The following is a 42,174-nucleotide window of genomic DNA, read 5'->3' as shown; positions in this document are numbered from 1 at the left end:
GCGGACAGCCGGGCGCGCGGCAGGACCGGGCTGCCGTCCTCGACCTCGACCCGGAGCCGGCGCGCGTCGCCCGCCAGCCGGATCACCGGGATGGTGGTCGTGTGCCGCAGGGCGTTGGAGACCAGTTCGGAGACGACGAGCACGACGTCGCCGTGGTCGCCGAGGTACCCCAGGCCGGTGAGGGTCTTGCGGACGAAGTCACGCGCCAGCCCCGCCGCCCCGCGGTCGATCGGCGCGCTGAACTCCGCGACCGGGCCAGACACCGAGAGGTCCACGTTCGCACTCTGCGGTATCGAGCGGTCGGCGCCCAGACGCACCGACACCGCCGTCACTAGTGCAGCTGCACTAGCCACGGCGGAAGCGTCAGTCGAGCAGGCCGTCACGGCGGGCGATCGCCACCGCCTCCAGCTTCGACCTGGCGCCCAGCTTCTCCAGCACCCGCTGCACGTGGTTGCGCACGGTGTTGCGGGCGACACCCATGCGTTCGCCGATCTCCTCCGTGCTCGCGCCCTCGGCCATGAGCAGCAGCGTCTCGCGTTCACGGACCGTGAGCGGCACGCCGTTGCCCTTGGCTCGCCCGGTGAGCTTGTCCAGCACGCCCGCGAGCAGCCCGCCGTCGAACACGACCTCACCGGCCGCCACCCGCAGCACGGCGTCGGTCAGCTCCTCCAGACGGGCGGACTTGAGCACGAGGCCCGCGGCGCCGGACTCGGCCGCGCGGGCGGCCACGGACACGGTCGCCTCGCCGGTCAGCACCAGCACGCGCGCGCCCCACTCCTCGAAGCCGGGGATCGCGTCCAGGCCGTCGCCGTCGGGCAGTCGGCGGTCGAGCAGCACCACGTCGGGCCGGTGCCGGCGGACCTCGGCCACCGCGGCGGCCACCGAGCCGACCGTGGCCACGACCTCGACCTCGCCCGAATCCGCCCACGCGAGCCGGATCGCCTCGGCCACCATGTGGTGGTCCTCCACCAGGACCGCGCGGACGGGTCGGGACGGGTGGGGTGGGTGCGCCATGCTGTGCAGAATCCTCGTCGCTGGTCCGGCCACCCACCCTAGCCGTTCCGGTCCGCCCGGACCGATCACCGGTCGCGACGGTCGGGTGACGTCAGGTCCGCCTCGGCAGGTCGAGGGCCGAGAGGTCCAGGCCGGCCAGCCGTTCCGGGTCGGACAGGACGTCGATCGCGACGATCCGGCCGCCGCTGACCGTGAAGGACATCAGCGACGTCGGCTTGCCGTCGGCCGCGACGAGGATGCCCATCCCGCCGTTGACCAGGACCCGCCTGCTGACCGCCGCGGGCTGTCGGAACCGCAGCGCCTGGCCGGCGACCTCCGCCGCGCCGCGCACCGCGGCCGTCAGGTCCGGGTTGAGGGCGCCGAGGTCGACGCGCAGCACCACGTCCGGGTCGAGCACCGTGAGCAGCGCCTCGAAGTCGCCGTCCCGGGCCGCGGCGGTGAACGCGTCCACCACCCGCCGCTGGCGTGGCAGGTCGTCGGGCACGGGCGCGCCTTGGACACGCCGGCGCGCGCGGCTGGCCAACTGGCGGGTGGCGGCCGGGGTGCGGCCGACGATCGGGGCGATGTCGTCGAACGGGACGGCGAACAGGTCGTGCAGCACGAACGCCAGCCGCTCGGCCGGCGCCAACGTCCCCAGCACCACGAGCAGGGCCGTGCCGACGGAGTCGGCCATCACCGCCTCGTGCTCGGGGTCGCCGCCGTCGGCCGGCTCGACGACCAGCTCGGGCACGCGCACGTCCAGCGGGTCCTCGCGGCGGGACGCGCGGGAGCGCAGCATGTCCAGGCACACCCGTCCTACGACGGTGGTCAGCCAGCCGGTGAGGTTGTCGACGTCGCGGGTGTCCGCGCGCTGGAGCCGCACCCACGCTTCCTGCACCGCGTCGTCGGCCTCGCTCATCGAGCCGAGGACCCGGTAGGCGACCGCCTTGAGGTGGCTCCGGTCGGCCTCGAAGCGGGTCGCGAGAAGTTCGTCGTCGATCACAGTCACATCCTCCGTGTTCCATCCGTCAGGGAGGTGACGGATCGAACGACCACGATGTGACAGAGGAGCGATCGACCATGGAAGCACGGATGAACCACCCCGTCACGGTCCTGCCCGGCACGATGAAGGCGCTGCTCGCGCTGGGGGAGACCGCCACGCAGGCCGGGCTGCCGCAGTCGTTGATGGAGCTGGTCAACCTGCGGGCGTCGCAGATCAACGGCTGCGGTGTGTGCGTGGACATGCACGGGAAGGCGCTGCGGAAGGCCGGTGAGTCCGACGAGCGGATCTTCGCGGTCGGTGCGTGGCGGGACACCCCGTACTACACGGAGGCGGAGCGCGCGGCGCTGGCGCTGGCCGAGGCCGTGACCCGGCTGGCCGACCGGCCCGACCCCGTGTCGGACGAGGTGTGGCAGGAAGCCGCGAAGCACTACGACGAGCAGCAGCTCTCGGCCCTGCTGGTGGCCGTCGCCACGGTGAACGTGTGGAACCGCCTCAACGCGTCCACGAAGCAGGTGGCGGGCACCTGGGGCTGATGACCCGGTGGTCGAGGCGGCGCGGAGCCCACGCACCCGCGCCGCCCGCCCACGCGGCGCCCGGGGAGTTGTACAGTCCGACGATGCCGGAGCGGGCGCGGATCTTCACCCGGTCCGAGGCGGTCGCCCGGGCGTTGGCCGGCACACCGGCGTTGGCCGGGCGCGTGCACCGGTTCGGCGAGGTCGCGGATCTCGTGCTGCCGCCCGGAGGGCTGTTCGTCGCACGGGTGCCGGACGAGGCACGACAACCCGGGCCCGGCGACGGGTTCGCCGCGGCGCGGGCGCGGTTCGGGTGGTTGGACGACGTGTGGCCGTCGGCCGCCTGGCTGGGACGGCTGCGGGCGTTGGCGACCTCCGCTCACCCGCTCGCCTACTACCACTACCTGGAACGCGGCGACCACCTGTACTACGCGTTCGGCTGGTTGGCCGGCGACGGCGCGGAACTGGTGGTGCAGCAGACATCCCTGGTCGCCGACGACGAGTGCACGGCGGTGTTCCGCGAGACCGGATCGACGCCCCTGGCATCGGCCTCGGCGTGGGACGCTGTGCTCGCTCACCTGGGGCTCGCGTCGACGATCGGGTTCTTCCGGCCGGAAGACGAGCTGCGCGAGTCGGACTGGCCGCCGCTCGACTGAAAGGGCTGCTCATGGGCACCGCTGGGTGGATCAGGTGGCGGCGACGCGTGTTCGGCGATCCTTACTCGGTCGCGCACGACGGGCCCGAGTTCACCCGCCTGCTCGACCTGGCCGAGACCGCGCCGGACGAGGTGGCGCGCATGGTGGCGGCGGGCGTCAAAGCCGGTGACCCGGTGGCCGCCCAGTCGATCGTCGCGCTCGCCGCCGAGGGGAAGGCGCCCGACGGGGCGGTGGCGCTGCTGCGTGGTGTGGCGCCGGGCGCGGCGGGGACGTTCCAGATCCGCGTGGCGCAGGCGTTGCACGTGCTGACCGGTGACGACTCGTGGGCCGACCCGCTGGTCTCCTTCCTGGCCTCGGGCGCGTGGAAGGGCATCCGGCTCGACGCCGCGATCGCCCTCGCCGACTTCCCACCGACCCCTCGGTTGATCGAGGCGCTCGGCCAGGCGGTCCGCGACCCGGAGTACCTGGTCCGCTACCACGCCGCGAACACCCTCCTGCGCTACGCCGGGCACGACACCGGGATCGCGGAGCACCCCGAGGTGTTCGCGAAGATCGCCCGGACGGCGGACGGCGATGCCACGGCGGCCGATCAGGCGGGCTGGGACGAGGCCGCCGACCTGCTGACCGCGGACGCCCTACGCCGGCTCGACTGATCGGCCGGCTCGCCGTCCACTGTGGACTAGACCTGCCGGCGACCGGGGTGCGGGGAACGGGCGGGCGTGCGGTCGCGTCGCAGTGCTGTGTTGCGGTACATGGTCGTCGCGGGTGCCGGGTGCGCCTTGGTGTCGTTGTTCGTGCCGCGCGAGCGCGCCCGGGTCGAGGTGATCGACTACCCGTTCCTGGTGTTCGTCGTCGCCGTCGGGGTGGCCGCGTACCTCGTGATCGCCGGTCGGCGGTGGGTGGGTGTCGCGCTCGCGGGCGTGGTGTTCGTCCTCGCGGCGGTGGCGGTCGGGGCCGACGTCGCGCACGGGCTGCCCGAGGCGGACCTGCCCTTGCTGGCCGTCGGCGCGTTGGCCGTCGCGGTGGGCGGACTCTCGGCCGGGTCGTGGCGGGTGCGTCCGCTCGGGGTGCTGGGTGCGGTCGTCGTGGTCGGTGCGGCGGTGGTCGCGCCGGGTGTGGTCGAGGCCGCGGCCGTGCGGTCGGAGGTGCGCGGCGCGTGGGCCGAACCGCCGCGTCCGGTGGTGGAGCTGGCCGGCACGAAGCGGTGGAAGTGGCAGCCCCCGGCACGGTTGGTGGGCGTGGTGGCGGCCGGGCACGGCGTGGCCGTCGGCACGGAGGACGGCGCGGTGGTCGGGCTCGACGGCGCGGACGGTCGGCCGCAGTGGCGTTACGCGAGGTCCGGCGCGTTGCTGCTGTCGGTGTCCGCGTCACCGGACCGGCGGTCGGTGCTGGCGCTGTTCGACCGCGATCGGCAGCCGCCGCGACGCCTCCTGGTCGCCTTGGACGCCGACACCGGCACGCCGCGGTTCGAGCGGGCGATGAAGGGACGCGACCTCGACGTGAACCTGTTCGTCGGCGCCACCGCGGTGTTGACGGCGGACAGCGGCGGCGTCTCGGCCGACGACCAGGGGACCGGCGAGGAGCGTTGGCGGTGGCGGCAACCCGACGGGTGCCGGGCGTCCGTGGCGGGCACGGGTCCGGCCGGGGTGACCGTGGCGGTGTGGTGCGACGACCGCCTCACCGTGGTCGGGCTGGCCGAGGACACCGGGCACGAGCGGTGGCGGCACGACGTCACGGCCGAGCGGGGTGCGGAGGTCGTGACGACCACCGACGGCTCGGTGGCCCACGTGCGGCTGTCCGGGCCGTCACCGGACGTGCTGGTGGACGTCGGTTCAGGCCGCCTGACCCGACTGGTCGACCCACCCGCGGCGGTGGACGTGGAGTTCGGCCCGGCCCCCGTCCTGCGCGACCGCTCCCGTGACGCGCCGGTGCACGCCATCAACCCACCACCGGCCGCGCCGTGCCGCTCGACGTGGCGGGCTGCCCGCTGACCCGTGCCGCCGCCACGACCGCGACCCGCTTCGTGCGACTGTGCGCGACCCCTTCAGGCAGCCTTACCGTTACCGCGCAGGGCTTGGACGGCAGCGCCCCCGTCACCACCGCGCTCCCACCGATCGCCGGTTCGCCACACGGTCTGGACGCCCGCTTCACACCCGCGCCGGGTGCGTTGGTGATCGGTGTGCCGGGCAGCCGTGAACGCCCCGGGCCGGTGGTCGGGTTCGTGCCGTGATCCGGTAGCCCGGCTCTTGCGGTGTCAGCTGTGCGGCTGGTGCGCTTTGCCGCCGGCGGATTCTGGCGGTCCTGACGGGAGGAAGCCGCGCAGCTGCGGCACCCCAGCCAGCTGGACGATCAACGCGATGTGCTCGTACAGGCCGACGAGCGCCAGGTTCTCCTCGCGGGCGGGCCCACCGAGGGCGAGCAGCGGCACGAAGCCGTAGCACTGCTCGAACGACGGTGCGCCCTCCCGGTGTGTCGCGACCACGGTGGGGTAGGGGTCCCATTCGAACACGGGCCCGCGGTTCTCCGGTCGTTCCATCATCGCGACGAGGTCGCCGAACGACGTGCCCACGGGCACCAGGTCGATCACGCCGAAGCGGAACTTGATGACCAGGAACGTGCCGTTCACGTGGAAGATGACGTCGCCGAGGCCGGTGGTGAACAGCACGGTCGAGTTGTCCGGCAGTCCGACCACGCCGTCGAGCATCAGCGCGGCCCGTGCCGGATCGACGACGCGGAAGTAGAAGTCCCCCGCGTAACCGGCGCCGTGCACCCGCCACATGTCGACCACTTCGGCGGGCACCTGACCGGCGAACCGGTCGATCGTCGCCTGCTCGATCGTCGAAACCCGCATGAACTCGCTGAACGTCAACACTCCTCCAAGGACGTCACGGCACTCGGTTGCGGTGCGGCAACGGGCAGTGCTGCTCATCCAGCAGCACCGGGAGAAGTATCCGTCGTGGTGGGCGGCGGTTGATCAGCGAGTGCGAACGCCGGTCACACCAGGCGCCACCGGTTGTTCACTTCGAGGTCCCGCTGTCGCATGCCGACGTTCCGTGCCGCCGTGGAGCCGATGTCGATGCACGAGTCGAACGCCGCCTGGAGCACGGGCACGAAAGGCCCTTCGGGGCTCGCCCAGAGCCTGCTGCCGTCGGTCGCTTCGGCGTAGTAGTAGAAGTATCTGTTGTTGGTGTCCAGCACGTAGACTTCGCCGCCGGGATTGATCACCCACCAGCCGCGCGTTCCCCAAGGGCGACCGTACTGGCTGCACCCGTTCTCCTTGAATGCGATCGCCACCTGGACGCGCCGCGAGTATCCGTTGATGAAATGCACATCCCAGCTCATCTGCCGCCTCCTTGAGTGCCAAAACGCACGCGGAGCGGTGCGGCCACCGACTCCAGCGTGTCAGCGGTCGGTTCGTCGGTGTAACCGGCGGTGCCGCCGGCCGTCTTCCGGTGTTCGCCGATCGGGTAGTCGGTGCCTTGGTCTTCGGTGGCATACCCGGCACCTTCGGGGCGCCGGCCGGCGCCTTCTTGATAGCTTTCGTCCTCGATGACGAAGTCACGATGAGGATCCGGCCCGTTTGTCATCTCAGCTCCTCCGATCGAAGATCGGCTTATCTTCGTCTCATCAGAATTCTCCGCGGGCAGACGCGGGTCAACGTCGGTTCGGCGGTTTCACCCGTTCGTGGCCGCTGTATTCGGCGTCGGTCGAATATCTGCGAAGCTGCACCGGATTTCGTTTCAGGAACGACGCAACCGTAATCGCATAGTTATCGCCGTTCTCGAAGTTCCGGCAGCGGGCGAACCCGCGCGGTGACGGTGGGCTGGTGGTGCGGCACCGGATGCCGTCCTGCTGCGTCGAATGGGAGTGAGCGAGATCGAGGAGCAGCAGCCGCCGCGTTGGGCGCTGTGGGTTGCGCGTGCGGTGGCCGTGGTGGTCGTGGTGCCGGTGCGGTTGGCGTGGGAGTGGCTCAAGGTGGTCGGCCGGGTGGTGCGGCGGTTCGTGCTGCGTCCGTTGGCGGTCGTGGCGAGGTGGGTCTGGGTCGCGGTTCGCGCGGTCGGCCGGTTCGTGTGGCGGTGGGTGTTCGCGCCGCTCGGGGACGCGCTGCGGTGGGTGGCGCGTGTGGTGGGTGCCGGGCTGCGGTGGTTCGGCGGGGTGCTGGCGCGGTACGTGTTCAGGCCGCTGGGGGTGGTGCTGCGGGTGGTCGCCGATGTGGTGGGGCGCGGGTTCGCGGCGTTGGGCGCCGCGGTGCGGTGGGTGCTCAGGGCCGTGCTGCGGCCCGCGGGTCGAGGGTTGGGACGGGTGTTCGCGCCGGTCGGCCGTTGGCTGCGGGTGGCGGACGTGGCGGTGGAGGACTTCGTGCGCTGGGCCGTGGGCGCGGTCGGGCGGGTGCTGCTGGTGGTGGTGCTGAAGCCGCTGGCCTGGTGTTGGCGGACGCTCGTCGTGCGGCCCGTGGGGTGGTTGTGGCGCGAAGTGGTCGTGCGGGGCGCGCGGGCGCTCTGGTGGCTGGCGCGGCTCTTCGTTCGGGCGCTGATCTGGGCGTTCCGCCTGGTGGGGCGAGGGCTGGCGGTGTTCGGGGGCGCGCTGGTCTGGGCTTGGCGGCTGCTGGCGCGGGTGTTCCGCGCGGTGGTCGTGCCGCCGGTCCGGTGGGTCTACCGGGTGGTGCTGGCGCCCGTCGGCCGGGCGATCGGGCACGTGTGGCGTGCCGTCGTGGTGACGCCGGCGCGGTGGGTGCGCGTGTCGGTGGTCGAGCCGGTGCGGTTGGCCGGGCGGAGGGTGCGGGCGGCGTTCGGCGGACGTCCGGGCTAACGGCTCGCGAGCACGGCGGAGGCGATGGCCTCGTGGCCCGCCGGCGTGGGGTGCACGTCGGTGTGGTCGCAGAAGTACGTCAGGGCGCAGACCTTCGCCACCGGGGTGGGGATCGAGCCGTAGGCCGGGTCCTGGGTGATCTCCGTCAACGGGCCGTAGCCGCCGGTCGTGGCGGTGACGTCGACGAACTCCGCCCCGACCTTCTCGTACTCGGACTTGAGGGCCGCGTTGAAGAAGTCGCGGAACAGGAACACCGACAGGCGGGCGAGGTCCTGGCCGTTCGGGAACGCGGGGGAGACCCACGCGCCGAGGAAGACGTCCGGGTAGGTCAGGCCGACGATCGGCGCGTCGCCGGCGGCTTCGCGCAGGGCGGGCAGGGTGGCCGCCAGGTTGGTCCGGACGGCGGCCACGGCCTGCGACGCGCACGCCAACGCGTCCTGCGCCTGCACGCACGGCGCGAGGTCGTTGCCGCCGATCACCACGGTCACCAGGCCGATCCGGCCCTGGTGCTCGCGCAGCGCCTGCACGGCGGCGTCGAGCTGGGTGCGGCCGGCGGGGTCGGGCGCGTCGGGGCCGCGGTTGCCGGGCGCGCAGCCGGGCTCGGCGCGCAGCTGCGCGGACGTGGCGCCGCTGCACGCGAGGTTGATCAACCGCAGGTCGGACCGCTCGGCGACGAGGTAGGCGAAGCCGTCCCGCCCGGTGCCCGCCGCCGCGCCCGCGGGCCGGTAGCCCGTCGCGTAGGAGTCGCCCAACGACACGTACACGCGTTCGACGGGCGGTGCGTCGGTGGACGGTTCCGTCGCCGTCGTGGTGCTCGTGGTGGGTGTCCCGGTGCACGCCGCGAGCACCGCCAGCAGCGCCCCGATCAGCGCGACTCGCCGAAGTCCCGGCACGTCGACCCCTTCCCGCCTGGTCCGACCACCCAGGCTACCGTGCGGTGGAGCGCTCCACGTGACGTCCACTGTGGACGGCGGTCCTACCGGATCGTGGCGGCCCACGACCGGATGTCGTCCAAGTGCTCCGTCCGCAGGCCGCGACGCGGGTCGACGTGGCACAGGTTGGTCGGCACGCCCTCCCGTTCCCGGTCGAACCACGCCCGAACCTCGTGGTGCCCTTGGTCGTGCTCGTCGTCGAGCCATGCCAATGGCCGGCCGCCGGCGAACGCGGCGACGGCCCGCCACTTCCAGTTCCCGTCGGGCAGCCACCCGTCGTCGCGGTCGAAATCGGTCTCCGGGAACTCGATCACCGGCAACTCGGGCAGGCCGATGGCGGGCGCGACGAGCGTGTTCGCCAGGTGCATCCACGTCGTCGCCCACACCAGCTCCAGGCCGGTGTCGTCGGCCAGCGCCCGGAGCAGGCCGCCGTGGTCCGGGTTCAGCCACACCCGCAACCCCTTGTACCGGCGGGCGTCACGGCCGGTGTGCCACGTCCCGCGCCGGGTGTGCCGGAACGTCCGGTAACCCTCGGGTCGGCGGTGCGGGTTCGCGGCGTACGGGTTCAGCGGTCCGTCCACGTCCAGCAGCAGCAGGCCGCGCGTCGTCATGTCGCTATCTCGCGGCGGCGTCGGTCAGGTGCGCCAGCAGGAAGCCTGCCGTGTCGCTCATGGCCTGGACCTCGTTCTCCCGGTTGGTGAAGCCGTGCCCTTCGTCCTCGTACACGTCGTACCGCACGTCGACACCGCGTTTCCGCAGGGCGGCCACGATCTGGTCGCTCTCCGCCTTCACCACACGCGGGTCGTTGGCGCCCTGGATCACGAACAACGGCGCGGTGATCGCGTCGGCGTAGGTGATCGGCGAGCGTTCCAGCAGGAAGTCGGCCTCGGTGTCCGGGTCGCCGACCCACTCGGGGATCTCGGCGCGCCACGTCTCCGGCACGGAACGGGCCATCGTGAGCAGGTTCGAGGGACCCACCACCGACACGCCCACCGCCCACAGCGAAGGCAGCCGTGACAGGCACGAGAGCGTGGCGAAGCCGCCGTACGACCCGCCCCACACGCCGATCCGGGCCGGGTCCACCCAGTCCAGACCGTGCAGGTACTTGACCGCGTGCTCGAAGTCGCCCAGCTCGGCGCCGCCGAAGTCGCGCAGGATCAACCGCTGGTAGGTCCTGCCGTACCCGGTCGAGCCGCGCACGTTCGGCGCGAGCACCGCGACCCCCTGAGCCACCAGGTACTGGTAGAGCCCGGCGTAGTTGTACTTCGGCCGTTCCTGCGACTCCGGCCCGCCGTGGATCGAGAGCACCACGCCGCGCACGCCGCCACCGCGCGGCCGGTACACCCACGCGGGCACCTCCCGGCCGTCGTGCGTCGGGTAGCGCACCAGTTCCGGTTCGACGAACGCGACCTCGACCGACGGCGCGCTGGACGTCACGTACCGCAGCTCGTTCGCGGCCAGGTCGAGCACGACGACCTCCACCGGCCGGGTGCCGGTGGCGAGCAGGAACGCCAGCACGTCGCCCGCCGCCGTCAACGACTCGATCACGCCCGCCGGCAGCTCGGGCAACGTCACCAGCTCGCCGTCCCGCAGCACGGACTGCCGCGAGATGCCGTCCTCGTTGACCGTCCACGCCCGCACCGCGCCGGAGGCCACCACCTGCTCGACGTCCCACGGCGGCGTCACCAGGTCCTTGACCGAGCCGGTGGCCAGGGAGTACGAGCCCAGCGACCGGAACTCGCCACCCCGGTCGTGCAGCATGAGGAACCCGGACGAGTCGCTGGCCCACGGCCCGCCGACGTGCATCCGCTTGCCCTCGTGCCCGGTCACGACCCACAGCGGCGCGTCCGGCTCGTGCAGGTCCACCAGGCCGAGGTCGGTGTCGGAGTTGCTGTGCATGCCGGAGGTGAGCAGCCAGCGGCCGTCCGGGGACACCGACACGGCGTGCAGCAACGTGCCCGCGACCGACTCGACCCGGCGGACGGCGCCGGTCTCCAGGTCTTGGACCAGCACGTCCTGCACGGCGGGATCACGGTCGTTGCCCGCGTAGACGATGCTGCGCCCGTCCGGGCTGAACGGCGCCGGGCAGTCGAAGCTGAAGATGGACGACCCGAGCACGTGCTGGCTCCCTGGCGCGTCGGTGAGCTGCCGGGCCGTGCCGCCCTCGGCGTCGACCAGGTACAGCTGGAACTTCTCGTTGCCCTGGAAATCGGCCGTGTAGAGCAGTTCCCGGCCGTTCGGCGACCACGCGACCTGCCGCACGGCGTGCTCGGTGTAGTCGGTGATCTTGCGTGCCGGGCCGCCGGACACCGGTGCCACGTAGAGGTTGTGCTGCCCGTCGGAGTTGGCGGCGTACGCCACGGAGGTGCCGTCCGGTGACAGGGCTACGTTGGAGCGGAATCGTTGCCTGGGCGCGAAATCACGGTATTCGGTCACGTTTCTCCCCCTGGAAGTGGTGGCCGGAGCGGCGTCAACGACAGCAGGACGTCGACGGGCGCCGTGCCGGGGCGGCGCTGGAACGGCGCGCCGCGCTCGACGTACTGGTTGATCACGGCTTGGACGGCGTCGCGCAGCTCGACCACTTCGTCGGCGGTCAGGTGCAGCACGCTGAACGCCTCGGACGCGGCGCCGCGCCACTGCTCCGGGTAGCTGTCCCTGGTGCGCCACCACTCGGCTTGCGAGTGCTGACGGCGCACCCAGCGCAGCTCGTCCAGCGCTCGCAACGCGGACAGACGCTCGTCGTCCAGGTCGCGCGTCGAGATCCGGGTGTCCTGCTCGACCAGCCGCCACGGCCGTTGCCTGCCGACGCCGCCTTCCGCCTCTTCGACGAAGCCGTGCCGTGCCAGCAACCGCAGGTGGAACGAGCAGTTCGCGGGCGTCGTGTCCAGCTCGGTCGCCGCTTCGGTCGCGGTGAGCGGCCCGTCCCGGGCAAGTAGCAGCTCCATGAGCCGCACCCTCAGCGGGTGGCTCAGCGCCCGGAGGTCGTGCGCGTCGGTGAGCCTGCGCCGCTCGAAAGACATGTTTCGAAAGTACTGTTGCGACACCGGCCGGTCTAGGGGAGACCCGCCGGTGTCGCGTGTGGTTCGAGGCGGGAGTGCTCGCCCCGCAGGGGTCCGCTACTTGTACTGGGCGATCTGGATCAGGTTGCCGCAGGTGTCGTCCAGCACGGCGGTGATGACCGGGCCCATCTCCAGGGGCTCCTGGGTGAACCGCACGCCGAGCCCGCGCAGCCGGTCGAACTCGGCGCGGACGTCCTGCACGGCGAAGGCGGTGAACGGGATGCCGTCCGCGACCAGCGCCTCCTTGAACGGCTTCGCCGCCGGGTGGCCGTCGGGCTCCAGCAGCAGTTCGGTGCCTTCTGGGTCCTCGGGCGAGACCACGGTCAGCCACCGGTCCGCGCCCACCGGGACGTCCTCCTTCTTCACGAAGCCCAGCACGTCGGTGTAGAAGCTCAGTGCCTTGGCCTGGTCGTCGACGAACACGCTGGACAGGTGGATCCTCATGGGTTGTGCTCCGGTGCGTCGGGCCTGAGCCATCGCGTCACGATGAGCTCGAGCGGTTCGGTGTTCAGCTCGTGGAACTTGTAGCGGCCCTCGCGTCGCGTCCGGACCAGCCCCGCGGCTTCCAGCACGGCCAGGTGCTGGCTCACCGCCTGCCGGGTCAGTCCGAGCTCGTACTTGGTCAGCAGCCGCGCGCAGATCTCGAACAAGGTCTGGCCGTCCCGTTCGACCAACTCGTCGAGGATGCGCCGCCGGGTGCGGTCGGCCAGAGCCTTGAAGAGTTCTTCCGCCACGACTGCCACCATAGGCAAGCGACCGCTTGCCTGCAAGTCGTCACTTGCCTATCGCGCTCTCGTTTCACCCGATCGAGGTGCCGGCCCGGCGGACAGCGGCACGTCGCGCGCGAAGGTCTGACCGGTCAGGGTCCCGATCAGGGCTGGACGGCCGGGGCAGTGGTGCGCGAGAGTCGAGGCCGGTGATCGGGCACGCGGATCGCCTGACAACGTTGTCACCCAGAGAGGTTCCCCCTGCCGATGCCGCTCAGACGAGGCAACACGCTCCTGCTCGCCGCCGCACTGGTCCTCACGGGTTTGCCCGCGGTCGCGGCGCCTGCCGCAGCCGACGACGTGGACCCGACCACCCTGGTGAACCCGTTCGTGGGCACGCAGAACTTCGGCAACACGTTCCCCGGCGCGAGCATGCCGTTCGGCATGGTGCAGGTCAGCCCGGACACCGGCGGCCAGGGCGGCTACGACTACCAGCAGCAGGAGATCCACGGCTTCAGCCAGACGCACCTGTCCGGCGTGGGCTGCGGTGTCGCGGGTGAGCTGCCCGTCATGCCGACCACCGGCCCGGTGGACAACGTTGACACCGCCGGTTACCGGTCGAAGTACTCGCACGCGGACGAGGAGGCGCGGCCGGGTTACTACCGCGTCGGGCTGTCCCGCTACGGGGTGAACGCCGAGCTGACCGCCACGCCGCGCACCGGCTGGCAGCGCCACACGTTCCCGGCGGGCGCGCAGGCGAACGTCCTGTTCAACACGGGCAAGGCGAACCAGCAGGTGCTGGACTCCGAGGTGCACGTCGTCGGCGACCGGACCGTCGAGGGCCGGGTCAAGGCGGGCCGGTTCTGCGCCGGGCACGACGAGCACACCGTGTACTTCACGGCCACGTTCGACCGCCCGTTCGCGAGCTTCGGCACGTGGCGCGGCACGACCCGCGCGCCGGGCGTGCCGGACGCGGCGGGCCAGGGCGGCAACGGCGCGTGGGTGACGTTCGACGCGACGGCCGACCAGGACGTGGTGCTGAAGGTCGGCCTGTCGTACACCGGGATGGACGGCGCCCGCAAGAACCTCGCCGCCGAGACGGGTGACTCCTTCGACTTCGAGGCGACGAAGGGCAAGGCGCACCAGGCGTGGGTGGAACGGCTGAACTCGATCCGGATCGACGGCGGCGTGCCGGAGCGGCGGACCGCGTTCTACACCGCCCTCTACCACTCGTTGCTGCACCCGAACCTGGCCGGCGACGTGGACGGGCGGTACCTGGGCTTCGACGGTGAAGCCCATGTCGCGCAAGGCTTCACGCCGTACCAGAACCTGTCGTTGTGGGACACCTACCGGCCGCAGAACCAGCTGCTGGAACTGCTCGAACCGCAGGTCGCCCGGGACGTGGCGCTGTCGGTGGTCGCGAGCGGCCGGGACGGCGGGTGGTTGCCGCGCTGGGCGCTCGCCAACAGCGAGACCAACATCATGACCGGTGACCCGGTGACGCCGTTCCTCGTCGAGGCGTGGTCGAAGGGCCTGCTCGCCGGGCACGAGGAGGAGGCGTACGAGCTGCTCAAGCGCAACGCCACCAGCGTCCCGCCGGCCGACTCGCCGTACAACGGGCGGTCCGGTGTGGAGTTCTACCTCGACCGCGGCTACATCCCGTCCGGTTTGGAGCTCGGCGTCGACTGCGCGCACAAGGGCGGCGACAACGACTGCGTGCACCCGGCGTCGGCCACGTTGGAGTACGCGGCGGCGGACGCCTCGCTCGCCCTCATGGCGCGCGGCCTGGGCAAGCACGACGACGCCCGCGTGTTCGCCGAGCGCGGGCAGTGGTACCGCAACCTGTGGGACGCCTCGACCGGCCACTTCCGGCCGCGCACGGCCGAGGGCACGTGGGTGACGCCGTACAACCCGGTCGACGCCGGTCACCAGTTCCACGAGGGCGGCGCGTTCCAGTACCAGTGGCTGGTGCCGCAGGACCCCAACGGCCTGGTGCGGCTCATGGGCGGCCGGCAGGCGACCGAGCAGCGGCTGGACGCGTTCTTCGCCTACGACAAGCTGCTTGCCGACCCGGTCCGGACCGTGCGGGAGGACTGGATCACCCAGCCCTACGACTACTACGGCAAGCCCACGTACAACCCGAACAACGAACCGGACCTGCTCGCGCCGTACTTCTACCTGTCCACCGGCACGCCCGCGAAGACGGCGACCGTGGTGCGCGCGGCGATGACGTTGTTCACCACCGGCCCGGACGGCATGACCGGCAACGACGACCTGGGCACGATGTCGGCCTGGTACGTGTTCTCGTCGCTCGGCCTGTACCCGACGATGAGCGGCGGCGACTTCCTGGCGCTGTCCAGCCCTCAGTTCCCGGGCGCGACCGTCCGGACGGGACAGCGGACGTTGACCATCACGGCGCCGGGCGCGAGCGACGCCAACCGGTACGTCCAGCAGGTGTCGTTCAACGGCCGGGACGTGCGCCAGACGTGGCTGGACTGGGACACCGTGGCCGGCGGCGGCACGTTGGCGCACCGGCTCGGCACCACGCCGTCGTCCTGGGGCACCGGTCCCGGCGCCGAGCCGCCGTCGGTCGACCGCGCTCAGGCCGACGGGCGGCGGCACGTGGACGCGTCGCTGCGGCAGGCGTCGGCGGTCGTGCCGACGGGGGACGCGCCGCAGACCGTGGAGCTGACCTTGGACGTGCTCGTCCAGGCGCCCGGCTCGGTGCCCGTCGGCGTCACGGCGAGCGTGCCGGACGGCTGGTCGGTGACCACGACGGGGCAGCTGCTGGTCAAGTCGGACCGGCTGCCGACCCAGCGGACGGTGGGGGTGGTGGTGACGGTGCCGGCGGGCACGCCGGTCGGCCGCTACCCGGTGCGGGTCACCGTGGCCGGGCCGAACACCGTCGTGCGCGAGGCGGTGGTGGACGTCCGGCAGGCGGCGACGTGCGCGGTGGCGGGCGAGCAGTGTGCGGTCGACCTGACCGGTGAGCTCAACCACGACGGCACGGCCACGGTCGCGGCGCCCGATCAGGGCAACTTCGACGGCTCGGGCTGGAGCTACGACGCCGCGCTGCTGCCCGCCGCCGGTCCGGTGGTGCTGGGCGGCGTGACCTACCAGGCGCCGGACGCGACCGGGACGGCGGCGAACTTCGTGGAGGCACGCGGGCAGGCGATGCTGCTGCCCTCAGGCGGGTACGGCGCGCTGCGGCTCGTGGCGTCGTCGCACAACGGCCCGGTGACCACTGCCGTCACCGTCCGGTACGCCGACGGCAGCACCGCGGACGTGCCGCTGACCGTCGGCGACTGGGCGGGCTCCGGCGGCACGGTGGCGCTGGACATGCCGCACCGCATCAAGGCCGGCCAGGGCGTGGACGGCCCGCCGGTACGCCTGTTCGCCCTCTCCCTGCCGCTCGACCCGGCCAAGGCCGTGCACTCCGTGACCCTGCCCGACGACCCGCGGGTGGAGGTGTACGCGATCACCCTGGCTTAGCCGACACGGCACCAAGGGGCAACGCCGATTGCCGAGCAGCTCGACCAGGGCCACGCGGCCCTGGTCGAGCGCAGGACGGCCGCTTGACCTCAGCTGCCGTCCGGTGACGTGAACGGCGGCTCGCCGTCCACCCGGCCGTCCTCGGCCACCGGCGCCTCGGCGAACCCGAGCGCGAGCGCGTCGTCGTGCGGTGCGGCCGGCAGCACGGATGGGTCGAGGCTTTCCGTGCGCTTCCACTCCTCGAAGCCCCGGTCGCGCCGGCGGCGTTCCTCCTCGATCCACTCGCGGCCCTCGACCGCCACGGCCTCCAGGATGCGCAGCGCCGACGTGATCCCAGAGGCGCCGAAAGCCAGTTCCTCCAGCTGCTCCGGGTTCTCCTCCTTGTCGCTGAGCTCCTCGAAGTTCTCCACGACCAGGCTGATGTCGCGACTGTTCTGCAGCGACAGGTGCAGCGCCCGGCTCAGCACCGTGCCCTGGCGTGATTCCAGCAGAGTGGTGTCGTCGTTGTCCCAGACGAGGACGATCGTGCGCTTCTCGCCGGCGAACTGCACACCCACCTCCTTGACCTCCACCAGCACCAGCGCGCCGTAGCTGAAGGACGCGCGCTGCTCGTTGCTCACCGCGGCGATCTCGAACTGCAGGTCGAACCGGAATTCGCGCACGCCGTTCTCCGTCAGGAGGAACACCAGCACGAGGTAGTTGGAGTAGCGGGGCGGCCCGTAGATCACTCGGGCGCGCTTGGCCCGCGGTAGCCCTTCGGTGAGGACGACGTGCGCGATGACATCCCGGTTTGAGAGGCCGGCCCGTTTCATGGCCACGGCCTTGAGGTGCGCCTTGTCGAAGTCGAACCACCGCGCCATCTCGGCGTCCGTCGGGCGGTCGGCGAGCTGTTCGAGGCAGCGCTTCCGTTCCGCCTGTTCCTCCTCCAGTAACGCCCGGCACTCGGCGCGCTCGCGCGAGAGCGCCAGCCTGCGGCCGATCAGGTCCGCCCCGCCGGTGCTGCCCAACAGGACGCCGGCCACCGTCGTGCCCCAGAGCGGACTCACCCCGGACCACTCGCCCAGCGCGACGTAGACGCCCGCGACGCCGCCGACCGCTATCAGTGTGCACAGCAGCCCGGCCACGCCCTGCACCACGTCGGCGTACGTGACCTTGCGGAAAGCGAAGAACCGGCCGTCGGACCACCGGTCTGCCCAAAGGCGGACGTGCATCCTGACGAGCCAGTGCAGCGTCCACGCGCTGATCTCGCGTTTGACGGCACGTCGGTAGGCGTCGCGGTACTCCGGGTCGGGGATCACCGACCCGTAGGTGCGCACGAGCCGCAGGTAGAGCATTCGTCCGCTGCGCTCGATGTCGTCCTTCCACCGCCGTCCCTCGACGTGCTTCTTCGGGTGCTGCCGGACGATCTCGCGTTCGATCAGCCCGAGGACGTCGGCGCGGAACCGCTTGCTGCCCAGCCGGTGCAGGTTCTCCACCGCTTCCGGGACGCGGCGTCCACCGTGTTCCACCTCCAGCCGCTGCCTGCGCCGGCGGGACGCCACGACTCGCGCGCCCAGCCACACGGCCACTCCGTGCGCGAGGACGACCAAGGCGGTCCACGCCGCGACCGCGTCCGCGACGTCCGCGCCCGCGGCACCTACCGTCACGACGAGACCGCCGATCAGCGCGATGCCGCCGAGTACGGCGACGACCCAGGTCCGCGGTGGCACGCGGCCGTCCTCGTACGGCGTGACGAGGCGGGGTTCGGCGGGTGTCGCCTCGAAGAACTTCCACGCCCGTTCGGAGCGGTCGCCGGAGACGCGGGCCTCGGCGACCGCCTCGGAGTTGTCGCGGTCCAACCGGTCCTGCATGGCACCGCCGATGATCATGTCGAGGTGCCGCGTGATCTCCTCGCGGCGTTGCTCGGACAAGACCTTGAACCGGGACAGCACGTCGTCGAGCGCCTGCCGGTCGGGCTCGCGCTCGTGCTCCTGCGCGGTCGCGCACATCATCAGATCGCGGATGACGTCGATGGCGGCACGCCACGAGTCGTGGGGGAACCGGTCGGCGATGCTCGACGCCGTCTTGATCTGCTCGAACTGCGTCGACCCGAGCTGGTTGATCGAGCGCTCGCTGAGGGTGGCCAAGGCGTAGTGGTAGGCGACCGCGGTGCTCGCCAGCCCCGCCCGGATCACCTCGGTCAACAGTCCTTCGGCGATCCTCGGCGAGCCGCCGGCGAGGTGGTTGCACGCCACCTCGTACTTGCGCTTGGGTGGATCGTCCTTGGTGAACTGGTACACCGTCGAATCACCGTGGAACACCGCGCCACCGTTGACCACGCCCACCTGCACGGTGCGGTTGTGGTCGCCTTCGACGGTGTTCCTGATCTCCGTCTCGCCGTCCGGCCGGCTCACGACGCGTCACCGCCGAAAACCTCGGCGAGCAGGTCGAGCAGCCCGGGATCACCGGCGAAGAGGTCCTCGAGCGTGACGCGCAACGTCCGCATGTGCGCGGTGTCGGCGGGTGCGGTGGTGGCCTGTCGGCGGAGGTCCACCAGGTCGAGCATCGCCCGGGTGAACGCCTGCGCCGTCAGGCGGTCGGTGCGGTGGGCCTCCGCCGCCGCGGTCGTGAGCCGCTCCAGGGCGGCGAGGTCCAGCGCGGGTGATTCGCCGAGCCAGATCCCCCCGTTGATCACGCCCGCCTGGATCGCGAAGTTGGCCGTGCCGGAAACGTTGTTGTTGACCGACGTGCCGCTGCCGCTTCGTTTCCTGTCCGAAGCCGGGGCGCTCTGATCCGACGACAGTTCGGCGATCAGCACGCGCATGAACAGTGCCGCGTTGCGCGCCGCCAACTCCTGCGAACCCGCGCTGTCGGCCACGTCCTTGGCGCCGTCGGCGAAGTCGCTGATGCCCCGGATCGTGATGGTCGGGGTCGAGCCGTGCAGGTGGCCGCACTGCGCGACACCCGCGCTCTCGGTCTCCACGGCGACCGCGTCGTTGAAATGATGGCTCAGGTGCCGCGCGGTCGCGGACGTCCTCGTGTTGAGCACGACCTCGCCCGACGCGATCGGGTCGAAGTGGATCTGGGGAGGCTCCTGGTCGGAAGGCAGCCCGGAGCGCCACGCCGCCGTGCGCGCCAGCACCCTGGAGGTCTGTTCGAGGTTGTGCGCCGTCTCGTAGGCGCGGGGTCGGGCGTGGTCACCGTCGTCCTCGCTGCGCATCGCGTGGTAGCCGTACACGCGGGTGGCGACCACCACGTCACCGAGGCGGAGCCAGTCGCGCAGGCCGCCCGCGACACCCACGAACAGCACGGCGGACGGCTGGAACTCGGTGATGGCCCGTTCGGTCATGACGGCCGCGGCCCCGTTGCCGGTCCCGGTCAGGGCGACCACGACGTGGTGGTCGGGGTGGCCCGCGAGCACACCGCGTTCGAAGATCGTCCCGGTGGGGTGGCGGTGCAACCGCACGTCGGTGAGGTGCTGGACGACGGCAGCGCGCTCGACCTCCAGTGCCGTGAGGACCACGATCATCTGCTCTGCTCCGTTCACTGGCCGGGCGCGCTTGTGATGACAGCGGAACGGCGCGGTCGGCGGGGCGGGGCCGGTCGGTGGGAGGCGCCGGCGGTACAGCGGTCCGAACCATGACGTCAGTCTGACGATAAGGCCGAGCGACGGTTTTCGTCAACCTGACCATTACGCGCGCGGAGCACGTCGGACATCATCTGTCACGCGTTTGTCGTCACAACGACGAGAAGTTAAGGTGATGCGATGAGCGCCTCATGGACGATCCCGACGGTGGCGATGGCCGTCGACCTCGCGGTGCTCACCGTCCGCGCCGAGCGCCTGCACGTGCTACTGGTCAACCGGGGTGTCGAGCCGTACCGCGGACGTCTCGCGCTGCCGGGTGGTTTCCTGTCCACTGAGGACGAGGACATCGACGTCGCGGCGGAGCGTGAACTCGCCGAGGAGACGGGGCTCGACGCGAGTGGACTGCACTTGGAACAGCTGCGCACCTACGGCGCGCCGGGTCGCGATCCGCGCATGAGGGTGGTCACCGTCTGCTATCTGGCGATCATGCCGGACCTGCCGCTGCCCAGCGCGGGCGGTGACGCGGACAGGGCGCGGTGGGTGCCGGTGGACCGGGTGCTGGGCCGCCGCAGGCTGCTCGCGTTCGACCACGGTCAGATCATCGCCGACGCGGTCGACCGCGCTCGCGCCAAACTGGAATACACGACGCTCGCCACCGCCTTCTGCAACCCCGAGTTCACGATCTCGGAGCTGCGCCGTGTGTACGAGATCGTGTGGTCCGAGGAGTTGGACGCGCGCAACTTCCACCGCAAGGTCACCGGTGTCGACGGTTTCCTGGTCGCCACGGGCAAGCGCACCAGTGGCAACGGCGGACGTCCCGCCGTCATCTACCGCCGCGGCCCGGCCACGGTCCTGCACCCGCCCATCCTGCGGAACTGAGCCGGAGGTGGGAGTCGAACGGTGACGCGGGCTTGCCTTGACGTCGGCGTCAACACCTACGGTCCGGGTCGTGAAATTCGCCGTCAGTTACAGCACGCCGTACTTCGGGGTCGACCCCGACCGGATGGTTGCCTACGCCAGGCACGCCGAGGAATGCGGGTTCGAGGCGTTCACCCTGCCGGAGCACGTCGCGGTGTACCCCGGTGCCACGGTCGGCACGCACGAGATCCCGCCGGCGCTGCCCTACGCCGACCCGCTCGACTGCCTGGCCTTCGTCGCGGCGGCGACGCGGCGGATCCTGCTCGGCACGGGCGTGTTGCTGCTGCCGTACCACCACCCGGTGGTGCTGGCGAAGCGGCTGGCGACCGTCGACGTGCTGTCGAAGGGGCGGCTGCGGCTGCTGACCGTGGGGTTGGGCGCGTTGCCGGGCGAGGCGAGGGCGGTCGGGGTGGATTTCGCCACGCGCGGTCGTCGTGCGGACGAGGCGATCGACGTGTTGCGGTTGTTGTGGGAGGGCGGCGAGGAAGGGGTGAGCTTCGCGGGGGAGTTCTTCGCCTTCGAGGACCTGTGCAGCTTCCCGAAACCGCTCGGTGTGCGGCACCTGCCGATCCACGTCGGCGGTTCCAGCCGGGCCGCCGCACGCCGGGCCGGACGCCGCGGTGACGGGTACTTCCCCGGCGGCATGCTCGTGCCCGACGAACGCGCGCTGCAGTGGGACCTGGTGCGGTCGACCGCGATCGAGGCCGGTCGTGATCCGGAGGCGTTGGACTACACGCGGTGGGGCTCGATCGAGATGTCCACGGACACGGTGGAGGCGTTCGCCGAGCAGGGCGTGACGCGCATCGTCGTGAGTGCGACCAGTGCGGACCCGGACGAGCAACGGGACCAGTTGTCGGCGTTCTCCGAGCGCTTCGGGCTGGTGCCGTCCGGACCGGTTTCGACCACGGTCGGCAACCGAGGCACGATGCGTCGGTGGGACTCGAGGACGACCCGTTCGACTGGCGGGTGACGAAGGACGGCCAGGTGCTTGTGTCGCGTGGCGGGCGCACGGTGACGACCGTGCGCGGCGCGGCGGCGGCGAGGCTGATCGGCGGACTGGAGCGCGCCGACGACGACGACGGCGCCCAGCAGTTGCTGGCCAGGGTGACCGGCAACTACAAGCGCGGCAACGAGCGGTGAGCGTGGTCGGCTTGCCTTGACGTCGGCGGTTCGAGCCGTGGTGACGGGCACGTCCCCGGCGGCATGCTCATGACCGTGCGCGCCGGCGGGATTGGCGCGGTCGACGGCGATCGGGGCCGGTCGTGACCCGCATTGCGTTGGAAGACACGCGTTCGGGCTCGCCCGAGATGTCCACGGACACGGTGGAGGCGTTCGCCGAACAGGGTGTGACGCGCGTCGTCGTGAGCGCGACCAGTGCGGACACCGGTGAGCAGCGGGATCAGTTGTCGGCGTTCGCGGAGAGGTTCGGCCTCGACGGCACGACGTGACGCCGGGGCGGCGTGCGACGACCATTCGTGCCACGTGGCGCCGGCGTTCGAACCAGGCTCGCACTGCGGATGACGACGAGCGCGGACGCCCTTCGGCCTCCCCGTGGTTGCGACCGCACGCCGCCGCTCTTCGGGCTGCCGCACCGGCCTGCCCCGCACCCCTGAGCGGCGTGTCACGCTCGGTGGCCGGATCTCAACCCTGCGGAGGTTTCGATGAAGCGCAAGGTCGTTGTGGCGAACGGGGTGTTGGGGGCGGTGGCGCTCACCGCCGGGCTTTTGGTCGGCGCGCCGCCGGCGGGTGCGGCGGAAGGCGACATCGGGTTCGCCGCCGCCGGCACCGCCGTGCCCGGGCACTACCTGGTGGTGCTGGAGGACGAGGTGGCCGTCCAGGCGGCCGACCTGACCGCCAGGCACGGCGGCACGGTCACGGCCACGTGGCGGCACGCGTTACGCGGCTTCGCCGTCACGGCGAGCGAACGGGAAGCGAGAAGACTCGCCGCGGACCCCGCGGTGCGGTCCGTCAGCCAGGACGGCCTGGTCCAGGCGGTCGACGCGCAGCCGAACCCGCCGTCGTGGGGGCTCGACCGCATCGACCAGCGTGATCTGCCGCTGAACTCCTCCTACAACTACGACACCGGCGCGGCCAACGTGCGCGCCTACATCCTCGACACCGGCATCCGGACCACCCACTCGACGTTCGGCGGCCGGGCGACGTGGGGCTACGACGCCGTGGACGGCTCCAACACCGACTGCAACGGTCACGGCACGCACGTGGCGGGCACCGTCGGCGGCAGCCAGTACGGCGTCGCCAAGGGCGTGCAGCTGGTCGCCGTCCGCGTGCTCGACTGCGCGGGCTCCGGCACGTTCGCCCAGGTGATCAGCGGCGTCGACTGGGTCACCGCGAACGCCGTCAAGCCCGCGGTCGCGAACATGAGCCTCGGCGCCCCCGCCTCCGCGGCCACCGCGCCGCTGGAGACGGCCGTGCGCAACTCCATCGCCTCCGGCGTCACGTACGCCATCGCGTCCGGCAACTCCAACGCCGACGCGTGCGCCTTCAGCCCGGCGCTGGTGCGCGAGGCGGTCACGGTCAACGCCTCGACGAACACCGACGCGCGGGCGTCGTTCTCCAACTACGGCACGTGCACCGACGTCTTCGCGCCCGGTCAGGGCATCACGTCGTCGTGGCACACCGGCGACTCCGCCACCAGCATCCTCAACGGCACCTCGATGGCCGCGCCGCACGTGGCGGGCGCGGCGGCGCTGTACCTGGCCACGCACCCCGGTGACGCGCCGGCGACCGTGCAGGCCGCGCTCGTCAACGCCTCGACGCCGAACAAGGTCACCAACCCGGGCGTGGGCTCGCCGAACCGACTGCTCTACACCAGCCCGTCGACCGTCACGGCGGTCCGCTACTTCGGCGGTCGCGACCACCTCACGTCGGTCACCGGCGCCCCGTCGGGCTACGTGGCCGAGTCCTCCCTGGGCCGCCTCCTGACCAGCCAGGCCGCGGGCACGCACCCGCTGTACCGCTGCGCCGTCGGCTGGGACAGCTTCACCTCGTACGACGTGAACTGCGAGGGCCGGACCCGCGTGGGCCTGCTCGGCTACGCCCACGACGGCGCGGTCGCCGGCACTCACCCGATCTACCGCTGCCTGGTGCGGGGCACCAATGACCACATGGAGTCCTACGACCCGAACTGCGAAGGCCAGATCACCGAGGGCTCCCTGGGCCACTTCCTCGGCTGAGCGGTGATCGCGAGCCTCGGCAGTGGCCGCACGTGGCCACTGCCGAGGCTCGCCTCACACGGCCGCGGCGAACTGGGCCGCGTACAGGCGGTGGTACGCGCCCTCGGCGGCCATCAGCTCGTCGTGGCTGCCCTGCTCCACGATCTGCCCGGACTCCATCACCAGGATCACGTCGGCGTCCCGGATGGTCGACAGCCGGTGGGCGATGACGAAGCTCGTCCGCGACGACCGCAGGGCCGCCATGGCGTGCTGCACCAACGACTCCGTGCGGGTGTCCACCGAACTGGTCGCCTCGTCCAGGATGAGCAGCGACGGGTTCGCCAGGAACGCCCGCGCGATGGTCAGCAGCTGCTTCTCGCCGGCGCTGACGTTCGTCGCCTCCTCGTCGATGACGGTGTCGTACCCGTCCGGCAACGTGCGCACGAACCGGTCCACGTAGGTGGCGCGGGCCGCGGCGATGATCTCCTCCTCCGTGGCGGAGGAGTTGCCGTAGGCGATGTTGTCGCGGATCGTGCCGCCGAACAGCCAGGTGTCCTGCAGCACCATGCCGGTCTGGGACCTCAGGTCCTCCCGCTTCAACGCGGTGATGTCCACCCCGTCCAGCGTGATGCGGCCCGCGTCCAGCTCGTAGAACCGCATGATCAGGTTCACCAGCGTGGTCTTGCCCGCGCCGGTCGGGCCGACGATCGCGACGGTCTGCCCCGGCTCGGCCACCAGCGACAGGTCCTCGATCAGCGGCTGCTCCGGCCGGTACGAGAAGCTCACGTGCTCGAACTCCACGCGGCCACGGCGTTCGGCGGGCAACGACGCCTCGGCGGGGTCCGGTTCCTGCTCCTCGGCGTCGAGCAGCTCGAACACCCGCTCGGCCGACGCGACGCCGGACTGCATCAGGTTCGCCATCGACGCCACCTGGGTCAGCGGCTGGGTGAACTGGCGGGAGTACTGGATGAACGCCTGCACCTCGCCCAGGCTCATCGAGCCGGACGTGATGCGCAGGCCGCCCACCACCGCCACGGCCACGTAGCTGACGTTCGACAGGAACATCATCATCGGCATGATCAGGCCGGACACGAACTGCGCGCCCATCGCCGAGCCGAGCAGCTCGTCGTTGCGGCGCTTGAACTCCGCCTCCGACTCGCGCTGCCTGCCGAAGACCTTGACCAGCTGGTGGCCGGTGAACGCCTCCTCGATGTGCGCGTTCAGTGCGCCGGTGTGCTTCCACTGCGCCACGAACAACGCCTGCGACCGCTTGCGGATCCGCCCGGTCGCCACGACGGAGATCGGGATGAGCAGCAACGCGATCAGCGTCAGCAGCGGCGAGATCGTCAGCATCATCACCAGCACGCCGATGACGGTCAGCAACGACGTGAGCAGCTGGCTCAGCGTCTGCTGCAACGTCGTCGACACGTTGTCGATGTCGTTGGTGACGCGGGACAGCAGCTCGCCGCGCGGCTGGCCGTCGAAGTAGCGCAGCGGCAGCCGGTGGATCTTGTCCTCGACGTCGGAGCGCAGCCGGAACACGAAGCGCTGCACCACGTTGTTCAGCACGCGGCCCTGCCACCAGCCGAACGCCGACGAGATGAGGTAGAGGCCCATCACCCACAGCAGGACGGTGGCGAGGGCGGCGAAGTCGATGCCCGAGTCGGCCGCGCCGCGCATCCGGCCCAGGACGCCCTCGAAGATGATGTCGGTGGCCTGGCCGAGGATCTTCGGCCCGGCCACGGAGAACGCCACGCTGATGACGCCCAGCGTGACCACGGCCAGCAGCGCGATCCGCTCGCGGCGCATCCGCTGGACGAGTCGGCGCGCGGACGGGCCGAAGTTCACCGCCTTGCCCATCGGCATGCCCATGCCGGGCATGCCGCCGCCCATCCGGGGCGGTGGCGGGGTCGCGGGACGGGGAGGGGTCGTGGTGCTCATGCGGCCTGCTCCGAGGTCAGCTGGGACTCGACGATCTCCACGTAGGTGGGGCAGGAGTCCAGCAGTTCGTGGTGGGTGCCGATGCCGACGACGTTGCCGCCGTCCAGCACCACGATCCGGTCGGCGTCCAGGATCGTGGACACGCGCTGGGCGACGACCACCACGACGGCGTTGCGCGTGTGCGGTCGCAGCGCGGCGCGCAGCCGTGCGTCCGTGGACAGGTCGAGCGCCGAGAACGCGTCGTCGAACAGGTAGATGTCCGGTTTGCGCACCAACGCGCGGGCGATGGAGAGCCGTTGCCGCTGGCCGCCGGAGACGTTCGTGCCGCCCTGGGCGATCTCCGCGTCGAGGCCGCCGGGCATGTCCTCCACGAAGTCGCGCGCCTGCGCGATCTCCAACGCCTCCCACAGCTCGTCGTCGGTGGCGTCGGGCTTGCCGTAGCGCAGGTTGGACGCGACCGTGCCGGAGAACAGGTACGGCCGCTGCGGCACCAGCCCGATGCGCGCGCACAGCGTGTCGGTGTCGATCTCGCGGACGTCCGTGCCGTTGACGAGCACACCGCCGCCGGTCGCGTCGATCAGCCGGGGCACCAGGTTGAGCAACGTCGTCTTGCCGGTGCCCGTGCTGCCGATGACCGCCGTGCGGTGACCGGCCTCGGCGCGGAAGCTGATGTCGCGCAGCACCGGCTCGTCCGCGCCGGGGTAGCGGAACTCCGCGCCCCGGAACTCCACCGACGTCTGCCGGGGCAGTTCGAGCAGCGGCGAGGTCGGCGGCCGGACCGACGACTCGGTCTCCAGCACCTCGTTGATCCGCTCGGCGCTCACGGCGGCACGCGGGATCATCATCGAGATGAAGGTCGCGAACATCACCGCCATGAGGATCTGCATCAGGTAGCTCAGGAACGCCGTGAGCGCGCCGATCTGCATCTCACCGGTGTCCACGCGGAACGCGCCGAACCACAGCACTGCCACGCTGGAGCCGTTGAGCAGCAGCATCACCACCGGGAAGATCAACGCCTGGAGCCTGCCGACGCGCAGCGCGGTGTCGGTGAGCGCGCCGTTGACGTCGGCGAAGCGCTGGGTCTCGGCGCGTTCCCGGACGAACGCCCGGACCACGCGGATGCCGGCCAGCTGCTCGCGCAGCACGCGGTTGACCTCGTCGATGCGCTCCTGCATCAGCCGGAACTGCGGGACCATCCGGATCACGATCAGGCCGACCGCGATCGCCAGCGCGGGCACGCAGACGACGAGCAGCCACGACAGGCCGACGTCCTCGCGCAGCGCCATCAGGACACCCGCCACGCACATGATCGGCGCGTTGACCAGCATCGTGCAGCCCATCACCACGAGCAGCTGGACCTGCTGCACGTCGTTGGTGGTGCGGGTGATCAGCGACGACGGGCCGAGCGTGGCGACCTCGCGCGCGGAGAACTCGCCGACGCGGTGGAAGACCGCCGCGCGGACGTCACGGCCGAAGCTCATCGCGACGCGGGCGCTGTAGTAGACCGCGCCGATCGAGGAGGCGATCTGGATGACCGACACGGCGACCATCCAGCCGCCGGTGGACAGGATGTAGCCGGTGTCGCCGGCGGCGATGCCGAAGTCGATGATGTCGGCGTTGAGGCTCGGCAGGTACAGCGAGGCGACGGTGCCGATCAGCTGTAGCACGAGCACGACCGTCAGTTCACGTCTGTACGGCCGCAGGTGGGTACGCAGCAAGCGGCTCAGCAACGGTGTTCCCCCATAAGAAACGGATCGTGTCTAACATGGGCAAAGGTAGACCCGTGGGATAAGGAACGCAACGTATCTAAAGGCTCGGTAAAGACGCCGGCGGCTCGGTGAAGGGACAGGGTGACGGTGACGAAGTCGCGGCGACGCGGCGCGCAGCTGGAGCAGGCCATTCTGGACGCGGCTTGGGACGAGCTGCGCGAAGTCGGCTACGCCCGGCTCACCATCGAGGCCGTGGCGGCGCGGGCGGGCACCAGCAAACCGGTCATCTACCGCCGTTGGGGCGGTCGGGCGGAGCTGGTGCTGGCTGCGTGGTTCCGCAACCTGCCGGTGGAACCCGAGACGCCCGACACCGGCACGTTGCGCGGCGACCTGCGCACCCTGTTCGGCCGCATCGCCCGGCGCGCCGACTCGATGATGAACGAGATGGTGGCGGGTGTGATGGGCGAGGCGTTCCGGCACCCCGAGGTGGCGGCGCTGCTGGGTGAGCGCCTGGCCAACCCGTCACCGCTGACCGAGGCCGTGCGGACCATCGTGGACAACGCCGTGAGCCGGGCCGAACTGCCGCCGGTCGACCTGCCGCACCGGGTGAGCAGGCTGCCCCTCGACCTGATCCGCAACGAGTCGATGACCTGCGGCGCCCCGGTGACGGAGGAGACGGTGGCGTCGTTGGTGGACGACGTCTACGTGCCGCTGCTGCACGGGTTGGCGGCGCTGCAGCAGGACGGCGGGTAGGGCCCGGCTCACGGCGGTCAGGTCCGGGTGACGCGGGCCAGCGCGCCGGTTTCCAGGGCGACCCACAGCGCGCCGTCGGGCCCGAGGGTGATGCCGTGCGGCTCCGCGTGCGGCTCGGGCAGCGCGTGCGACTCGATGGAGCCGTCGGTGGTGATCACGCCGACGCGGTTGGCGCCCCATTCGGTGAACCAGAGGGCGCCGTGGCCGTCGGCGACGATGGCGTGCGGGCGGGAGGCGCGGTCCGGTAGCGGGAACTCGGTGACCTCGCCGCCGGTGGTGATCCGACCGAGCTGGCCCGCGGCGATCTCGACGAACCAGAGGGCGTCGTCGGGGCCTGCGCAGAGGCCGACCGGACCGGCCGCGTCCGTGGGGAGCGGGTGGACGGTCACGGTGCCGTCCGCGGTGATCCGGCCGATGGCGTTGGCCTGGTTGAGCGTGAACCACATCGCGCCGTCCGGACCCGCGGTGATGGCCGACGGGAACGCGCCGGTGAGCGGTAGCGGGAACTCCGTGATCTCGCCGTCGGTGGTGATCCGGCCGATGCGGTCGGCGTTGATCTCGGTGAACCACAGCGCGCCGTCGTGACCCGGTGCGATGCCGTACGGGCCGCACTCGGGTGTGGGCGGGGTGAACTCGGTGACCTCGCCGTCGACGGTGATGCGGCCGATGCGGTGCGCCTGGTACTCGGTGAACCAGAGCGCGTCGTCCGGGCCGGTGACGATGACGGTCGGTCCGCTGTCGGGGGCGAGGGCGTGGCTCGTCGGCTGCTCGCCGGGCACCAGTCGGCCGATCGCGCCGCCGCGGACCAGGGTGTACCAGAGCGCGCCGTCGGGGCCGGTGGTGATCGCGTACGGTCCGCTGTCGGGATCGGCGACGAGGTGGGTCTCGATGGTCTTGTCGGCGTGGGGCATGGCGGGGTGATCGTCTCCTGGTGGACGGGATGTGCGTGCGTGTGTACGCAGCGTCCGGCCGGGGTAGTCCGGGCGGGCCGTGTGCACGCGTGTCTGCACGGCAGGCCGGCTCAGGCCGGCCGGGTCAGACTGGCGCGGAACGTTGAGCAAACCAGCCTCCGCGTCGGTCTGACCACCCCTTTTCGTCGCACGTGCCGTTCGGTTCAGTCGGACGTGCAGTTCAGGTCCGGGTCCGGGACGGAGGGGCCGTTGGCGGTGAAGCCGAACGTGGTGGACGCGTCGGCCGGCAACTTGCCGTTGTGCGCGGCGTTGGTGACGGTCACCGAGTCGTCGTCCACGGTGAGGGTGCCGTTCCACAGGTTGCTGATCGCGTGGCTGGCCGGGCGGGGCCAGGTGACGGTCCACGCGGTGAGGGGGTTGCCGCTGACGTTGCGCACGGTCACGTGGGCTTGGTAGCCGCCCGGCCAGGAGTTGGTGATGCTGAAGCGGGCGGTGCAGGTGCGTGGTCCGGCGGGTGTCGCGGAGGTGGGGACGGTAGTAGTGGTGGTGGGGGCACTGGTGGTGGTGCTCGTCGTGGTGGCGACGGTGGTGCTGGTCGCGGGGGTGGTGTCGCTGGGGGTGGGGTCGGTGGTGTCGCTCGGGGCGGCGTCCGGAGCCGGTTGGGCGTTGCCGGTGGGGTCCGTGCGGGCCAGCGAGTTGCCGATCACGATGCCGGTCGCGACCAGCACGATGGCGCCGGCGATGAGGGCGATCCGTCGCCACGGGAAGCGGTGCAGGGCCCGCAGGGGGCGGGTGTCGCCGTTCTGCGAGTCGTTGGGGTACGACGTGGTGGGCTGGGCGTCGGCGGGCTGGGGGTCGCCCGGCAGCGGTCGTCCTTCCATCACCGCGCCCAGCAGGGTGTGCAGCTCGGCCATCGTCGGCCGGCCGGCCGGGTCGCGGCAGAGCACGCGTTCCAGGACGTCGCCCAGCGGGCCGGTGAAGTGCATCGGCGCGACCTCGCCGTCCGCGATGCGTCGGAGCAGGGCGTACGGGTTGTCGGTCGTGCCGAACGGCGGGTGGCCCTCCAACGCGGCGTAGAGCGTCGCGCCCAGCGAGTACACGTCGGAGGCGAACACGGCCTCCTGGCCCGCCGCCACTTCCGGCGCGAGGAACGCGGGTGTGCCGACGACGACCCGGGGGTCGGTCACGGTGCGCTCGCCGATCGCGCGGGCGATGCCGAAGTCGGCGATCTTCGCGGTGCCGTCCTCGGCCAGGAGGATGTTGAACGTCGTGACGTCCCGGTGCACGATCCCGTCGGCGTGGGCGGCGGCCAGCGCCGACGCCACCTGCCAGCCGACGCCGGCGACCAGCTCTTCGGGCAACGGGCCGCGTTCGTCGACCAGTTCGGCCAGCGTCTTGGACGGCAGGTACTCCATCACCAGGCAGGGTTTGCCGCCGTGTTCCACGACGTCGTGCACGGTGACGGCGTGGGGGTGTCGGAGCCGTGCCGCGACCCGTCCCTCCCGCACGATCCGCTCGACCGCGCCCGGCGAGTCGGCCGCGTTGAGGAGCTTGACCGCGACGGCCCGCCCCAGGCGCTCGTCGCGCGCCCGCCAGACGACCCCGGCAGCCCCGCGTCCGACCAACTCCACCAGCCGATACCGCCCGGCGATGACCTCGTCCCGTTCCGACACAGCCAGAAGCTACTTGCCCGGCCGGTCGCACGGCCACCTCCAGACGACCGGGGATGGGATGTGTGGGGTCGCAATCCGAGATCAAGACCTCGGTCCGGCGGGCCCGGTGGCGGGTCCGGCCCGATTCGACCTGGCTTCGACCAGCCTGAGGCACCCGAGCCCGGGTCACATCGGGCCTGGTGGGTGGTCGCGGGTCTGTTGTCGGGTGACTCAGGTCCACCAGCGGGCGATCTCGGTGTGTCGCTCCTGGTTGCTCCAGGTTGGCTCCTGGTAGCCGACGATGTAGTGCACCGGGATGATCGACCTCGTCCGCTGGCGTGGGAACACGTGGATTTGCAGCTTGTTGACGCAAGTGGAGCACGGGTGGTTGTCGGAGAACAGGGCGATCGGTTGCCAGTGCGGGCCGTGCAGTGCGTTGAGCCTTTCGACCAGCACCATTTCGGAGTGCTGTTGGCCGGGGTCGTTCCACTCGCCGATGTAGTCCTCGCCGGGTTGGCCCGTGCTCGTCGTGTACTCGTAGTGCAGCACCGCGAAGTTGCCGCCGCCGTTGCCCCTGGCCCGGCGCGCCGTGCCGTACCTCCGGTAGACCTCTCTCAGGAACGTGTTGTGGTTCGGGCGGGAGGCCGCCCTGGTCGAGCGGTAGTCGGGCACTGCGGAAGCCGCTGTGTCGCCGTGGCTCCTAGTGTCCGCGGGGGTCCGCTGCACGACCCGGTCGTGCCCGCCGGCCGGTGTGGTGGCGCTGGTGGCGGAGCCGGACATGGCTCGACGTGCGGTGGCTTCCGCGGCCTGTTCGAACGCGTCCTGCGGGTGGGAGAGCGCCAGGCCGTCCCCGCGGTCGGTGCCCGTTACCGGACCGCTGCGCTGTTGGACGACGTGCACCAGTTCGTGGGTCAGGGTGTGCAGGTCGCCGCCGCCCTCGCCGACCACCACGTGGTTGCCGGAGGTGTAGGCCTTGGCGCCGATCTCGGTGGCCGACCGCTGGGCTGCCGGGCCGGTGTGCAGGCGCACGTCGGAGAAGTCCGCGCCGAGCCTCGCCTCCATCTCGGTCCGGACGTCTCGATCCAGGGGTTGTCCGGGGGAGCGCAGCACGCCGGGTACCTCCGAGCGCTGGACGGCGGTCTGCTCCTCGTCGTCCCGGAGGTCGGAGACCAGTCTGGCCACCGCGGCGTTGCCGATGCGGCGTTGCAGTGACAGCAGCTCCTGTGGTCGTGGAGTGGTAGTGCCTTCAGGGTGGGGGTGTGCGGCCGGGTCGGTGGCACGGCGCCGATCCGCTGCCGTGCCCCGGTGCACCGATTCGTGTCCGTACATGGCGCCGCCCTTCCTCTCCGGTGACGACACCACCTGCCTATCCCGTGTGGCGACCCGCGAGTAGGGCATGGAGGGCAAGGGCAGGGCAGAGTCCCGATCCGCGCAGTCGGCCGGCAGGGACTGGTCGGGCAGGGTGCGGTGGTGGGCGGTTCAGGTGGTCTCCAGGAGGCCCTGCTCGAACAGCCACTTCGCGGTCGCCGTGGCCTGGTGCGCGGGCAGGTGGGTTGACCAGGCGTGGACGAGGTCGGACAGGGTCGTGGTGTGGTGCAGGTGGTCGAGGAGCGGGGCCAGTTCGGTGTCGGCGATGTGCGCGATCGGCGTCGGCAGGGACGGGTGGGTCAGGGCTCGGCGGGTGGTGACGAGGTCTCCGACCGGGCACGGCGTCGGCACGATGGCGGCTTCGGGGGAGAGCCGGACGGGGCGGTGGAGGTGCGCCGCGGTCAGCGGGGTCGGCGGGCGCGGGGCCGGGGGAGGAGTGGCTCGGCGGCGCCAGAACGGCTGGTCGCGGTGGGGGTGGTGGCGGTGGTAGTGGGCGGCGGTCCAGGTGGCGTGGCGGGTGGTGGTCCGGTCCTGAGCGGCGCGGTAGAAGGCGAGGGCGGCGGTGCGGTCGCCGTGGGAGAGGAGGGTGTGCACGGTGACGGCGGCGGCCATGGCGCTGTGCAGCGCGCTGTCCACCCCGGATGACGTCAGCGGGTCGAGGGCGAAGGCGGCCTCGCCGACCTTGATGCTGTCGTCGGTGACGGGGGTGTCGTCGCGGTAGCCGGTGGCGTCGCAGACGGCCACTCGGAGTGACGCCGGGCGGTGTGGGAAGAGGCCGGTGGTGTCGAGGAGGTGCTGGAAGAGGCGGTCCGGGCGGTGGGCGCGGAGGAGGTCGGCGTCGATGAACGCCATGGCGCGGAACGCCCCGTCGGGCAGGGGCGCACCCCAGCACCAGGTCCGCGGTCCCGTGCCGATGCGGGTCGGGCCCGTGCCCGGCCAGACGGCGTGCAGGGCGAGGGTCTTCGGGCCGGTGGCGGTGGTCGTGCCGCCGGAGACGCGGTGTCGTCCGCTCGCGTCCACCAGGAAGCGGGCACGCACGGTGTCGCCGGGCAGGGGAACGTCCCAGCCCGTCGGGGTACGCCTGGGTCGTCCGGCCCGGGATGGTTGGCGGACATCCACCCCGGCGGCTCGGGCGGCGGTGAGGAGGGCGTGGTCGAACCGCCCTCGGTCGACGGTGACCGCACGGGGATCGGGCGCGACGAGGTGGGTGGTGGTGTCCTCCCAGCGGACCAGCGTGCCCTGGGACGGCAGGGCGCCGTCGAGGGCGTGCCCGAGCCCGAGGACGTCGAGGAGCGGCGGCACGCCGGGTGACAGCGCCTCGCCCACGTGCGGGCGGGGGAACGGGCGGCGTTCCAGCAGCACGACGCGGTGGCCGAGGCGGGCCAGGCGCAGGGCGCACACCGAGCCCGCCGGGCCGCCGCCGATCACGCAGACGTCCGTCATCCGGTGAAGTAGTCGGGACGTGCGGCGAGCAGGCGGCTGTAGACGGACAGGCAGTGGTGCAGCCAGCCCCGGATGTAGTCGCAGGCGGGCCGGCCGCGGCGGATCACCTCGTGGTGGCAGCCGCCGCCGCACAGGTACCGGGCCCAGCACCCGGTGCACGGCTCCTGCCGGTGCACGTGGCGGTCGGTGAGCCAGCGGGCGCGTTTGACGTCGTCCACGCCGGTGGTCAGGTCGCCCATCGCGCCGTCCTCGTCGCCGACGAACCGGTGGCACGCCGAGAGGTCGCCGTCGGCCGACACGCCCAGGTAGCCCGCGCCCGCGCCGCACGGGTAGGGCCGGTGCGTGCCGCGGTGGATCTCGCGCAGCGCGGTGACGAGGTTCGTGAACGGGTAGCGCTGCCCGGCGAGGACCCGGCGGACGAACTCCTCGCCGCACGCGGTCATCTGGTCCAGCATCAGCTCCAGGTCCGGCGACGCCATCTCGCCCTGCCCGTTGGGCGAGCTGAGCATGGGCGAGAAGCCGACGCCGTGGAAACCGGCGGCGGTGAACTCGTCCAGCGTGCGCGGCAGGTCGAGGTTGAGCGGGGTGACCGTGACGCGGGCCGAGACCTGCATCCGGCGTTGCATCGCCAGCAGGGGCGCGACCCGGTCCATGACGCGCCGGTAGCTGCCGCGGCCGTCGCGGTGCGGGCGCAGCAGGTCGTGCCGCGCGCCGACGCCGTCGAGGCTGACCGTGACCGCGAAGCCGTGCGCCTCGAAGAACTCGCCGTCCTCGGGCGTGAGCAGGGTGCCGTTGGTGGTGATGGAGAACGTGACCGGGATACCGGTCCGCCGCGAGACGGTGACGGCGTACTCGGTCGCGGCGCGCACGACCGGCCGGTTGATCATCGGCTCGCCGCCGAGGAACGCGAGGTTGACCCGCTCGCCGGGGGCGGCGTCGAGGAACAGCCTGTCCACGGCGGCGAACGCGGTCGCCTCCGGCATGTTCTTGGCCGGCCCGCCGAAGTCGCCCTGCTGGGCGTAGCAGTAGGTGCAGCCGAGGTTGCACTTCTGGGCGACGGCCAGCGACAGCGCCCGCACCGGTGGCGGGTCGGGCGCGAGGTCGTCGATCTGGCGCGGGGCGTCGAGGCCGAGGTCGGCGAGCACGGTGTCCATCGCGCGGGGATCGGGATCACGGCGTGCGGCGTCGATCCGGTCGTAGAGGGCCTGGGCGACGCCGAACAGGCGGCTGCCGTCGGCGATCAGCACGCGTGGCCCGGCGTCGGTGTCGAGCAGGTGGACGTCGGGGTGGACGGGGGCGGAGTCCGCGAACAGCCGGCTCGCGGTCACCGGCCGTCGCCCGTCGACTCGGGGTCGACGTGGTCGGGCACGTCGTTGCCGCCCACGATGAACCGCAGCCTGCCCTGCCAGTCCTGGAACAGCTCGTCGTAGCTGACCAGCCGGGAGTCGAAGCGGTTGTCCAGCACGTACTCGCGCGGCTCGCGGTCCTTGGCGAACCAGTGGTTGCCGGTGGTGGTGCCCGCGGCGGTGTCCTCGACGTTGACGTAGTCCGGCCGGCTGGCGGCCCAGTAGTAGCAGGCGCACTCGCGGTAGTCGTTCTGCCAGGGCGAGCACAGGCCGCGGGTCAGGTCGCCCGGCCCGGCCATCTCCTCGGCGATCACGGGGAGGCGGCCGCCGGTCGCACCGCTCTTCGCGAACAGTGCCCTGACCTCGAGCTGCACCACTTCGAAGCGCGGATCGGGCAGCTCCGGGGGCTTGCCGACCGGTTTCGGCGCCGGTTCGCTGGTGAACAGGCACGGTACGGTCCGCCCGACGTGGTCGGCCAGCACGTCGGCCAGCGAGTTCGACCACTCCAGCATCGTCACGCCGTCGGGGTTGTCCGCCGAGGTCAGCCGGGAGGAGCCGCTGCCGGGCCGGGTCGGGCCGAACAGGTCGCCGATGACGTCGTGGTCGCCGACGGTCAGCAGGCGGCGGCCGACGAGCCGCTCGTGCTCCTGGTCGGCGCCGACCACGTAGTTGTCGGACTCGTGCAGCTCGATGCCGACCAGCAGCCTGCGCCAGATGTTGCGGATGTCGAACTCCAGGCCGGGGAACGCGTTCGAGATCGCCGACTCCGGCAACGTGCTCGGCGGGTTGCCCGCGGCGTTGTAGTGGAGTTGCGCGGTGAGGTTCATCGGGTCGATCCGGTCGTCGCTCATCGCGGTCCTCCGGGTCCTTCGGTGGCCTGCCGGAAGATCTCCTGCCTGGCGGCGAGGCGGACGAGGTCTACCTGGCGGCGGGTGAGTGCCAGCGACCGGCCGTCCGCGCCGCGCATCAACGCGGGCATCTTGCGCCTGCCCTTGGCGGTGAGGTCGCCCACCTCGTGGTGGTCGCGCAGCACGTCCGCGAACCACGGCGCGGTGCCGCTGCGCAGGGCGGCGAGCACGTTCTGGTGCAACGCGAGCACCGCGGCGGTGTCCACGAGGGACGGTGCCATGATCGGCTCGTAGAGCCGGCCGGTGTCGGCCGTGTCCTGCCGCACCATCGTGCTGGCGGCGTCGACCCGGCCGTCGACCGTGTTGCCGTTCATCACCTCGGTGTTCATCAGCCGCACGGTCTCGGTGGCGCGGCGGACCACTTCCTCGGCCACGGCGCGGGCGTGCTCCAAGGTGTCCTCGCCGGTCGCCGCGGGTCCGAACATCGCCTGGTCGAGTTCGTCGGCGACGGTGCGGATCGGGACGACGTCCGGCGCGTAGGCGGGCGGGCCCGCGCCGATGCGCCCGTAGGCGACCAGTTCGGTGCCGCCCACGTCGAGCTTCACGTGCACCAGGCCGTCGCACTCGTCGTCCAGGTAGCCCCGGCTCACCCACGCGCCGTCCGGGCCGTCGTCGCCCGCGTAGATCTGGGCCGGGATCGTCAGCCGCGGATCGCCCGTCCGGTCGGCGTGACCGCGCCACGTGCCTTTCGAGGCGTCGTAGAGGAAGTCGACCACGTTCGGGTCCGGGTCGGTGGGGCGATCGGTGTACGCGGCGCCGTAGACGTGGCCGCCGGCGGGCGTGAAGCGCAACCGGATGCCCGGGAACTCCGGCGTGGGCTTGACGTAGCGGACGTGGCCCAGCGGCAGGAACTTGTCGGCGAGGAAGTTGGCGCACTGGCCGATCAGCTCATGCGCGGTGTGGTCGCTGAACCACTCGGTGTCGGCGTCGATCCGGTCGTTGTCGTCGTAGGTGCGGCGTTGGATCTTGTGGTTGCCGACCTCGACGCGCCACTGCACGTCGTCGGGTGTGAGGTTGTCGGCCTCCAACAGGTCGACGGTGAGGGGTCGCAGCACGTCGTCCGAGGTGAGCGCCCAGACCTCCAGGAACGGCGCGACGGGCCGGACCTTGCCCTGCCCGTCGGTGAACCGCAGCTCCGCGGGGGTGTCGTCGCCGGTGATGGCGCCCGATCGCGGGTCGATCCGGAACGTGGGCGCCGGGCGCAGCCGCCGTGGCGCGAGCGGCTGGTCGGGGTCGGTCTCGGCGGTGTAGTTGTCCATCGGTTCGGCGGCCGAGCCGAGCCGTCCGACGGCCAGCGGCGGCAGGACGCGCAGTTCCCGGATCGTCGTCATCGCGTGCACCCCTTGCGGCTGAGGACGTGCTCGATCTGCTCCAGCGCCCGCCGGTCGGACTCCCGCAGCGCCACCAGGTAGGGGTCGCCCGCGCTGGCCGGCGCGGTGTTCAGCAGCTGGTCGGTGAGCAGCCGGGACGCCTGCACGAGGTCGCGTTGCAGCAGCCAGCGGTCGTGGTCGTGGTGCGGCAGTTCGAGGCTGTAGGGCATCTCGAACGGCGGACCGGCCAGCAGGCCGCCCGGCACGTTCTCCTCCAGCGGCAGCTCGACCAGGCGGCCGGCCAGGGCGCGCAGGTTGTACATCTCGCCGAACGCCCGGTGCACCAGCGCGCCGCGTCCGGTGAGCACGCCGCCGTTGTCCACCGGACCGGACAGCAGGAACGCGTGCGAGATGTCGGTGAGCAGCATCCGGTAGCGCAGGTTGAACAGGTGGCCCCACAGCGCCGTGACCGGGTCGGTGATCGGGTTGGTGGTCACCTCGGCGGCGGCGTAGCCCACCGGCTCCGACTCGTTGAGCCGGTGCGCGGTCACGGGGTTCTGCGCGACCCGGCGGGACACCAGCCGCTGCTCGTCCTCGGTCAGCGCGGTCAGCGCGCGGTAGATGCCGAGGAACCGGTTGAAGTGCGACGTCTCGTCCTGCTCGTCGAGGGCCGGCGCCTCGCCCTGCTCGCCGATCTCCTGCAGCGCCTTGCGCGCCGAGTCGCGGGAGAACACGCCGAACACCAGCAGCTCGGGCGACTTCACGTCCGGCACGTTCCCGGCGTCCTGCCCCCGTTCACCACGCGTGTAGCCGCGGCCCCACTCGTCCCACGACGCCTGGTACGGCAGCGTGTCCGCGTGGAACAGCGCGTCGGGCAGGAAGTCGCGGTTCTTCAGGATCGCGTCGATCCGGCTGTAGAGCGCCCCGACCCGGTTGACGTAGTCGCCGCTGGCCTTGGCGGCCCGCTCCTTGATCGCCGTGGCCTCGGGGCCGGACCAGGTGCTCGGGCTCTCCGCGACCACGTACTTGGCGAGCGAGTCCGCGCTCAGCGGCTGGAGGTTGAACGCGAACGGGTAGAAGTCCGAGCCCCAGGGGTAGTCCTCGCGGTCGAGGTTGATCGGGCCGCCCAGCACCGTCAGCAGGTTCTGCACCGTGACGAGGTGGCCCATCTCCTCCTTCGCGATGCCGAGGATGACCTCCTGCCAGCCGCGCACGTCCTCGCGCAGCTCCTCGGGCACCTGCGGCCCGCCCATCGAGTAGGCGGCGAACAGGTACTGCACCATCAGCGAGTGCTCGATCTCGGCCGCGACGTGCAGCAGCATGACGGTGTAGTCGCGCCAGTTGAACTCCGGCGGCAGGACCGGGCGCTCGTCCTCGTCGAGCGACCCGGCCACCGACAGCACCGCCATGGCCGGCGCCCGGTCCTCGAAGAGCTCCGGCACCACCGAGGCGAGATGCCTGTGCACCCTCGACCGCATGGCCTACCCCCGTTCCCGCCGACTGCGCGGCGCACGGGCGAGCGTGCCGGCGTCCGGACACCTCGGACCCCGGTCGCGACCAACGCCAGTCGGGCCGGTGAAACCCCTCATCCGGCCGGGTCTGCCGTGCTGACGGACAGTCGCCGGTGACGCCGGCTGCCGCCACGGTCGGGCGACGACCGTGACCGGTCGGTGGGGTCAGCCCGGACGTCGGCGTGGGGCAGGCGACATGGCCGCGGCCGAGTCGCGCGGTCAGAGATCCTGTCCGGTCCCGACCGGGTGGGCGTGTGCGAGGGGGACGGCGGAGAGGGTGAAGGGGAGTACTTCCGGTGGGAGGCCGGCGATCCAGCGGTTGTACTGGCTGTTGACCACCAGGGCGCGGTTGCCGGCCAGGGAGATCGAGCTGGGGTGGTGGAAGCCGCCGGGTGGTAGGAGACGGGCGGTGTAGCGCCCGCGGGACAGGTCGGCGGACAGCGCGATGACGGTCACCTGGGGGGTGAGGTCGGGGATGTTGTTGATGTTGCCCTGCACCACGTGGAGCAGGCCGCCGCGGAAGGCCAGCCCGTCGCCGTTGGGCAGCCGGTGGCCGCCGAGATCGACCTGGAGCACGTGGCCGGTGCGGCGGTCGATGCGCCAGAGCTGTCCGGTGGTGCTGTTCACCGTCAGCAGGTAGCGGCCGGCGCAGGTGATGCCGTTCAGGTTGTGCCGGCCGTCGACCCAGTCGATGGGGGTGCGGGTGATGTCGAGCCAGCGTTCGAGCCGCCACTGGTCACCGGTGCAGGTCAGCCGGTAGACCACCGGCTGGAACGAGTCGGTGGCGTAGGCGGTGCCGTCCGGGGCGGTGGTGATCTCGTTGATGAAGCCGCCGTCCACGCCGTGCAGCAGGGCCAGCAGGGCGCTGTCGGCCGGGTCGTACACCCGCAGCGTTCCGGTGTCCGCACCGCCGACCAGTAGCCGGCCCTCGGTGTCGACGGCCATGCCCGAGGTGGTGCTGCGCCCGTCGGTGCCGTCGGGTGACCAGGGGCGCACTTCGGGGGTGGTCAGGTGGCCGCGGTAGAGCGTTCCGGTCTCGGCGCTGCCGACGTAGATGTGGCCGGTGCGCGGGTCGACGGCGTGGCCGGTGGGAAAGGCCCGGCCTCCGGGGACGACATACGCCTCCGGCAGCCGGGTGCCGCCGGTCGGCGGGGCTGCCGCTGCCCGCGCGGTCCAGGCGGCGGTCGCTGTCGCCACGGCGGTGGCGGCGGTGGCGGCGGTGGCTGCCAGCAAGGTCCGCCGGGCCATCGGTTGTTGTCCCATCGCTGGATGCTCCCCTGTCCGGATGTGGTCGCGGCTTGTGCCGTGCCACACCATCGTCGAGCAGAACGTCGTCTGCTCCCGTAGCCCTGTTGGGCCAGGTACTGGCACGCCCAGCCACAGCGGAGCGAGGCCGGGGATGATGACCGGCGTGGCTCGTCGCGCAGACCTCGCCCGGCTGCGCCACGCCGGCCCGCACCCGGCGCGGCCCGTTCGGCGGGGTCGAGGGTCGCGAACCGCTTGTGAACCGCTGCGCCGCCTGCTGCACGGTGAGGCGACGGGCATACCGCTGCACATCGTCATGAAGGACGTGCCGTTCGGCGCCTGGTTCATGGCCCAGTTCCTGGACTGGTTCCCGGACGAGGGGACGCGGCGTGCGGCCACCCGGCTGGTGGTGCTCGGCCTGCTCGGCGCCGTGCCGGCCGCGGTCACGGGGTGGGCCGACTGGGTGGCCACGGTCGTCTTCGCCGGCTCGTGGGCGGCTCGCTGGGGCGTCGGGCGGTCGCTCGCAGGGCCGGGCGTGCGGAGGCCGCTCAGCCTGCCGGTTGACCACCGGGCCGGGGTGCGGTGGTCGCTCAGCCTGCCGGTTGAGCGCCGTGGGGTCCGGCCCGGTTCACGTGGTCAGGGTTGCCGGGCCCCGGCGGAGCAGGCCGTCGTCGAGTGGGACGCACCGCTTGCCGCCGCGGCCGCGCAGGGCCTTCAGCGCGCCCGGCGCGATCACGGCGTCCATCCAACCGCACGGGTTCGCGGGCCGGTGCGTTTCGAACCGCACCGGGCCGTCGCCCGAGTCGAGGGTGAACACGTCGTGCCGGGCGAGCCCGTCCACGTCGAACCCGCGCAGCACGATGTTGCGCCGCACGACCAGCGGGCTCGGCGCGGTGTGCAGGCCGAGCCCGTCGGTGACGTGCTCCAGCGACTCGACGGCGAAGACCGTGACGGCGGCCGTGCGGTGCGCGGGCTGGTTGTAGTACCGGTCGCCCACCAGGCCGAGACCCGCCCGGACCACGACCCGCTCACGTGAGACCGGCTCGGGGTCGGGCCGCGGTCCGTCGCTCGGCCGTCCCTCGTAGGCGTGCGCGGGCGACACGTGCAGCGCCACGATCTCGACGGTCGTGCTCACCGCTCGCCGAGTTGCCATTCGGGCCGGACGTAGTGGCAGGTGTAGCCGTTCGGGTAACGCTCCAGGTAGTCCTGGTGCTCCGGCTCGGCCTCCCAGAAGTCACCGGCCTGGGCCACCTCGGTGACGACCTTGGCCGGCCACTTCCCGGACGCGTCCACGTCGGCGATCGTCGCCTCAGCGACCTGCTTCTGCTCGTCGTCGGTGTAGAAGATCGCCGAGCGGTAGCTCGTGCCGATGTCGTTGCCCTGGCGGTCGCGCGTCGTCGGGTCGTGGATCTGGAAGAAGAACTCCAGGATCTGCCGGTAGCTCAGCTGGGCCGGGTCGAAGACGATCTCGATCGCCTCGGCGTGGCTGCCGTGGTTGTAGTACGTCGCGTTCGGCACGTCGCCGCCGCTGTAGCCGACGCGGGTCGAGACGACTCCCGGGTGCCGGCGGAACAGGTCCTGCATGCCCCAGAAACACCCGCCCGCGAGGACGGCCTTCTCGGTCACGGTGGCCATGTGGTCGCTCCGCTCCTAGATCCGATGTCTGCTCCAGGGTGAACGCTCCCACGCCCCGCTGTCATCCCCGGGTCGCTGTGACCCGTGGCTCCACGCGGACGGACCGGGCCCGGTGCGGAGGCTCGCGACCTCCGCACCGGGCCCACCCGCCCGCGTGGCAGGCGGGTGACTACCTGGCCGAACAGGTGGGCGTCATGCCTGCGCCGCTGCCGGTGGCCTGGTAGCCGAACTCGGTCGACTGGCCCGCGGCGAGGTTGCCGTTGAAGCTGACGTTGGTGAAGTTCACCGCACCGGTGTTGCCGCTGCGGTTGACGTTCCACGCGTTGGTGACGGTGGCGCCCGACGGCAGCGTCATCGCGACGGTCCAGCCGCTGACCGGCGAGGAGCCGGCGGTGACCTTCACCGTGGCCACGAAGCCGCCGGTCCACTGGTTCAGCGACACCGTCGCGGTGCAGCCACCGGGCTGCTGCGGAGTCGTGGTCGTGGTGGTGGTCGTCGTGGTCGTGTCGGTGGTGGTCGTAGTCGTGGTGGTGGTGCTGGTGGGGCCGTCGGTCAGGGTGGGGGTGGTCCAGTCGCGCCATTGGGAGAGGTTGCCGGTGGCTTTGCTGTGCATCTGGATGACG

At 71.7% G+C, this 42,174-nt stretch carries 40 protein-coding genes and 1 pseudogene; 13 read left to right on the top strand and 28 right to left on the bottom strand.

From position 1 onward, the window contains the following. The 3 genes and pseudogenes from ADK67_RS37570 to ADK67_RS37560 all read right to left on the bottom strand — a co-directional run. Positions 1-275 (bottom strand): annotated as a pseudogene (locus ADK67_RS37570) (ATP-binding protein); the annotation flags it as partial. An 88-nt stretch (positions 276-363) separates the two neighbouring features. Continuing rightward, positions 364-1,014 carry a response regulator transcription factor gene (locus tag ADK67_RS37565; RefSeq protein WP_053721330.1) on the bottom strand — a complete coding sequence of 217 codons (651 nt, stop codon included), beginning with the start codon at positions 1,012-1,014 and terminating at the stop codon, positions 364-366. A 91-nt stretch (positions 1,015-1,105) separates the two neighbouring features. Continuing rightward, positions 1,106-1,996, bottom strand: coding sequence for a sigma-70 family RNA polymerase sigma factor (locus tag ADK67_RS37560; protein ID WP_053721329.1), 891 nt, complete (start codon positions 1,994-1,996; stop codon positions 1,106-1,108). A gap of 77 nt (positions 1,997-2,073) precedes the next feature. Between ADK67_RS37560 and ADK67_RS37555 the strand changes: the two genes are divergently transcribed. The 5 genes from ADK67_RS37555 to ADK67_RS37535 all read left to right on the top strand — a co-directional run bounded on the left by ADK67_RS37555 (position 2,074) and on the right by ADK67_RS37535 (position 5,394). Continuing rightward, positions 2,074-2,529: a carboxymuconolactone decarboxylase family protein gene (locus ADK67_RS37555; protein WP_053721328.1), complete on the top strand. Its 456-nt coding sequence runs from the start codon at positions 2,074-2,076 to the stop codon at positions 2,527-2,529. Between the two features lie 83 nt (positions 2,530-2,612). Next, positions 2,613-3,164 (top strand): hypothetical protein, encoded by a 552-nt coding sequence (locus tag ADK67_RS37550; protein WP_053721327.1) that lies wholly within the window; start codon positions 2,613-2,615, stop codon positions 3,162-3,164. A gap of 47 nt (positions 3,165-3,211) precedes the next feature. After that, positions 3,212-3,817 carry a hypothetical protein gene (locus tag ADK67_RS37545; protein ID WP_053721326.1) on the top strand — a complete coding sequence of 202 codons (606 nt, stop codon included), beginning with the start codon at positions 3,212-3,214 and terminating at the stop codon, positions 3,815-3,817. 99 nt (positions 3,818-3,916) lie between these two features. Continuing rightward, entirely contained in the window at positions 3,917-5,155 is a 1,239-nt protein-coding gene (locus ADK67_RS37540) for an outer membrane protein assembly factor BamB family protein (protein WP_157621311.1), read from the top strand. Next, positions 5,125-5,394: a hypothetical protein gene (locus ADK67_RS37535; protein WP_053721324.1), complete on the top strand. Its 270-nt coding sequence runs from the start codon at positions 5,125-5,127 to the stop codon at positions 5,392-5,394. Before ADK67_RS37540 ends, ADK67_RS37535 begins: the two co-directional genes overlap by 31 nt. Positions 5,395-5,418: 24 nt before the next feature. Here ADK67_RS37535 and ADK67_RS37530 read toward each other — a convergent pair whose 3' ends face one another. The 3 genes from ADK67_RS37530 to ADK67_RS51630 form a co-directional block, all read right to left on the bottom strand. After that, on the bottom strand, positions 5,419-6,033 hold the full coding sequence (locus tag ADK67_RS37530; protein ID WP_157621309.1) for a T6SS immunity protein Tdi1 domain-containing protein: 615 nt from the start codon (positions 6,031-6,033) through the stop codon (positions 5,419-5,421). Between the two features lie 125 nt (positions 6,034-6,158). Next, positions 6,159-6,506, bottom strand: coding sequence for a DUF1036 domain-containing protein (locus tag ADK67_RS37525; protein ID WP_053721322.1), 348 nt, complete (start codon positions 6,504-6,506; stop codon positions 6,159-6,161). Beyond that, the gene (locus ADK67_RS51630; protein ID WP_157621307.1) at positions 6,503-6,751 is read right to left on the bottom strand and encodes a hypothetical protein; all 249 of its coding nucleotides are present in this window, start codon (positions 6,749-6,751) and stop codon (positions 6,503-6,505) included. Before ADK67_RS51630 ends, ADK67_RS37525 begins: the two co-directional genes overlap by 4 nt. Before the next feature lie 280 nt (positions 6,752-7,031). Between ADK67_RS51630 and ADK67_RS37520 the strand changes: the two genes are divergently transcribed. After that, positions 7,032-7,973 carry a hypothetical protein gene (locus ADK67_RS37520; protein WP_053721321.1) on the top strand — a complete coding sequence of 314 codons (942 nt, stop codon included), beginning with the start codon at positions 7,032-7,034 and terminating at the stop codon, positions 7,971-7,973. Here ADK67_RS37520 and ADK67_RS37515 read toward each other — a convergent pair. From ADK67_RS37515 to ADK67_RS37490, 6 genes are all read right to left on the bottom strand, one after another. Then, positions 7,970-8,866 carry a GDSL-type esterase/lipase family protein gene (locus ADK67_RS37515; protein WP_053721320.1) on the bottom strand — a complete coding sequence of 299 codons (897 nt, stop codon included), beginning with the start codon at positions 8,864-8,866 and terminating at the stop codon, positions 7,970-7,972. The two genes, ADK67_RS37520 and ADK67_RS37515, sit on opposite strands and share 4 nt — an antisense overlap. A gap of 83 nt (positions 8,867-8,949) precedes the next feature. Then, positions 8,950-9,516, bottom strand: a complete 567-nt coding sequence (locus ADK67_RS37510) for an HAD domain-containing protein (protein ID WP_053721319.1) — start codon at positions 9,514-9,516, stop codon at positions 8,950-8,952. A 4-nt stretch (positions 9,517-9,520) separates the two neighbouring features. Beyond that, positions 9,521-11,341, bottom strand: a complete 1,821-nt coding sequence (locus tag ADK67_RS37505) for a S9 family peptidase (RefSeq protein ID WP_157621303.1) — start codon at positions 11,339-11,341, stop codon at positions 9,521-9,523. Further along, positions 11,338-11,925, bottom strand: a complete 588-nt coding sequence (locus ADK67_RS37500; protein ID WP_053721317.1) for a winged helix-turn-helix domain-containing protein — start codon at positions 11,923-11,925, stop codon at positions 11,338-11,340. Before ADK67_RS37500 ends, ADK67_RS37505 begins: the two co-directional genes overlap by 4 nt. Before the next feature lie 96 nt (positions 11,926-12,021). Then, complete coding sequence (locus ADK67_RS37495) at positions 12,022-12,408, bottom strand: VOC family protein (protein WP_053721316.1); 387 nt, start codon at positions 12,406-12,408, stop codon at positions 12,022-12,024. Further along, entirely contained in the window at positions 12,405-12,710 is a 306-nt protein-coding gene (locus ADK67_RS37490) for an ArsR/SmtB family transcription factor (RefSeq protein WP_197289804.1), read from the bottom strand. Before ADK67_RS37490 ends, ADK67_RS37495 begins: the two co-directional genes overlap by 4 nt. 228 nt (positions 12,711-12,938) lie before the next feature. Between ADK67_RS37490 and ADK67_RS37485 the strand changes: the two genes are divergently transcribed. After that, positions 12,939-16,163 carry a GH92 family glycosyl hydrolase gene (locus tag ADK67_RS37485; protein WP_053721315.1) on the top strand — a complete coding sequence of 1,075 codons (3,225 nt, stop codon included), beginning with the start codon at positions 12,939-12,941 and terminating at the stop codon, positions 16,161-16,163. Positions 16,164-16,252: 89 nt separating this feature from the next. On the opposite strand, the gene ADK67_RS37480 is transcribed toward ADK67_RS37485, so the two are convergent. Next, positions 16,253-18,556 carry a hypothetical protein gene (locus tag ADK67_RS37480; protein WP_053721314.1) on the bottom strand — a complete coding sequence of 768 codons (2,304 nt, stop codon included), beginning with the start codon at positions 18,554-18,556 and terminating at the stop codon, positions 16,253-16,255. Beyond that, complete coding sequence (locus ADK67_RS37475; protein ID WP_053721313.1) at positions 18,553-19,671, bottom strand: 5'-methylthioadenosine/S-adenosylhomocysteine nucleosidase family protein; 1,119 nt, start codon at positions 19,669-19,671, stop codon at positions 18,553-18,555. Before ADK67_RS37475 ends, ADK67_RS37480 begins: the two co-directional genes overlap by 4 nt. Positions 19,672-19,908: 237 nt before the next feature. On the opposite strand from ADK67_RS37475, the gene ADK67_RS37470 reads away from it, so the two are divergent. The 5 genes from ADK67_RS37470 to ADK67_RS37450 all read left to right on the top strand — a co-directional run bounded on the left by ADK67_RS37470 (position 19,909) and on the right by ADK67_RS37450 (position 23,840). Then, on the top strand, positions 19,909-20,607 hold the full coding sequence (locus ADK67_RS37470) for an NUDIX hydrolase (protein WP_053721312.1): 699 nt from the start codon (positions 19,909-19,911) through the stop codon (positions 20,605-20,607). 70 nt (positions 20,608-20,677) lie between these two features. Continuing rightward, positions 20,678-21,616: a TIGR03619 family F420-dependent LLM class oxidoreductase gene (locus ADK67_RS37465; RefSeq protein ID WP_157621301.1), complete on the top strand. Its 939-nt coding sequence runs from the start codon at positions 20,678-20,680 to the stop codon at positions 21,614-21,616. Beyond that, on the top strand, positions 21,580-21,786 hold the full coding sequence (locus ADK67_RS37460) for a hypothetical protein (RefSeq protein WP_053721311.1): 207 nt from the start codon (positions 21,580-21,582) through the stop codon (positions 21,784-21,786). The genes ADK67_RS37465 and ADK67_RS37460 overlap by 37 nt, the downstream gene beginning before the upstream one ends. 167 nt (positions 21,787-21,953) lie before the next feature. Continuing rightward, the gene (locus ADK67_RS37455) at positions 21,954-22,094 is read left to right on the top strand and encodes a hypothetical protein (RefSeq protein WP_157621299.1); all 141 of its coding nucleotides are present in this window, start codon (positions 21,954-21,956) and stop codon (positions 22,092-22,094) included. Positions 22,095-22,307: 213 nt separating this feature from the next. After that, complete coding sequence (locus ADK67_RS37450) at positions 22,308-23,840, top strand: S8 family peptidase (protein ID WP_063797865.1); 1,533 nt, start codon at positions 22,308-22,310, stop codon at positions 23,838-23,840. Positions 23,841-23,894: 54 nt separating this feature from the next. Here ADK67_RS37450 and ADK67_RS37445 read toward each other — a convergent pair whose 3' ends face one another. Together ADK67_RS37445 and ADK67_RS37440 are read right to left on the bottom strand one after the other, a co-directional pair. Next, on the bottom strand, positions 23,895-25,760 hold the full coding sequence (locus ADK67_RS37445; protein WP_082404404.1) for an ABC transporter ATP-binding protein: 1,866 nt from the start codon (positions 25,758-25,760) through the stop codon (positions 23,895-23,897). Continuing rightward, positions 25,757-27,490, bottom strand: coding sequence for an ABC transporter ATP-binding protein (locus ADK67_RS37440; RefSeq protein ID WP_053721308.1), 1,734 nt, complete (start codon positions 27,488-27,490; stop codon positions 25,757-25,759). Before ADK67_RS37440 ends, ADK67_RS37445 begins: the two co-directional genes overlap by 4 nt. 126 nt (positions 27,491-27,616) lie before the next feature. On the opposite strand from ADK67_RS37440, the gene ADK67_RS37435 reads away from it, so the two are divergent. After that, complete coding sequence (locus ADK67_RS37435; RefSeq protein WP_231648546.1) at positions 27,617-28,222, top strand: TetR/AcrR family transcriptional regulator; 606 nt, start codon at positions 27,617-27,619, stop codon at positions 28,220-28,222. A gap of 17 nt (positions 28,223-28,239) precedes the next feature. Here ADK67_RS37435 and ADK67_RS37430 read toward each other — a convergent pair whose 3' ends face one another. From ADK67_RS37430 to ADK67_RS37375, 12 genes are all read right to left on the bottom strand, one after another. Further along, complete coding sequence (locus tag ADK67_RS37430; RefSeq protein ID WP_053721306.1) at positions 28,240-29,133, bottom strand: Vgb family protein; 894 nt, start codon at positions 29,131-29,133, stop codon at positions 28,240-28,242. A gap of 203 nt (positions 29,134-29,336) precedes the next feature. Next, a complete protein-coding gene (locus tag ADK67_RS37425; RefSeq protein ID WP_053721305.1) occupies positions 29,337-30,806 on the bottom strand; it encodes a protein kinase domain-containing protein in 1,470 nt (489 codons plus the stop codon). 210 nt (positions 30,807-31,016) lie between these two features. Next, positions 31,017-32,114: an eCIS core domain-containing protein gene (locus tag ADK67_RS37420; RefSeq protein ID WP_053721304.1), complete on the bottom strand. Its 1,098-nt coding sequence runs from the start codon at positions 32,112-32,114 to the stop codon at positions 31,017-31,019. A gap of 150 nt (positions 32,115-32,264) precedes the next feature. Beyond that, positions 32,265-33,596, bottom strand: a complete 1,332-nt coding sequence (gene qhpG / locus ADK67_RS37415) for a flavin-dependent monooxygenase QhpG (RefSeq protein ID WP_053721303.1) — start codon at positions 33,594-33,596, stop codon at positions 32,265-32,267. Further along, positions 33,593-34,924, bottom strand: a complete 1,332-nt coding sequence (locus ADK67_RS37410; protein ID WP_053721302.1) for a radical SAM/SPASM domain-containing protein — start codon at positions 34,922-34,924, stop codon at positions 33,593-33,595. The genes qhpG and ADK67_RS37410 overlap by 4 nt, the downstream gene beginning before the upstream one ends. Beyond that, positions 34,921-35,793, bottom strand: coding sequence for a hypothetical protein (locus ADK67_RS37405; protein WP_053721301.1), 873 nt, complete (start codon positions 35,791-35,793; stop codon positions 34,921-34,923). Before ADK67_RS37405 ends, ADK67_RS37410 begins: the two co-directional genes overlap by 4 nt. Next, positions 35,790-37,181 carry a hypothetical protein gene (locus ADK67_RS37400; RefSeq protein ID WP_053721331.1) on the bottom strand — a complete coding sequence of 464 codons (1,392 nt, stop codon included), beginning with the start codon at positions 37,179-37,181 and terminating at the stop codon, positions 35,790-35,792. The genes ADK67_RS37405 and ADK67_RS37400 overlap by 4 nt, the downstream gene beginning before the upstream one ends. Next, positions 37,178-38,626, bottom strand: a complete 1,449-nt coding sequence (locus ADK67_RS37395; RefSeq protein WP_197289803.1) for a ferritin-like domain-containing protein — start codon at positions 38,624-38,626, stop codon at positions 37,178-37,180. The genes ADK67_RS37400 and ADK67_RS37395 overlap by 4 nt, the downstream gene beginning before the upstream one ends. Before the next feature lie 264 nt (positions 38,627-38,890). Continuing rightward, positions 38,891-39,934, bottom strand: coding sequence for an SMP-30/gluconolactonase/LRE family protein (locus tag ADK67_RS37390; protein ID WP_157621297.1), 1,044 nt, complete (start codon positions 39,932-39,934; stop codon positions 38,891-38,893). A gap of 610 nt (positions 39,935-40,544) precedes the next feature. Further along, positions 40,545-41,051: an MOSC domain-containing protein gene (locus ADK67_RS37385; protein WP_231648545.1), complete on the bottom strand. Its 507-nt coding sequence runs from the start codon at positions 41,049-41,051 to the stop codon at positions 40,545-40,547. After that, positions 41,048-41,551 carry a peptide-methionine (S)-S-oxide reductase MsrA gene (msrA, locus tag ADK67_RS37380; RefSeq protein WP_053721297.1) on the bottom strand — a complete coding sequence of 168 codons (504 nt, stop codon included), beginning with the start codon at positions 41,549-41,551 and terminating at the stop codon, positions 41,048-41,050. Before msrA ends, ADK67_RS37385 begins: the two co-directional genes overlap by 4 nt. A gap of 169 nt (positions 41,552-41,720) precedes the next feature. Beyond that, positions 41,721-42,174: cellulose binding domain-containing protein (locus ADK67_RS37375; protein WP_197289802.1), on the bottom strand; the 454-nt coding region annotated here is incomplete at its 5' end.

Origin of the sequence: Saccharothrix sp. NRRL B-16348, assembly GCF_001280085.1 — a bacterium.
Taxonomy (GTDB): domain Bacteria; phylum Actinomycetota; class Actinomycetes; order Mycobacteriales; family Pseudonocardiaceae; genus Actinosynnema.
The sequence above is the reverse complement of the archived record's forward strand: the minus strand, read 5'-3'. Positions and strand labels throughout refer to the sequence as shown.

Bases quoted from the DNA above. Each gene is read 5' to 3' on its own strand.
- ADK67_RS37510 (WP_053721319.1), bottom strand. From the start codon at position 9,516: ATGACGACGCGCGGCCTGCTGCTGCTGGACGTGGACGGACCGCTGAAC.
- ADK67_RS37390 (WP_157621297.1), bottom strand. From the start codon at position 39,934: ATGGGACAACAACCGATGGCCCGGCGGACCTTGCTGGCAGCCACCGCC.
- ADK67_RS37540 (WP_157621311.1), top strand. From the start codon at position 3,917: ATGGTCGTCGCGGGTGCCGGGTGCGCCTTGGTGTCGTTGTTCGTGCCG.
- ADK67_RS37405 (WP_053721301.1), bottom strand. From the start codon at position 35,793: ATGAGCGACGACCGGATCGACCCGATGAACCTCACCGCGCAACTCCAC.
- msrA (WP_053721297.1), bottom strand. From the start codon at position 41,551: ATGGCCACCGTGACCGAGAAGGCCGTCCTCGCGGGCGGGTGTTTCTGG.
- ADK67_RS37470 (WP_053721312.1), top strand. From the start codon at position 19,909: ATGAGCGCCTCATGGACGATCCCGACGGTGGCGATGGCCGTCGACCTC.
- ADK67_RS37490 (WP_197289804.1), bottom strand. From the start codon at position 12,710: ATGGTGGCAGTCGTGGCGGAAGAACTCTTCAAGGCTCTGGCCGACCGC.
- ADK67_RS37475 (WP_053721313.1), bottom strand. From the start codon at position 19,671: ATGATCGTGGTCCTCACGGCACTGGAGGTCGAGCGCGCTGCCGTCGTC.
- ADK67_RS37445 (WP_082404404.1), bottom strand. From the start codon at position 25,760: ATGAGCACCACGACCCCTCCCCGTCCCGCGACCCCGCCACCGCCCCGG.
- ADK67_RS37550 (WP_053721327.1), top strand. From the start codon at position 2,613: ATGCCGGAGCGGGCGCGGATCTTCACCCGGTCCGAGGCGGTCGCCCGG.
- ADK67_RS37525 (WP_053721322.1), bottom strand. From the start codon at position 6,506: ATGAGCTGGGATGTGCATTTCATCAACGGATACTCGCGGCGCGTCCAG.
- ADK67_RS37565 (WP_053721330.1), bottom strand. From the start codon at position 1,014: ATGGCGCACCCACCCCACCCGTCCCGACCCGTCCGCGCGGTCCTGGTG.
- ADK67_RS37400 (WP_053721331.1), bottom strand. From the start codon at position 37,181: ATGACGACGATCCGGGAACTGCGCGTCCTGCCGCCGCTGGCCGTCGGA.
- qhpG (WP_053721303.1), bottom strand. From the start codon at position 33,596: ATGACGGACGTCTGCGTGATCGGCGGCGGCCCGGCGGGCTCGGTGTGC.
- ADK67_RS37495 (WP_053721316.1), bottom strand. From the start codon at position 12,408: ATGAGGATCCACCTGTCCAGCGTGTTCGTCGACGACCAGGCCAAGGCA.
- ADK67_RS37500 (WP_053721317.1), bottom strand. From the start codon at position 11,925: ATGTCTTTCGAGCGGCGCAGGCTCACCGACGCGCACGACCTCCGGGCG.
- ADK67_RS37485 (WP_053721315.1), top strand. From the start codon at position 12,939: ATGCCGCTCAGACGAGGCAACACGCTCCTGCTCGCCGCCGCACTGGTC.
- ADK67_RS37455 (WP_157621299.1), top strand. From the start codon at position 21,954: ATGTCCACGGACACGGTGGAGGCGTTCGCCGAACAGGGTGTGACGCGC.
- ADK67_RS37430 (WP_053721306.1), bottom strand. From the start codon at position 29,133: ATGCCCCACGCCGACAAGACCATCGAGACCCACCTCGTCGCCGATCCC.
- ADK67_RS37450 (WP_063797865.1), top strand. From the start codon at position 22,308: ATGAAGCGCAAGGTCGTTGTGGCGAACGGGGTGTTGGGGGCGGTGGCG.
- ADK67_RS37555 (WP_053721328.1), top strand. From the start codon at position 2,074: ATGGAAGCACGGATGAACCACCCCGTCACGGTCCTGCCCGGCACGATG.
- ADK67_RS37420 (WP_053721304.1), bottom strand. From the start codon at position 32,114: ATGTACGGACACGAATCGGTGCACCGGGGCACGGCAGCGGATCGGCGC.
- ADK67_RS51630 (WP_157621307.1), bottom strand. From the start codon at position 6,751: ATGACAAACGGGCCGGATCCTCATCGTGACTTCGTCATCGAGGACGAA.